Here is a 57,671-nt window from a genome sequence, read left to right as displayed (position 1 = left end):
TAACAGACGACACTGCAGACTTACTTACGCTCCGGCTGGAAACGCACGACGATGCCTTTGATCTTCTGCTGTTTTTCCAGCGTGTCGCGCAGACGATCCGCCTCGGCACGCTCGATCACCGGGCCCACGAAGACCCGGTTAACGCCGTCGGAGGTGCGGATGTAAGCGTTGTAGCCTTGCGTGCGCAGCGTCTTCTGCAGGTTGTCGGCATTGGCGCGATTGGAAAGGCTTGCCAATTGCACCGCCCAGGTGACCGACAGACCGTTTGCGTCTACCCGGCTGGTATCAGCTGCAGGCGCTACGGGGGCTGGTGTTTGAACGGGCGCAGGCGCCGGTTTCGCTGGCGGGGTTTGAGCGGGCTTCGGCGCAACGGCCACAGGCTTGGCCGGTGCAGGCGCAATCGGCATTGAGGGCGGCTGTTGACTGGTGCGCTGCTGAACGACCTGAGGGGGTTGAGCAGGCTGAGCGGGTTGCGTCAGCTCCTCATCGGTCGGCACCGGTTCCTGCGGCAACGGCTGCTGCTCCGGCACGCTGACAGGCTCGACTTTGATCTGCGACGTGGCCGGTGCCTGGGGAGCGGCAGGCGCATCGACCCGCACGTGGCGAGCTTCGTCCTGACGCGAAAACAGCATCGGCAGGAAAATCACCGCGACGGCGATCAGGACCAACGCCCCGACCATGCGCTGTTTGTACGCTTTATCCAGCAAAGCCATGTGTCACTTCCTCCGTGACGCGCCAGCAAGCCAATCCAGGGCCTCGGCTACGCAGTAAAAAGACCCGAACAGAACAATCTCGTCGTCGGCTGTCGCGTGGGCGCACTGAGCTTCAAGGGCCAGCGCGATACTCGGGTGAGACGTCACCGCAGCGCCAAGGTTCTGCAAGGCCTGCTCGATCTCCTGCGCTGGACGACTGCGTGGCGTGGGCAGCGGCGCGACGGCCCAACCGCTGAACGTTTCGCTCAACTGCGCCAGAACGCCGCCGAGGTCCTTGTCGCTGAGCAGGCCGAACACCGCCAGACGTCTGCCCGCCACCGGCCGCTGACTCAGGCGCTGGGCGAGAAAAGCTGCGGCATGGGGGTTATGACCGACATCCAGCAGAAGGCTCAGGGACTTGCCCTGCCATTCCAGGCGGCGGCGATCCAGACGCCCGGTCACACGCGTCCGGGTGAGCGCGTCGCGAAGGGTCGCCTCCTCCCATGGCAAATCCAGCAGCAGGTAGGCCTGCAAGGCCAGCGCAGCGTTCTGCATCGGCAGGTCGAGCAATGGCAGCGCGTGCAATTCCACTTTGAGGCCGTTTGCATCGGTGCCGGACCAGTCCCAGCCCGTCGCATTGATCTGCAAATCGAAGTCGCGACCGCGCAGCGACAGCGGGCAGTTCAGTGCCCGCGCCTTGTCGAGCAGCGGCTGCGGGGGTTCAGGATCGCCACACAGCGCGGGACGCCCCTGGCGAAAAATCCCGGCCTTTTCGAACGCTACGCTTTCGCGGGTATCGCCGAGCCATTCGGCGTGATCGACACCGATGCTGGTGACCAGCGCCATGTCGGCGTCAATCAGGTTGACCGTATCAAGCCGCCCGCCGAGACCCACTTCCAGCACGACCGCGTCCAGCCCGGCCTGTTCGAACAGCCAGAAGGCCGCCAGCGTGCCCATTTCAAAATAAGTCAGGGAGACGTCGCCCCGGCCGCGCTCGACCACCTCAAACGCCGCGCACAGCTCGGCATCGCTGGCTTCGGCGCCCTGCACCTGGACACGCTCGTTATAGCGCAGCAGATGAGGCGAGCTGTAAACGCCCACCTTCAAGCCCTGGGCTTGCAACAAAGAGGCAATGAATGCGCAGGTCGAGCCTTTGCCATTGGTGCCGGTGACTGTGATCACTCTCGGCGCCGGCCGGGCCAGGCCCATCTGCTTTGCCACCTGCTGCGACCGTTCCAGGCCCATGTCGATGGCGGACGGATGCAGTTGCTCCAGATAGCTGAGCCAGTCGCCCAGAGAGCGTGCGGTCATATGTTCGCCGGAGCAGGCGGAACGACGATCGGCTCAAGCTTCGGCGCCACGAATTTCGGCGTTGGCAAGCCCATCATCTGGGCCAGCACGTTACCCAGGCGCTGACGCAGTTCCTGACGGTGGATGATCATGTCGATGGCGCCGTGGTCGAGCAGGAATTCGCTGCGCTGGAAGCCTTCAGGCAGCTTCTCGCGCACGGTCTGCTCGATAACACGAGGGCCGGCAAAACCGATCAGGGCCTTGGGTTCGGCGACAATGATATCGCCGAGCATCGCCAGGCTGGCCGAGACACCGCCGTAAACCGGGTCGGTCAGCACCGAGATGAACGGCAGGCCTTCTTCCCGAAGACGCGCCAGGACCGCCGAGGTCTTCGCCATTTGCATCAGCGAGATCAGGGCTTCCTGCATGCGCGCACCGCCGGATGCCGCGAAGCAGATCATCGGGCAGCGGTTTTCCAGCGCGTAGTTGGCCGCCTGCACGAAGCGCTCGCCGACGACCGCCCCCATGGAGCCACCCATGAAGGAGAATTCGAATGCACTGCACACCACGGGCATGCCCAGCAGGGTGCCGCTCATGGAAATCAGCGCGTCGTTTTCACCGGTCTGCTTCTGCGCAGCGACCAGGCGGTCCTTGTACTTCTTGCCATCACGGAATTTCAGGCGATCAACCGGCTCCAGATCAACGCCGATCTCCTGACGGCCATCGGCGTCGAGGAAGATATTCAGACGGGCGCGGGCGCCGATGCGCATGTGGTGGTTGCACTTCGGGCAGACGTCCAGGGTCTTTTCCAGCTCGGGGCGATACAGCACCGCTTCACAGGACGGGCACTTGTGCCACAGACCTTCGGGCACCGAGCTCTTCTTGACCTCGGAACGCATGATCGAAGGGATCAGTTTGTCTACCAACCAGTTGCTCATGCTTTCTTTCTCCAGTACCGATGGCTTGAGCGCGATGGCAATCGGTGCCACGCGCATGCCCTAAAACCTAATGTCATGTAAGGCGCCGCGAAAAGTGGTGCAACGATCGGCGCAAGGCCTGACCTGCTGACAACACACTCACGCAACACCACTCTCAACTTCCATCACGAGACGCGACGCGTCTTCGCTCAAACAATTCGGCCACCCGCATCAGCGGATGGCAGGCTAGTGGACGGCGACCGTTGGTCCGCCGTCACATCGACGCCGCGTCGCACTCCGTCAAGCCGTACAAGTGGTGCCGGCGCCGGCCACCCGTTCAGGCACCGTGTACGGCACTCATGAACGCACGGATCTTGTCGTGATCTTTCAAACCTTTGGATTTTTCCACGCCACCGCTCACGTCAACCGCGTAGGGACGTACCTGTGCGATGGCCTGGGAAACGTTGGCCGAGGTCAGGCCACCGGCCAGAATGAGCGGCTTGCTCAGGTGTTTGGGAATCAGCGCCCAGTCGAAGGTTTCACCCGTCCCGCCAGGGATGCCTGCGACATAGGTGTCGAGCAGGATGCCGCAGGCGTTTGCGTAGGAATCACAAATGGCTGCGATGTCGTCACCGGCCTGAACGCGCAGCGCCTTGATGTACGGGCGGTTGTAGCCCTCGCACTGCTCCGGGGTTTCATCGCCATGAAACTGGACAAGGTCGAGGGGAATGACGTCGAGCAGCGCTTTCAAGTCAGCGCGCTCGGCGTTCACGAACAGGCCGACGGTGCTGACGAACGGCGGCAACGCAGCGATGATCGCCTGGGCTTGCTCAATGGTCACGAACCGTGGGCTCTTGGCATAAAACACCAGGCCGATGGCGTCAGCGCCCGCGTCAACGGCGGCCAACGCATCTTCTATGCAGGTAATCCCGCAGATCTTGCTGCGAACGGCGGACATAAGTAGAGACCTCAAGCCTTGCGAAAGTCACGGATGGTAGCAAATGCAGGCTGCTGCGTCAGCCGTCGAGTTCCGTGAAGCCGGTGAGAAAATGCGGGCCGATGTAGCGGTCCGGTAACGGAAACTCGTCGCGGTATTCCACCTGAACCAGATACAGGCCGAAAGGATGGGCCGTCACCCCGCCCGTGCGCCGGACCCGACTCTCGAGCACTTCCTTCGCCCATTCGATGGGCCGCTCCCCTGCCCCGATGGTCATCAGAACGCCGGCGATGTTGCGCACCATGTGGTGCAGAAACGCATTGGCCCGCACGTCGATAACGATCATCTTGCCGTGGCGGGTGACACGCAAATGGTGCAGCTGCTTGACGGGTGACTTGGCCTGGCACTGGCCAGCACGGAATGCGCTGAAATCGTGAGTGCCCACCAGGTACTCGGCGGCCAGTGCCATTTTTTCGGCATCCAGCGGGCGGTGGTTCCAGGTGATTTCCTGGCCCAAGTGAGCCGGGCGGATCTGATCGTTATAGATCACATAGCGGTAGCGTCGGGCGATAGCTTTGAAGCGCGCGTGAAAATGCGCAGGCATGACCTTGGCCCACGTCACGCTGATGTCGTGGGGCAAATTGATATTGGCGCCCATGGTCCAGGCTTTCATGCTGCGCTCGGCGCGGGTGTCGAAGTGCACCACCTGACCGCACGCATGCACGCCTGCATCGGTACGCCCGGCGCACATCAGCGAAACCGGCGAATCAGCCACCTTCGACAGTGCGTTTTCCAGTGTTTCCTGAACGGTCAGCACGCCGGTCAACTGGCGTTGCCAACCGCTGTAACGCGAGCCTTTGTATTCCACGCCCAGGGCGATTCTGGAAAAACCTTCGGCGGCCAGTTCGGCTGCCGCTGTCTCTGCCACGGTGTCTGTCGTTGCCAAGTGCTTAAAGCCTGTCGAGGTGCGCAAGGGCGGCCATTATACGGATCGAAAAAAAAGACGCCATCGCCGGCGGCCAACGGTTCGTCCGGGCGCGAGCGGGAAGCGCAACGGTGCAGCCTGCAAACGAAAACGACCGCCGAAGCGGTCGTTATTCGAAGCAGTCGCGGCGGTCAGGCGAGTCGCGACAACATGTCCCGGGCTTCGGTCTTCTGGCCGTCATCGCCTTCGGCCACGACTTCATCAAGGATGTCGCGAGCGCCGTCGGCGTCGCCCATCTCGATGTAGGCGCGAGCCAGGTCCAGTTTGGTGGCCGCTTCGTCGGTGCCGGAGAGGAAGTCGAATTCCGGTTCGTCGTCTGCCAGCAACGCGTCTTCTTCGGTGAAACGAGGCAATGCATCCGCAGGCGTGTCAAACGGCTTGGCGATCGGAGGCTGTTCGAGGCTCTGGGAGAGACGGTCCAGCTCGGCATTGACGTCGTCGATTTCCGAGGCGAACGCTTGGGAAGCCTGCTCGGTTTCGATCTCGTCGGCGAGGGACAGATCGAAATCGGCGGGCAAATCGATATCGTCTTCTACCGCAGGCCGGGACGCACCCAGCGCGGCGGGCTGCTCGAAGGGCGGCAGATCACGCAGCTCGTCCTCCATCCCCAGCAAGTAATCGTCCTCGGCCTTCAGTGCCGGCTGATCTTCAGCCAGGTCGAGGTCGAAATCGTCCAGATCGGACGGCGCAGCGGCCGCCGAAGTCGCTTGCTGTTCGCGCAGAATGGCGTCGAAATCAAGGTCGTCAGACGTCGAACCGGCAAACGGCGCATCAAGGTCCAGATCATCGGTGGCAGCGTTGTTCTGGGCCACGGCGCTGTTTGGCGCAGCGGCCGGTGATTGGCTGTCCAGATCGTCGAGGCTCAGGTCGAAAGCGTTATCGAACTCTTCGTCCAGCGGAACCTCATTGACCGGTTCCACCACCGGGGCAGGCTGCGCGGCAACATCAGGCTCGTCGTGAAGCAGCTCTTCAACGTACCTGGCGTCCATCTCCGACGCCAACGCCGCTGCCGCTGCCACGCCTGCTGCCGCAGCAGCCGCAGCGGCCATGGATGGATAGCGGGATTTCAGTTCTTCGACTTCAGCGTGGTTCTTTCCCGTGGCGATCAACTGCCTCTCTTGTGCGACAAACCCGGATTGATTGTCCTGCTCGGCATAGACTTCCATCAGCTTGAGGCGCAAATCACTGCGCTGCGGCTCACGCTTGATGGCATCCTCCAGAACGGCAACGGCCTGATTGGTGCGGCCGTAAGCAATGTGGATTTCAGCCTGAACGAGCGCGTCAGCCGGGTGTTCGCGGACCGGCTCGGCGACGGTCGGCGCCGGCGGCGTCTTTGCGTGGGGCGCTGGCGTCTCCAACCCTTCAAAGCTGCTGGCCGGCATGTCCATGTCCGAGGCGAAGTCCGACTCTTCGGACAAGGCGCGGGCCATCTGGCGATGGCGCTCAGCCTCGATCAGCGCGTTGCGGCGGCGAGCCAACAGCAACAGAAGCAGCAGCAACACCAACAACGCGCCACCGCCGATCAGGCCCATGAGCATCGGGCTGGAAAGGATTTTGTCGAGCGCGCTGCGGTGGTCTTCGTCGGCCACCGGCTCCGTTGGCACAATCAGCGCCTGGTCGGGCGTTGCGCTGGTGACAGCCGCCCCGTCAACCGGCAGAGCGTCTTCGGGTGCAATTTCGTTGGGTGCCTTGCCTGCTGCGTCAGGCGCCGCTGCGCCCGGCACCACCTGAGCCTGCATGGCCGGGTTGGCGGCGTTGTTCGGGTTGGTCACGCTGTTGGGGCTGACGGCGGGGTTGGCCGCGGGGTTGGCCGGATCGACCGGCGGCGGAACAGTCGCTCCCGACGCCTGCATCTTCGCCAGTTGATCGTTCTTCAACTGAATGAGGCGCTGCAGCTTGTCGACCTGACTTTGCAGGTCTGTCATGCGGCTTTTCAGCTCGGCATTGTCACGGCGCGTGCTGTCCAGGCTTTCCTGGGTCGTCGCCAGTTGGTTGCTCACGTCAGCATTGTCGCTCGCCGCGCCCTTTGCGCCAGGCTTGGCGGCAGAGACGAGGCTGAGATTGTCCTTGGCATCGATCTGCGACGGCGCAGCGCCTGCGCGGTCGCGACGTGTCGCATCGACCTGACGCGCGCCACTGGGCATGCGCCGGCCTTCGCGCCAGGCACGATTCTGCTCGGCCACTTCGGCCACAGCGCGGGGTTGAGCCAGCGCCGTGGATTCCTGCGGCGACGGCAGACGCAACACCTGGCCTTTCTTCAGGCGGTTGATGTTGCCGGCAATAAACGCGTCGGGGTTCAGCGCCTGAATCGCCAGCATGGTCTGCTGCACAGTGCCGCCATTCTTCACGCGCTCGGCGATTTCCCAGAGCGTGTCGTTATTGGCAGTGGTGTATTGAGTGAACTTGGGTTCCGGGGCCGGTGCTGGAGCCGAAGGCGCAGGTGCCGGTGTCTCGGCGGCTGGCGCCGGAGCAGGTGCAGCGTTTGGCGCCGTCGAAGGCAATTGCGCCGCGGCCGCAGCGGTTTGCGGCGAGAACTTCGGCGGATCAAGCAACAGGCTGTACTCGCGCAGCGCCCGGCCATTGGGCCAGAGCACCTGAACGAGGAACTTCACGTACGGATCGCGGATGGGCTTGGTGGAGGTGATGCGCAACACGCTCTTGCCACCGGGATTGACGACCGGGGTAAAGGTGAGGTCATCCAGAATCGCCACCCGGCCAACGCCGGCCTGAGCGAACTCCGCCGAGGTGGCCAGACTTGGCACCACCTGCGAAGCGTTGAGATCCTGCACTTCCGTCAGCTCGATTTCGGCCAACAGCGGCTGATTCAGGGTCGACTTCACGGTCAGACCGCCGAGGCCGAGCGCTTGGGCCATTCCCGATGACAGCGCCGAAGCCGCAGCGATTGCTAAAACGAGTTTACGAACCTGAACCATAGCCCATCCCTTGTATGAAATTTCCCCGGCAATCGCGAAGATAATGCCTGCTCGGGTGTAGGGCGTATCGACACGCCGCAGCTAGAATGATTCTTCGAATTGTGGGCAAGTATCTTTTACACAACGTCTTTTATCAACATCTCAGCCACCTGCACAGCGTTCAACGCCGCGCCCTTGCGCACATTGTCCAGCGTGATCCAGAAATTCAGTTCACACCCGTCGTCGACACCCCCACGCAGACGTCCCACATAGACAGCGTCCTGACCCACCGCGTCGCCAACCGGTGTCGGGTAATCGCCCGCCTCTACCAGCTCGATGCCCCCAGCGTTTTCAAGCGCGGCGTTGACGGCCGCGAGGTCGACCGGCTCTGTGGTCTGCACCGACACGCTCAAACTGTCGCCGAAGAACACCGGCACCTGAATGCAGCTCACGCCGACCTTGATTAAAGGCAGCGAGAGCAACTCACGCAACTCGCTGACCAAACGTTTTTCCAGCGGCACATGACCTTCGGCGTCAGGCTTGCCCACTTGGGCGAGCACATTGAACGCCATCTGCCGGTCGAAGACCTTCGGCTCCAGCGGCCGGACATTGAGCAGCTCGGCGGTCTGCCGGGCCAGTTCCGTGACCCCTTCGCGGCCCACGCTCGACACGGCCAGGCACGCCGTGACGGTGATCCGCTCGATGTTCAGCAGCGAGCGCAACGGGGCGAGCACCAGCGCGAGGCCGGCAGCACTGGAACTCGGGCAGGCCACCTGATGCGGTTGGGCCAAATCACCCAGGCGGGCACCGTTGACCTCGGGGACGACGTTCGGCGCCTGCTCAACGGACAAGCCCGCGGACAGGTCGATGACAACACAACCCGCAGCCGTGGCGCGCTGGGCATAACTGCGCGTCACGGCGGCGCCCGCTGCGAAGAAAGCGATCTTCACTTTGTTGAAATCAAAGGCGTCGACTTCGCGCACCCGGACATTCTTGCCCCGGTACGGCACCGAGCTGCCGGCTGACTCGACGCTGGCGAGCAGGTGCAGGTCGCCGACGGGGAAGTCGCGCTCTTCAAGAATCTGGACGATGGTTTCGCCGACAGTACCGGTGGCGCCGATCACGGCGATATCAAAGGACTGACTCATGGAAAAACCTCAGAAAAATCGGGGGGCGGCACTGTAACCGCCCGGTGAAAGCCAGGCAATTGGCCGCAAACGAAATGGGCTAACGGGAAGGAATGGATCAGGGTTCAAGGCCGATGGGGAAGAACTCGCCACCGCTCCACACCCCCAGCCAGCGTTGGCCGTCGATTTCACGCATCACGGCAAGGTCCACCAACTGATAGAAGACGTTGCGGTGAATCAGCGCTTCGAGGTTATTGCGCACATGAAGATAAGGCGCCGGTTCCTGGGTCTGTGGATCGAGGGTGACGCGTATCAGGTGCTCCGGTCCCGCTTCCACTGCGTCTTCGACGTTGGTGGTGAACCGCAGCAACTGCGACTCGCCGCTGCCCTCCACTTCCAGCAGGACGGCGACAAAAGGGGCGTCGTCGACCTTGATCCCGACTTTTTCGACCGGGGTGACGAGAAAGTAATCATCGCTGTCGCGGCGAATGATGGTGGAGAACAGCCGAACCATCGGCTTGCGTCCAATGGGCGTGCCCAGATAAAACCAGGTGCCGTCACGGGCGATGCGCATGTCGATGTCACCGCAGAAATCCGGGTTCCACAGGTGCACCGGCGGCAAGCCCTTGCCGCTCTTGGCAATCTGGGCCAACAGATCGTTGGCTTTGTCCTGCCCACTCATACGCCACTCCTCAGCGTGCTTCGACGCCCAACAAACTGCGAGCGTAAGCCTGCATCGGGGGTCCTAGCAAATCCTCGGGCTTGGTGTCGTACAACGTCAGCAGGCCACCACGGTTATGAATGCGTGCCGAATCGATGAGGTAGCGGGTGTTGGTTTCAATCAGCATCAGCTGTATGACCCCGTTGTCGATGCCGAGACGGTCCACCGCTTCCTGGTCCGACCACTCGTCGAACGTGCCGATGCGGTCATCCGCCTTGGCAAAGCGGGTGTACAGCAGGTAATGCGCGCCGGCAGCCCGGGCCTCGTTCATGGCGTCATCCAGACCTTCCGGCGCGCGGGCGCGGCGGACCATCGGGAAGTACTCGATAAAGCCGTTGAAGGCTTCTTCGGCCACGACATTAGGCCGCGGGTAGGCACCGCCGGGCGGGACGAACGCCCCTTGGGCGATGTAGATGAACGAGTCGGCTTGCACGCGGAAGTTGTTCAACCGGCGGGTTGAGCTGTGATCCAGCAGCCCGGCGTCACTGAGCTCATCGTGAGCGCCTTGAGCCAGATCGCTGACGTGCATGCAGCCACTCAACGCCAGTAGAGCCAGCAATAAAACCAGGCTACGCATTTTTTTCTCCAAAGTCCGGCGACGGAAAACCGGCGAATGGCCGGTTAATGCAGCTTTTGCGCCATGTCTGACCTGAAGAGGGTTCCACGTGCTGAATCGGCTCTGCGCGGCGGCGCCTTATTCAGCCGCCGGGTCGCGTGGGACGTCCGGTTTGGTCTCGTGGGTATGATCGACGTCACGCTTGCGCTTGTTGCCCATGCGCACGCCGATGTCCATCAGGAATTGGAAGAAACCTTCCTGGTCCTCGAGGACGTTGCTCCAGAACGGCGAGTGGTACAGCGCCACTGCGCCGTGCACCAACGCCCAGGCGGCGCAGTAGTGGAAATACGGAGGGACGTCTTCGAGTTTGCCTTCGCTGATCCGACCCTTGATCAGCAGGGTGAGGCGTTCGAAATTCGAGGCGCGGATCTTGTGCAGTTCCTCGACGAGCTCCGGGACCTGATTGCCCTTGACGACCTTTTCCTCGAGCCGGTCGAACAGCCGATAGCGCTGGGGATCGCGCATGCGAAACTCAAAGTAGGCACGGGACAGCGCTTCCTTGTCCTTGTCGACATCCGCCGAATGCAACAGCTCGTTCAGGTCACGCTCGTAGTCGAGCATCAGGCGCAGGTAGATCTCCGCCTTGGATTTGAAATGCTTGTAGATCGTGCCTTTGCCGATACCCACGGCGTCCGCGATCATCTCGACGGTGACGCTGTCTTCGCCCTCTTCGAGGAACAGCTTGAGCGCGGTGTCGAGAATCTCCTGCTCACGGCGGCGAAACTCACGGACTTTACGAGGTTCTTTCTGCATAGGAGGAGACTGTGGGTTCGAAATCGGAGCCGCACATTATGCCTATCCCGCGGCAGAATGCACGGATCATCCGACCTGCATCCGTTTTCTGACGGATTTCCATGCGAAGAGGCAAAACGGAAACGCCAAGAGCCAGGACAGTCTCGTTTTTTGGCGTAAAAGGCCAGGCGGTCAAATTTCCGAGGTGTCCGTGGCTTTGCGGTATCAGCAAGGCTGCCGGTATTCCAAAACTGTTTAACAATCGTACAGCGGCCGGCTGGACGCCTGCCAATTATCGCCAATACTTATATTCGCCAACGCAGCATCTCCCCCAAGTGCCAGCGTTGGTAAAGACACCATGGACGGCGTGTCTTTGTTTACTCCTAATGGTCTTAACCCGGATTCACCCCCCCAGAACCCGGGTTTTTTTTGCCTGCGATTTGGCGATTACCGGATGGCCGCAGCACGCTGACGCGGCTCGGCCCATGTCAGCTTTTCACGTGCGCCAGCGGGAACAGCCGCTTGAAGTTCTCGCTGGTCTGCTCGGCAAAACGCTCATAGGTCTCGCCGCGCAGCATCGCCAGGAATTCGGCGACTTCACGCACGTACTGCGGCAGGTTGGGCTTGCCCCGGTACGGAATGGGCGCAAGGTACGGCGAGTCAGTCTCGACCAGCAACCGGTCGGCAGGCACCTTGCTGGCTACGTCCCGCAGCGCATCGGCATTGCGGAAGGTGACGATGCCGGACAGCGAGATGTAAAAACCAAGGTCAAGCGCAGCCTTGGCCATGTCCCAGTCTTCGGTGAAGCAATGCAGCACGCCGGCTTGAGGCAACGCAGCCTCGCGCAGCAGCGCCAGCGTGTCGGCGCGTGCCCCGCGGGTGTGGACGATGACCGGCTTGCCCGTCACGTTGGCCGCCTGCAGATGAAGCCGAAACGAGGCCTGTTGCACGTCGGCCGCCTCAGGCTCGTAGTGATAATCCAGACCGGTTTCGCCAATGGCCACCACCCGCGGGTGGTTCAGTTCGCCAAGCAACCACTCCAGTGCGGGCGCCTCGCCGGGCTTGAGGTCCAGCGGGTGAATGCCGACCGAACAATCGACGTCTTCATAGCGCTCGGCCAGTGCCTTCACGGCACCGGCATTTTCAGCGCTGACGCCGATGCACAGAAAATGCCCCACGCCCCGCTCCCTCGCCGCTTGCAGGGCGTTGTCGAGGGAGCCGTCGTGGGCGCTGAGGTCGAGGCGGTCAAGGTGGCAATGGGAATCTACAAGCATGGCGGTGGGGGCAACTTACATCGTATGGGTTGGACGGTCGGACTTCAGAGCTCCGGCCAGGTAATTTTCAATCATGTTGCGCGCAGTGTTGTCGCCATCGTTGAATTGCACGCCGACACCGGCGGCGCGGTTTCCCTGGGCGCCCTTGGGCGTGATCCAGGTGACCTTGCCCGCGACCGGAATCTTTTCGGGCTCGTCCATCAGGTTGAGCAACATGAAGACTTCATCGCCCAGCTTGTAGCTTTTGCTGGTGGGGATGAACAAGCCGCCGTTTTTGATAAACGGCATATATGCGGCGTACAGAACGGACTTGTCCTTGATGGTCAGGGACAGGATGCCGTTACGGGGACCCGGACTCAGTGGCACGCTCATCTCGGTTTCCTCAGGCAATGCGTGATGTCACGCAGATGGCCAGTCTAACCCTGTCCGGTCAGGCCTGCCCACTGCACCAATAATGCTTCGAGCAACAAAACCCGGTTCAGGTTCGCTTTTGACATGACCTTCTGGCGCTGCAGCAGCACCCAGTCCTGCATCGCCAGCACGTTGCGCTGTGACGATTTCTGCGCCAGGTACTGCACGACCTTGCGCATGTCGGTCAGGCCAAGGCCCTCTTCATCCTGGGTCAGTTGATAGCGCAGGATCAGGCTCGACCAGTCGCAAAACCAGTCGAACAGCAACAACAGCGGAATGTCTTTCCAGCCTTCGGCCAGCTGGGTCGGCGATTGCTGGCCTTTGAGCAGTTTTTTAACGCCGTCCACCACCAGCGCGCGTTGCTCATGGACGCCCTGGGCTTGCAGCTTGACCGCGACCAGGGGCGAACCGGCCGCGAGGGTCAGCAGGTCGAGGCGTTCCTGTTCGGTGCAGTCGGGCAGTGCGTCGGCCAGCCAGGCGATACTCATGGCGTCACTTGGCAGCGGACACGCCTGTTGCACGCAACGGCTCTTGACCGTGGGCAGCAGCCGACTCGGCTGGTGGCTGACCAGCAACAGAATGGTATTGCCCGAGGGCTCTTCAAGACTTTTCAGCAGCGCGTTGGCGGCGTTGATGTTCATCGACTCGACCGGCTCGATCAGCACCACTTTGCGCCCGCCCATTTGCGCGGTCTGCACCACGAAACTGACCAGGTCGCGCACCTGATCGACCTTGATGGCTTTGTCAGCCTCTTCAGGCTCCAGCACGTAGTTGTCCGGATGACTGCCTGCCGCCAGCAGCGAGCAGGATTTACATTGGCCGCACGCCTCAAGCCCGGCAGGGCGTTGGCACAGCAGCAGGTACATCAAACGCTCGGCCAGCGCACGCTTGCCGATACCGGCCGGGCCGTGCAGCAGATACGCATGGGCATGCTGCGTGCGGCCTGCCAGTTGCTGCCACAGCCCGTGCTGCCAGGGATAAGCCTCAGCCATGCCGGCGAGCCGCCAGCAGCGAGATCAAGTCGGGCACCAGCACATCGAGGGACGCCTGGACGTCGGTCAAGGGGAGTGACGCGTCCACCAGGCGATAACGCTGGGGGGCAGCCGCGGCGCGCGACAGGTACGTGCTGCGCACGGCATCGAAGAACGATCGGCCCTCCTGCTCGAATCGGTCGAGCTGACCGCGCGCGGAAGCACGAGCCAGGCCGATCTCGATAGGCAGATCGAACACCAGGGTCAGGTCCGGACGCAGCGCGCCCTGGACGAAATCTTCCAGCACGGCGATGCGCTCAACGGGCAACCCTCGCCCCCCGCCCTGGTACGCGTAAGTGGCATCGGTGAACCTGTCACACAGCACCACGGCGCCCCGCGCGAGCGCCGGGCGGATCAGGGCGGCAAGGTGCTGCGCGCGGGCGGCGAACATCAGCAGCAGCTCGGTATCGACGAACATCTGCTCGTCGCCGGGCGTCAGCAGCAGCTCGCGAATGCGCTCGGCCAGCGGCGTACCGCCGGGCTCGCGGGTCAGGACGACATCAATGCCCTCACTGCGCAGGCGCTCGGCCAGGTAGTCGCGGTTAGTGCTTTTGCCCGCGCCTTCGGGGCCTTCCAGGGTAATAAACAAACCGGTCACGGGCAGTCCTTGGTCGGATTCATCACGAGTGTGCTCGCGCTTATCAATGGCTGGGATCATTGGCTGGGGTTGACGGTTCTGCAGCGTCTGTTTGCGGTTTCGGCGCCGGCTCGCTGGCTTCAGACGGTTCAGGCCTGGCCTGCGTCGGTTCCGCAGGTGGCTGCTCGAGCGCAGGCGCGGGCGATGTCACAGGCGACCTAGCGGACGCGGGCGGATCGACGGCATCCGCCGGAAGTGCCGGGGCTAAAACCGGCGCCGGGCTCGACCGATAGTCCGCGCGACGCTTGAGTTGAAACGCCTTCACCGCGGCATTGTGTGCGTCCAGATCGGCAGAGAACACATGGCTGCCGTCTCCCCTCGCCACGAAGTACAGGCTGTTGCCGGCGACCGGGTGCATCGCCGCGTGGATCGCCTCGCGCCCAACCATCGAAATCGGCGTTGGCGGCAAGCCGGAGATGACATAGGTGTTGTACGGTGTGGGTTCTTTGAGCAATGCCCGGGTGATCTTGCCGTTGTACCGATCACCGAGGCCGTAGATGACGGTCGGATCGGTCTGCAGCAACATCCCTTGCTGCAAGCGCCGCACGAACACGCCCGCAATCTGGCCGCGCTCCTGAGGTACGCCGGTTTCCTTTTCCACCAGCGACGCCATGATCAGGGCCTGATACGCATCGGTGTAGGGCACGTCGGCGGCGCGCTTCTCCCATTCTTCCTGAAGCACTTCATCGAGGCGATTGTAGGCTTGCTTCAGCAGCTCGACGTCGGTCATGCCGCGCACATAGCGATAGGTGTCCGGGAAAAACCGCCCCTCGGGGAAGACGTCCGGGTGCCCCAGTTTCGCCATCAGCTCGCTGTCGCTGAGTTCGCTGGCCGTCTGCTCAAGCTTGACCTGCCGGGCCAGTGCCGCGCGCACCTGACGGAAGGTCCAGCCCTCCACCAGGGTGACGCTGTATTGCACCACTTCGCCTTTCTGCCAGAGCTCGAGCAGGGATTCGGCGTTCATGCCGGGCGTCATGCGGTATTCGCCACTGTGCAGCGACTGGCCCTGAAGGTTGAAGCGCCAGTACAGCCGCAACAGGAACGCATCCTTGATCACGCCGTTCGCCTGCAACCGATTCAGCACGCCCGTCGGTGAAGAGCCCGATGGCACGTCCAGCAGCGTTTCCTGGGTCAGGTTAAGGGGTTGCTGCAGCGCGCTGTTCTGCTGCCAATAAGCCACGCCCAGCAACAGCCCCGCCAGAACTACACCTGTTTCCAGCAAGACGAGTAATTTTCGGATCACGAATCAGATATCCAGAAGCCCGCGAACAAGGTGTTGGAGTTTACGGGTCAGCGGCCCAACCGGCCAGTTCAGATGCTCAACGCCGCGCACTGGCCAGATGCCGTAGACGCTGTTGCAGACGAACACTTCATCGGCCTTTTGCAGGTCGGCCAAGTGCAAGTCGAGCTCTCGGGCAGGCATGTTTTCGCGCTCGGCCAGCGCCAGAATCTCGGCCCGCATCACGCCCGCCACACCGCAACGGCGCAGGTCGGGCGTCAGCAACATACCGCCCTTGACCATGAACAGGTTGCTGTAGACGGCTTCGACGATGCGCCCGGACATGTCGCGCATCAGGCCGTCGGCGTACTCGACACTCTGCCATTCGCTGCGGGCAATCACCTGTTCGAGGCGATTGAGGTGCTTGAGACCCGCCAGCAGCGGCTGCTCGGCCAGACGGGTCTGACAGGCGAACAGTCTGACGCCCTGCTCGGCATGGGCGTTGGGGTAGCTCGGCAATGGGCTTGCCTGCAGAATACGTCGCGGCTGCGCGTCCGGCGCAGGTGCATAGCCACGCACGCCATCGCCACGGGTGACGATGAGCTTCATGACGCCCTCACCCAGTTGAGCGGCAAACGCATGGCATTCGCGCTCGACCAGGGTCAGGTCGAGCTTTAACGCAAGCCGCTGCGCTCCCAACGCGAGACGCTGCAGATGACGCTGGAAGAGCAAGGGTTGTCCGGCCTTGACGAGGACCGTCTCAAAGAGACCGTCGCCGTATGCCAACCCGCGATCCTGGACGGCAAGCGAGTCAGCTTCAAGGCCATCGATCCAGCTCACGATCATTCGGCGTACCGGCGGAAGACCAGCGAGCCGTTAGTACCACCAAAACCGAAGGAGTTGGAAATCACCACGTCGATCGGCATTCTGCGCGGCTCGTGGGGAACGAAGTCCAGGTCGCAGCCTTCGTCCGGCTCATCGAGGTTGATTGTGGGCGGCGCGACCTGATCCTTGATAGCCAGCACGCTGAAAATCGCTTCAATCGCGCCGGCGGCACCTAGCAGGTGGCCCGTCATCGACTTGGTCGAACTCACCGCCAGCTTGTAGGCGTGTTCGCCGAACACCTTCTTGATGGCGCTGACTTCGGCCAGATCGCCTGCAGGCGTCGACGTGCCGTGGGCGTTGATGTACTGAACGTCCTCTGGACGGATTTTCGCGTCGCGCAGGGCATTGGTGATACAGCGCGCTGCGCCGGCGCCATCATCGGGCGGCGACGTCATGTGAAACGCATCGCCGCTCATGCCAAAGCCGATCAGCTCGGCGTAGATGGTCGCGCCCCGTGCCTTGGCGTGCTCGAGCTCTTCGAGCACCATGGCGCCGGCCCCGTTGGACAGTACGAAGCCGTCACGGCCCTTGTCCCACGGACGGCTGGCACGCGCAGGCTCATCGTTGCGGGTGGACAGCGCGCGCGAAGCGCCGAAGCCGCCCATGCCCAGGCCACAGGCCGCCATCTCGGCGCCACCGGCAATCATCACGTCGGCTTCGTCGTACGCGATGTTGCGCGCGGCCATGCCGATACAGTGCGTGCTGGTGGTACAGGCCGTGGCGATCGCGTAGTTGGGGCCCTGTGCGCCGATGTGGATCGACAGGAACCCGGAAATCATATTGATGATCGACCCCGGCACGAAGAACGGGGAGATCTTGCCCGGCCCCTGCTCATGCATCAGGCGGCTGGTGTTCTCGATATTGGTGAGGCCCCCGATCCCCGATCCCATCGCCACACCGACGCGCTCGCGGTTGCTGTCGTTGATCTCGATACCGGAGTTGCGCACGGCCTGAAAGCTGGCAGCCAGCCCGTACTGAATGAACAGGTCGAGTCTGCGGGCCTCTTTGGCCGACAGGTATTCTTCGACATTGAATCCCTTCACCGAACCGCCGAAACGGGTGGTGTATCTGGACAGGTCCGTGTGTTCGATAGGCCCAATGCCACTCTGGCCAGCCAGAATGCCTTGCCAGGTGCTCGGCACATCCGTGCCCAAAGGCGTCAGCATACCCATACCGGTGACCACGACGCGTCTACGCGACACAGGACTCTCCTTTCTTCTATTGATGAAACGCTGCCCTATTCAAAGAAAAAACCGCACGCCAGGGGCAGTGCGGTTTCTCCAGGACAGCAAACTACGATTACAAAATCTTACGCCTGGTGGGCAGTAACGTAATCGATAGCCGCTTGAACAGTGGTGATCTTCTCGGCTTCTTCGTCAGGGATTTCGGTCTCGAATTCCTCTTCCAGAGCCATTACCAGCTCAACGGTATCAAGGGAGTCGGCACCCAGGTCTTCAACGAAAGAAGCACTGTTGGTGACTTCCTCTTCCTTGACGCCAAGTTGTTCGGCAACGATTTTCTTGACGCGCTCTTCGATGGTGCTCATACCGTGTTTTAACTCCTAGTGGACAAATTCGGGCAGCTGGCCGATGGGTAAGTGTATAGAAGAGGTTTTGCGCATTTCAAGCTAAACGCAATTCCCGCTACGCCCAACGCCCCGCTGCCCCTTAAAAGATTTCAGCTTTATAACGGATTTTAGACAGCCCGTATGACATTTTTTCAATACGACCCGTCACATGTACATGCCGCCGTTAACGGGGATTGTAGCCCCGGTAACGTAGCCTGCACCTTCTGAGGCAAGAAAAGCGACAACATGCGCGATCTCTTCTGCCTGCCCCAGTCGACCCAGAGGAATCTGTGCCGTCAGGGAATCACGTTGCGCTTCTGGCAGCTCGCGTGTCATGTCGGTGTCGATAAAGCCCGGCGTCACCGAGTTGACCGTCACTGCGCGCGACCCGACTTCACGTGCCAGGGCACGACTGAAGCCTTCCAGACCCGCCTTGGCGGCTGCGTAGTTTACTTGACCTGCGTTGCCCATGGCACCCACCACCGAACCAATGCTGATGATCCGGCCCCAACGCGCCTTGGTCATCCCGCGCAGGACACCCTTGGACAAGCGGAAAAGACTGCTCAGGTTGGTGTTGATGACGTCATGCCACTCGTCATCCTTCATGCGCATCATCAGGTTGTCACGGGTGATACCGGCGTTGTTGACCAGGATCAACGGCGCGCCGACGCGTTCGGTGATCTGGGCCAGCGCGGCGGCAACGGACTCGTCGCTGCCCACGTCCAGCGCCAGGCCGAAGCCCTCGATGCCGTTTTCCTTGAAATAGGCGGTGATCTTGTCGGCACCGGACTCGGACGTCGCCGTGCCCACAACGGTTGCGCCATTGCGGCCCAGTTCCAGGGCGATGGCCCGGCCAATGCCGCGGCTCGCGCCGGTAACAAGTGCAACTTTACCCTGACTCATGCAGGCGTCTCCTAATCAGGCCAGCGCCGCACGAGCGGCGGCGAAGGCGTCTGGGGTATTGAGGTTGTGAGTGGTCACGCCATCGGCGCAACGCTTGTTCAAGCCGGCGAGCACTTTGCCCGGGCCGCACTCGACCAGTTGCAAAGCGCCCTGGGCCGCGAGCGTCTGAATCGATTCGACCCAGCGCACCGGCTTGTAAAGCTGCTGGAGCAAATCCGATTTCAGCGTATCGAGATCGGAGACCACAGCGGCCGTGACGTTTTGCACCAGCGGAATCTGCGGCACCTGCCAGTCGATGGCTGCGATCGAGTCGGCGAAGCGTTTGGCGGCCGGGCGCATCAGCTCGCAATGCGAGGGCACACTCACCGGCAACGGCAAGGCACGCTTGGCGCCTTTAGCCTTGCAGGCTTCGATGGCGCGCTCAACGGCGGCCTTGGCACCGGCGATCACCACCTGCCCGGGGGAGTTGAAGTTCACGGCACTGACCACGTCGCCCTGCGCGGCTGCGGCGCAGGCGGCAATGACCACCGCATCGTCCAGACCGAGAATCGCTGCCATACCGCCCTGCCCCGCAGGTACAGCCTCCTGCATCAACTGGCCACGGCGCTCAACCAGTTTGACGGCATCGGCGAGCGTCAAGCTGCCGGCCGCGACCAATGCACTGTATTCGCCCAGACTGTGGCCGGCGACGTAGGACGGGCGAACGCCCCCTTCCGCCAGCCACAGACGCCACAGCGCAATCGACGCAGTGAGAATGGCAGGCTGGGTTTTATCGGTTTGATTAAGGCTCTCTTCCGGGCCTTGCTGAGTCAGCGCCCAGAGGTCATAGCCCAGAGCAGCGGACGCTTCTTTGAACGTCTCCAGCACCAGCGGATACTGCGCGCCCAGCTCGGCCAGCATGCCGAGGGACTGCGAGCCTTGGCCCGGAAAGACAAATGCGACGGAAGCAGACATAACAAGCCCCTGATTATTGTCGTCAAATTGAACGTTCGGCGGGCCGAACGCGAGGTAATTCAATGTGTTGCGATGGACAGTTGGATGACCAAGCGGTCACAGGCGTCACATTCTAGCCCAAGACTCGCGTTCAGGCCCTAAAGCAGATCCTCCAGCCGACCGCGCAAGCGCTGTGGCAGGTTCTCCTGAATCTCGATCAACGCTCGCTGGATCGCGCTCTGGAAACCCAGCGCGTCGGCCGAACCATGACTCTTCACCACGATGCCTTGCAAACCGAGAAAGCTGGCGCCGTTGTGCCGCGCCGGTGCCAAATCGGCCTTGAGCCGGCTCAGCAGCGGTCTGGCCAGCCCCCCTACCAGACGGGACCAGACGTTGCGACGAAACAGCCGCTCGATCCGTTCGCTAATCATCAATGCCAGGCCTTCGCTGGATTTGAGCAGCACATTGCCGACGAAGCCGTCGCAAACCACCACATCCGCCTCACCGCGATACAGGCCATCGCCTTCGACGAAGCCGATGTAATTCAGCCCCGGTGCGGCCTGCAGAAGACTGGCGGCCAACTTGACCTGCTGATTGCCCTTGATGTCTTCGGTGCCGACGTTAAGCAGTGCGACTCTGGGCCGCACCACACCCAGCGCCTCGGCGGCCACCGAGCCCATCACGGCGAACTGATAAAGATGCTCGGCCGTGCAATCCACGTTCGCGCCCAGATCCAGCAACTGGCAATAACCGCGTTGTGTTGGCATCGCTGCGACCATGGCCGGGCGGTCGATGCCGGGCAAGGTTTTCAACACGAAGCGGGACAGCGCCATCAAGGCACCGGTATTACCAGCGCTGACACAGGCGTGGGCCTTTCCTTCGGCGAGAAGCCCCAGCGCGACGCGCATCGACGAATCAGGCTTGCCACGCAAGCCCTGGGACGGACGCTCATCCATGGTGATGGTTTCACTGGCATGCACAACGTGCAGGCGTGAGCGATCGACACCGGAGTGGCGTGCAATGAGGGCTTCAAGAAGGGGGGCTTGACCGACGAGGGTCAGGTGTAACGAGGGAGTAGCAAGCAGGCAGGCGATGCTGGCCTGAACAATGTTGCGGGGACCGAAGTCCCCGCCCATTGCGTCGATCGCGATGATCGGAGCGGACAAGAAATTACTCGTCAGCGCCCTTGTCGATCACTTTACGGCCACGGTATACGCCTTCTGGCGATACGTGGTGACGCAGGTGAACTTCACCGGTGGTTTTTTCTACAGACAGAGTGCTAGCCTCGAGAGCGTCGTGCGAACGACGCATGTCACGGGCAGAGCGGGATTTTTTGTTCTGCTGAACAGCCATAATTGATTAACTCCTAAACGTTTGGGTCACGCTTTAACTGCGCCAATACACTGAACGGGTTGGACCGCGTTACCTCGTCCTCGCTCGGTTCGGACTCATTAAGGTCCGCCGGCGGCTGGCATTCTTTCGGATCATGAGTTGGAACGATGGGCAAGGCGAGCAGAAGCTCATCCTCAATCAACGCCAGCAGATCCATGGGCTCTTCGCCGAGTTCCAGCACGTCATAGCCTTTCGGCAACGACTGGGTGTTTGCACCCTCCTTCACCACCGCATAACTGCATTCGCTGTGGATTGGAAAGGTGACCAGCTCAAGACAACGCTGGCAAACCATTTTGACTTCGACGTCAAGTTCACTGTGTATAACCACAGCGCGCTGCTCGTCTCGCTCAAAAACGAATTTCGCCTGCACCGTACCGAGATTGTCAGCAAGCGGGTCGCAGAGTCTCTCCAAATCAGCCAGCAGCATCTCTCCCTGAAGAGTAGTGCCACGATCAGCTAATTTGCGCGGGTCAACGTGAGGTGGAATCGGGTCATTCAACATAGGCGCAGCATTCTAGGGACCACCCTTACGACTGTCAAAGGAAATTCAGGCCTGTTCGCAACCTGAGCCGCTGATTACACTCGACTTTCATGTTTCGGAGCCCTCCATGCTGCCTCTACTCCTTGCTTCCAGCTCACCCTACCGCCGCGAGCTACTCAATCGCCTGCGCTTGCCGTTCGTCTGCGCGTCACCCGACATCGATGAAAGCCGGCAGCCGAACGAGTCAGCCATCGACCTTGTGACACGCCTGGCGCGCGAGAAAGCCATGGCTCTGGCAGAACAATTCCCCGACCACCTGATCATCGGGTCAGACCAGATGGCAGTGCTTGGCGAACAGATCCTCGGCAAACCCCACACCTTCGAGCGCGCCTTTGAACAACTCAAGGCAAGCAGCGGCAACAGCGTGAGCTTCCTCACCGGCCTTGCCCTTTTCAACAGCCGTACCGGCCAGTGCCAGGTTGACTGCGTGCCGTTCACCGTGCACCTGCGCGCACTGGACGATGCCCGCATCACCCGCTACCTCCACGCCGAGCAACCTTACGACTGCGCCGGCAGCTTCAAGGCCGAAGGGCTGGGTGTCAGCTTGTTCCGCAGCACCGAAGGCCCGGACGCGACCAGCCTGATCGGCCTTCCTTTAATACGCCTGGTGGACATGTTGATGAGCGAAGGCGTCGAGCTGCCCTGATCTGACACGAAAAACCCGACCAATGGCCGGGCTTTGCGATACAGGCCTGATGCTGAGCGAATCAACGCATGGACGGCCCTTTGAAACCTGCCCACATTGCAATCTGCTCGGCGACACTGGCACCCATCTTCTTCGAGAAGCGATCGAACGCGGAATCTTGCACCGTGTAATCGACCATATCCTTTTCGCCGATGATGTCCCGCGCCACGTAGCTGGCACTGCCAAGCCCATCAACCAGACCCAGCCCCACGGCCTGCTCTCCCGTCCAGACCAGCCCGGAAAACAGCTCCGGATGGTCCTTGTCCTTGAGGCGGTCGCCGCGGCCCGCTTTCACGCTGGCGATGAACTGCTTGTGAGTGGTGTCCAGAACACCCTGCCAAAAGGCCGTCTCGTCCGGCTTTGGCGGCTGGAACGGGTCAAGGAACGCCTTGTGCTCGCCGGACGTATAGGTACGACGGTCAACACCCAGCTTCTCCATGGTGCCGACGAAACCAAAACCCGCCGCCGTCACCCCGATCGAACCCACCAGACTGGCTTTGTCTGCGTAGATCTGGTCGGCGGCGCTGGCGATGTAGTAGGCGCCGGACGCACCCAGATCAGTGATCACGGCATACACCTTGATGTCCGGCTTCTTGGCGCGCAAGCGACGGATTTCGTCGTAGATGTAACCGGACTGCACCGGACTGCCGCCCGGGCTGTTGATGCGCAGAATCACGCCCTTGGTTTTCTCGTCTTCGAACGCTGCCCGCAAGCTGCCAACAATGTTGTCGGCGCTGGCCTGCTCGGTGTCGGCGATCATGCCCTTCACCTCGATCAGCGCCGTGTGGCTGGTGCTGCGTGAAGCGCCCTTGCCGAAATCCATCAGCGGCGAGAACAGCGCCAGCGCGCCAAACAGATAGAGGAAGGTCAGGGATTTGAAAAAGATCCCCCAGCGCCGTGAGCGACGCTGCTCCTGCACGCTGGCCAGCAGCGTCTTTTCCAGCAGTTTCCAGCTCTTTGCGTCCCCTGCGTCGTCGCGCTCTGGCGAAGACGGGGATTTCCATTCGTCCGACATAAATCAGTTACCCCAACAACGAAGTTTCAGCAGTCCGCGCACCCAACCAGGTGCGCAATTCGGAAAAGTGCTCGATCGCCAGTCGCGGCTGGTATTGAAGCAGAGAGCCCAGCGCCTGCGCGCCATAGCCGACCGCCACTGAATCCATGCCGGCGTTACGCGCCATCAGCAAATCGAACGAAGCATCGCCAATCATCAGTGCCTTTTCGGGCCTGACACCACAATGCTGCAGAATTTCATTAAGCATCAGCGGATCGGGCTTGCTCGCGGTTTCATCCGCCGCACGCGTGGCATCAAAGTAGTCCTGCCAGCCATGGGCCTTGAGCACTCGATCCAGACCTCGCCGGGCTTTACCCGTGGCGACCGCCAGACGATAGCCCTCGGCACGGAAAGCCTCCAGCGATTCACGCACGCCTTCGAACAGCTTGGACGGCTCGATGTCCAGCGCCATGTAACGGTCGGCGTAGTGCTGACGAAAATCGATCAGGTCGTTGGCGGTGATGTCCGGATACAGTGTGCGAATCGCCTCCGGCAAACCCAGGCCGATGATGGCCTTGATCGCCTCGTCGTCCCGCACCGGGCGCCCGGCAAGGCGTGCGGCGGCTTGCATGGCGTCGATGATGCGACCGATGGAGTCGGACAGCGTGCCGTCCCAGTCGAAGATCAGCAGTTCGTAATCAGGGCGCAAGCAGTCGCTCCACGGTTTTGGCCCACATTTCGTCGACGGGCGCTTCAAGCTTCAGTTCGCCACCGTCGGGCAGCGGCACGGTCAGGGCGTATGCGTGGAGGAACAAACGCTTGCCACCCAGATCACGTATTTCGCGACTGAAATCCTCTTCGCCGTACTTGGGGTCACCGGCGATGCAGTGACCGGCGTGCAAGGCGTGCACGCGAATCTGATGGGTACGACCGGTGATGGGCCGGGCTTCGACCATGGTGGCGAAGTCTCCGAAGCGGCGCAAAACCTTGAACAGGGTGAGCGCTTCCTTGCCCTCATCGTTCACCTCGACCATGCGCTCGCCGGAACGCAGATTGCTCTTGAGCAACGGCGCGCGGACCTGCTTCTGTGCGGTCGGCCAGTTGCCACGGACCAGCGCCATGTACCGCTTGTCCACACCGTCGCCGCGCAACTGCTCGTGCAGGTGGCGCAACATGCTGCGCTTCTTGGCGATCATCAGCAGCCCGGAGGTGTCTCGGTCAAGGCGATGGACCAGCTCCAGTTCCTTGGCATCGGGGCGCAACTGACGAAAAGCTTCGATCACGCCAAAGCTCAACCCGCTGCCACCGTGAACCGCGATCCCGGCGGGCTTATTGAGAACGATAAGGCCTTTGTCTTCGTGGACAATGGCGGCCTCCAGGCGCTGCAGCAGCCCTTGGGCGACGGGCACGGGCTCGTCGCGCTCAGGCACTCGAACGGGTGGGACGCGCACGATGTCACCGGCCTGAAGCTTGTACTCGGGCTTGATCCGACCCTTGTTCACACGCACTTCGCCCTTGCGCAAAATGCGGTAAATCAAGGTCTTGGGGACGCCCTTGAGGTACGTGATCAGAAAGTTATCGATGCGTTGACCGGCAAGTTCCGGCGCAACCTCTACCAGCCGGACGCCGGGGGTTGGGGGGGTGATATTCGTCATGGCGCAAATCATAACAATTTTTTATGGATTTGAAGCACTTAATGATTGCTGCTATAGTCGCGAACGCCGCCAAAAGCGGCCTGGACAGCGGACAAACGGTATGACAACCGGCCCTGACCAACGCAATTCACGAGGGCGCGAGGCCGTCCTACGGGGCTTTCGGTGACAACGGAAGATCAGCAAGCGTAACGAGCGCAGGTGACATGAGGCCTGAAACAAGCCCGATCGCGGAGTGAGTCACTCGCCGTCGAGGCCCACGTTCAAGGCCAGTTCACAAAGTGCAGTCGCTGGCAGTCGCTCCGGGCGAACGTTTCGGAAACCATGCCTTATTTGAGCCATGACGCGCGACCTTCCCATGGAAGATTGCGATAAATGCAACCCGCTGCGGATTCAGCGCGCGGCAGCACCCGAATTATCAGGGATACGTGTGGGGTGGAGACGCACAACCGTCGGACTGTGTAGCAGAAGGCTTTATTCAAGACGCTTCATATCGTCCGCTACCGATGGTTGATTCCTCCTCCTGACAAAGCTTTTGCTGACAGGGTGTCATTTGTCACCACAGCAAGCAGGAACGTCGTCGCGACTCGGCCCCGCTGGCCGAACCTCGTTAGACACTGGAGTGTTCAAGCACTCCTGACGTGCCCTGACACCGACCGTGAGAAGTCGTGTGTGCCGAACGCCGTTTCCGGCAGCCCGGAAACCGACGGTACTACATGAAAAGAATGCTGATTAACGCAACTCAACCCGAAGAGTTGCGTGTTGCGCTGGTAGACGGCCAGCGCCTATACGACCTGGACATCGAGTCCGGGGCCCGCGAACAGAAGAAGGCCAACATCTATAAAGGCCGGATCACGCGTATCGAACCCAGCCTTGAAGCCGCGTTTGTCGACTTTGGCTCCGAGCGTCACGGCTTTCTGCCGCTGAAAGAAATCTCCCGCGAATACTTCAAGAAGTCCCCTGAAGGGCGCGTCAACATCAAGGACGTCCTGAGCGAAGGCCAGGAAGTCATCGTTCAGGTCGAGAAAGAAGAACGTGGCAACAAGGGCGCAGCCCTGACCACCTTCATCAGCCTCGCCGGCCGTTACCTGGTCCTGATGCCGAACAACCCGCGCGCCGGCGGCATTTCGCGTCGCATCGAAGGCGAAGAGCGCAACGAGCTGCGTGAAGCGCTGAACGGCCTGATCGCTCCTGCCGACATGGGTCTGATCGTTCGTACTGCCGGCCTTGGCCGCAGCAGCGAAGAAATGCAGTGGGACCTCGATTACCTGCTGCAGCTGTGGACCGCGATCAAAGAGGCCTCCCTCGACCGCTCCGCGCCGTTCCTGATCTATCAGGAAAGCAACGTCATCATCCGCGCCATCCGCGACTATCTGCGCCAGGACATCGGCGAAGTGCTGATCGACAGCGTCGAAGCACAGGAAGAAGCGCTGACGTTCATCCGTCAGGTGATGCCGCAGTACGCCAGCAAGATCAAGCTCTACGAAGACAGCGTTCCGCTGTTCAACCGCTTCCAGATCGAAAGCCAGATCGAAACCGCTTTCCAGCGCGTCGTCGAACTGCCTTCCGGTGGTTCCATCGTCATCGATCCAACCGAAGCACTGGTGTCCATCGACATCAACTCGGCGCGTGCCACCAAAGGCAGCGACATTGAAGAAACCGCCCTGCAGACCAACCTTGAAGCGGCTGAGGAAATCGCCCGTCAACTGCGTCTGCGTGACATCGGCGGCCTGATCGTCATCGACTTCATCGACATGACCCCGGCCAAGAACCAGCGCGCCGTGGAAGAGAAGGTCCGTGAAAGCCTCGAAGCCGACCGTGCCCGCGTTCAGGTCGGTCGCATTTCGCGCTTCGGCCTGCTGGAAATGTCCCGTCAGCGTCTGCGTCCTTCCCTGGGCGAGAGCAGCGGCATTGTCTGCCCGCGTTGCAACGGCACCGGCATCATCCGTGACGTTGAATCGCTTTCGCTGGCCATCCTGCGCCTGATCGAAGAAGAGGCGCTGAAAGACCGCACCGCTGAAGTGCGGGCTCAAGTGCCGATTCCGGTCGCAGCTTTCCTGCTCAATGAGAAACGCAACTCGATCACCAAGATCGAACTGCGCACCCGCGCTCGCATCATCATTCTGCCGAACGACCACCTCGAAACGCCGCACTTTGAAGTGCAGCGCCTGCGTGATGACAGTCCGGAAGCGCACAACCTGCAGACCAGCTACGAAATTGCTGCCGCTGCCGCCGAGGTTGAGGAAGTTGCACCGCCTGCAGCCGCGACCCGCACGCTGGTTCGCCAGGAAGCAGCCGTCAAGACCGCTCCGGCCCGCGCCAATGCGCCAGTTCCGGTAGAAGCCGCCGCGCCAGTCGCTGCTGCACCTGCACCGGCCGCCCATGAGCCAAGCCTGTTCAAAGGCCTGGTGAAATCCCTGGTCAGCCTGTTCGCGTCCAAGGAAGAACCTGCTCCGGCGCCTGCCGCCGTGGTCGAAAAACCGGCTGCCGAACGCCCTGCGCGCAACGATGAGCGCCGTAACGGCCGTCAGCAAAGCCGCAGCCGTAACGGTCGCCGTGACGAAGAACGCAAGCCGCGTGAAGAACGTGCGCCGCGTGCCGATCGCGAAGAACGCGCGCCTCGCGAAGAACGTGCCCCACGTGAAGAGCGCGCACCGCGCGAAGCCCGTGAAGACACCACCGCACCGCGTGAAGAACGCCCTGCCCGCGCCCCACGCGAAGAGCGTCAGCCACGTGCTCCTCGTGAAGACCGCAAGCCTCGTGAAGAGCGTGTGCGTGAACTGCGTGAGCCACTGGACGCTGCACCGGCAGTCAACCTGCCTGGCGAAGAGCGCCCTGAGCGCGCACCGCGTGAAGAGCGCCAGCCACGTCCACCGCGTGAAGAGCGTCAACCACGCGCTGAACTGGCTGCCGTTGCTGCCGAAGACGAAACCTTGTCGACCAGTGAAGAGCAGCAGGATGACAACCAGGAGCACGCCGAAGGCGATCGCCCTCGTCGTCGTTCACGCGGTCAGCGTCGTCGCAGCAACCGTCGCGAGCGTCAGCGTGATGCCAACGGCAATGAAATCGAGGGCAGCGAAGGCGCCGAAGGTTCAGAAGGCTCAGAAGGCTCAGAAGCAAATGACGGCGACGGCAGCGAGCTTGGTCAGGCGTCCCACGACGAAGTCCATGCGAACGCCGACCGCGGCGACGTTACCGCTGTTGCAAGCGTCGCGGCTGTTGCCGAGCGCGTGATCAGCGCCACTGCCGAAGCGGATGCCCATCGTCAGGCTGAACGTGCCACCGAAGCAGTACCGGTCGCTCAGGCCCACGAAGCAGCGCCTGAAGCCCCAGCCGTCGAGACCCCTGCGCCTGAAGCCAGACGCTCGGTCATGCCGGAAGTGGAAGTCGCAACATTCGACGCGTCGTTGAGCCCGTTCGAACGTCAGGTCAAAGCAGCCGCTGAAGCCGAGTCCACCGACTTGCCAGCAAGTGCCGAGACCCCGGTCGCTGATGAAGTGCCTGTGGCTGTCGACGTTCCAAATCCAGCGCCGGTCCGTGAAGTCGTTGAAGTGGCCGTTGCTGAGCCGGTTCACGTCGTTGAGCCTGTTCAGGCTGCCGAGCCTGCCAACGCTGCTGAGCCTGCCCAGGTTGCCGAACCTGCCCAGGTTACAGAGCCGGTGCAAGCCAAAGCGCCTGAGTTCGAAGCGCCGGTGGTGGTTGAGCCGACCGTTCAGCAGCCTGTAGCGACTGAAGCGGCCATCGAGCCGGTGATCGAATCGCCGGCTCAGACCGCAGCGCCGGAAATCGTCGCGGCGCCCGTTGCCGTCGAGCCGCCTCAGGCGCCGGTTGCAGAACCCGCCGTAGAAGAGAAGCCTGCGCAGCCGATGGCCAGCAATGGCCGTGCACCGAACGATCCTCGTGAAGTGCGCCGTCGTCGCCTGGAAGCCGAGCGTCAGCAGAAAGAGGCGCAAGCCTCGACTGCTGCGCCGCAGGCTGCAGAACGTGCCGAGCACGACGAGCCTAAACCGCTCGTTTAACGGCCGACACTAAAAAGCCCCACCTGTGAGAGCAGGTGGGGCTTTTTTATGCCTGGCCGTCAGGGCCAAGGTTGGCTGGAGGTGAAATCAGCGCGGCGGATAGACCAGCGCAGCGGGCACGTCCACATCCCACAACACACCCGGGTCATCGACCTCGATCTCGTTGATGCGCGCACCGTGGAACAGCCGCTTCGCGCCTTTCTCGCCGACAAGGGCCATGAGGGCCGGCCCGAAGGCACGGCCGAAGGCGACCGGGTGGCCATACCGTCCGCAGTGGACAGGTACGCTGATAGCGTCGTCCTCCACCGAGCGAACCACCCGTTGGAGTGTGTTGGCATCGATAAAGGGCATGTCGCCCAATGCGATCAACCAGCCGCGGTGGTCAGGCTCAGCTGAAACCGCAGCGGCGATGCTGTCGCCCATGCCGGGTGAATCCAGCACCACCACTTCGCAGCCTTGGCGCAGGCCCAGCTCGGCGACGCTGCAGTAGTCGGACCTTGTCAGCAAAACGGTTTTATCGACGACGGGGCTGACGTTGGCCAGCACCTGCTCGAGTACGGATCGTTCCGTGCCATCACGCCCGAGGCATTGCGCCAGAAGCTTGTTGCGGTGTTGACCCGCCACGGCTCGGTAACGGCTGCCCAGACCCGCCGCCAGCACGACGGCACACAGGGTTTCGCTCATGTTCACCCCTCATGGGTTACACGCTGACTGACGCCTGAGCCGGGGGAAGCCGCCCCGGTCAATAGAGGTTAGGTTCCATTTCCAGGGCAACACCGAAGCGCTCCAGGATGTCCGCCTGGATTCGCTGGGCGAGACCGAACAACTGCGTGCCCGACGCGTGACCGTAATTGACCAGCACGAGCGACTGCAGCGCGTGAACGCCGGCGTCGCCATCACGAAAGCCCTTCCAGCCCGCCTGCTCAATCAACCAGCCGGCGGCCAGCTTCACCTGGCCATCGGCCTGAGCGTAGCCGACCATGCCTGGATGATTGAGCTTGATGACGGCAGCGCGCTCGGCGGAGACCAAGGGATTTTTAAAAAAACTGCCTGCATTGCCGAGTGTCGCAGGGTCCGGCAGCTTCTCGCTGCGAATGGCGCAGATCGCTCGGCTTACGTGCATCGGAGAAGGGTCTTTGATTCCCTGCTCTTCCAGCCGCTGACGCACAGGCCCGTAATCGAGATGAAGGCTCGCTGAATAGCTGAGCTTGAAGCGAACGCGCAGGATCAGCCAGCGATTCGGCTGATGCTTGAACACGCTGTCCCGGTAGCCGAACTCGCAGTCGGCCAAGGCAAATTCCCTGAGCTCACCGCTGGCCCGATCCATCGCGGTGAGGCTGTGGAACACGTCCTTAAGCTCAACGCCGTAAGCGCCGATGTTTTGCATCGGCGCAGCGCCGACGGTGCCGGGGATCAGGCTGAGGTTTTCCAGCCCGGCCAGTCCCTGTGCCAGCGTGTCCTGGACGAAAAGGTGCCAGGGCTCGCCCGCCTCCGCTTCAACAATGGCGCCGCCGCAGTCTTCATGGGTCAAGCGCACACCCCGGCTGGCCATGCGCAACACCAGCGCATCGACATCACGGGTCAGCAGCAGATTACTGCCACCGCCGATGACCATCAGCGGCACGTCGTGACGGGTCGAATACACCAGCGCTTCGCGCACGTCGTCGTCGCTGAACGCCTCGGCAAAACGCCTGGCTCGTACCTCGACGCCGAACGTGTTGTACGGCTTGAGCGACACGTCATTCTGAACCTTCAGCGTCATGGTCTTATCCGCAAAAACAGGGGGAGGACTGCCAGACCCATGCTCATCAAGCCTCAAGCAGACGACGAACGCGTTCGAGGTCCTCGGCGGTGTCGACGCCGGCCGGTGGTGCTTCCAGTGCGTCGGCCACGTGAATGCGCACGCCATGCCAGAGGGCACGCAGCTGCTCGAGATTTTCGGTGTTTTCCAGCCAGCAAGGGCCCCAGCTGACGAAGTCGTGCAGGAACCCGGCGCGGTAGGCATAAATACCGATGTGGCGACGATACGGCACGCCTTCCGGCAGCTCGTCGCGGCTCTTCGCCAGGGCATCACGCGCCCAGGGCAATGGCGCGCGGCTGAACGTCAGCGCCAGACCATTGAGGTCGGAACAGACCTTCACCACGTTGGGATTGAACAGCGATGCCACGTCTTCTATCGGCTCGGCGAGGGTCGACATGCGCGCCTCGGGGTGAGCGGCAAGGTTATCGGCGACCTGATCGATCACGGCCGGCGGAATCATTGGCTCGTCGCCTTGCACATTGACCACAATGGCGTCGCTGGCCAGTCCCAGTTTGGCGGCGACCTCAGCCAGACGGTCGGTGCCGGAGTTGTGGTCATCGCGGGTCATCAGCACTTCGGCGCCGAACGCCTGACAGGCTTCCACAATGCGTGGATCATCCGTAGCAACCACCACACGCTCTGCGCTGCTCTTGCGGGCCTGTTCCCAGACGTGCTGGATCATCGGCTTGCCGGCAATGGTTTTCAGCGGCTTGCCCGGGAAGCGACTCGACCCGTAGCGCGCCGGAATGACAACGGTAAACGCTGCGGTCATTTGTCCAGACGCTCGTCGGTGGTGAGGGTGCGCGCTTCGCTTTCCAGCATCACCGGGATGCCGTCGCGGATCGGGTAGGCAAGGCCGGCGCCTTTGCTGATCAGCTCGGTTTTGTCGGCGCTGAGCTTGAGAGGACCCTTGCAGATCGGGCAGGCAAGAATGTCGAGCAATTTGGTGTCCATAAGAGATCCTGAGCGATTCATGGCAAAAGACGGGTTAACTGCGAATCGAACCAACTGACGAATGCCGACGAAGGCACTGCTTCCACGGCCAGGTACCACCAGTCGGGTGCGGCGAAGGACGCGCATTTGACGGCGTCCTTCTCGGTCATGACCACCGGCAGCGCCGGGGTGAACGACAGGGCCTGGGGACTGAATACGGCGTGGTCGGCGAACGCATGTGGAACAGGCCGCCAGTGTAGCCCTTCGAGGGTGTTGAAGAAACGTTGCGGATTACCGATGCCCGCCACCGCGTGGACCTGCTGGCCGGGCGGAAAATGATCGACCGGCCGGCGTTCACCGGTCAGCAGGTTGACCAGCGCCGAGGGCTTGAGCTGAAAGCCATAGCCGTCTTCGCGGTCCGTGGCGGCGCCGTTGTAGAGCAGCGCATCGACGCTGTGCAGTCGCTCGACCGGCTCGCGCAACGGGCCCGCCGGCAGACAGCGGCGATTGCCAAGCCCGCGAACGGCATCGATCAGCACCAGTTCAAGGTCGCGGCCGAGGCGATAGTGCTGCAGGCCGTCGTCCGAGAGAATCAGATCCAGGGGCTCCTCGGCCAGCAGGGCGCGCACGGCTTGCGAGCGATCCGGGTCGATCATCATGGGCACGCCGGTGCGATTGACGATCAGCAGCGGCTCATCGCCTGCATGCTCGGCAGACTGTTGCGGCAGTACGCGCCAGGGCAGGCTCGGCGGCGTGGCGCCGTAGCCCCGGCTGACCACACCGACGCGCAGCCCGCGCGCCCGGCAATGATCGATCATCCAGAGAATCAACGGCGTTTTGCCCGTCCCGCCGATGGTGATGTTGCCGACGACCACGACCGGAACGGGCGCTTTATAGATGCCGCCCTGCCCTGCGAGAAAATGCGCGCGCTTGCGGTTCACCACGCGTCGGTACAGGCATTCGAGCGGACGCAACAGCGCCAGCGCCGGATGGCCCGTGTACCAGGCGTCGAGCAGTCGGTCAGTGAATGCCATCAGTTAGCCGATGCGGCCTCGACGGTGGTCATGCTCAAGTGGGCAAAACCGAGTTTGCCGGCGGCGTCCATGGCGGTAATCACCGCCTGGTGCGGGGTCTTGCCGTCGGCGCTGATCGACAGCGGCAGACTGGTGTCGCCCTCGGACTCCTTCTGCAAGGCGTCCATCAGGGTTTCCAGCTTGCTGTCGCCCAGCAGGGTGCTGTTCACCGAGTAAACGCCATCGGCATTGATGGTGATGTCCAGGTGCTTTTTGTCGACATCATCGGCCGAGGCACCGGTCACCGCCTGCGGCAGGTCCACGCGCAGCTGGGTTTCCCGGGTGAACGTGGTGGTCACAACGAAGAACAGCAAAAGAATGAACACCACGTCGATCAGCGACACCAGATTGATGTCGATGGTCTCCCTGGGCTTGCGACGGCGGAATTTCACTTCTTCTTGCCCTCACCGCGCGCGGCGGCCTTGAGGTCAGGTTTGGCGTCGGTGAGGTCAACGTCACGGTCACCCTGCACGACTTCCACCAGCTTGATGGCTTCCTGTTCCATGCCCACGACCAGCTCATCGACCCGGCTTTGCAGGTAACGGTGGAAGAAGATCGCGGGGATCGCGACGGTCAGGCCCGAGGCCGTGCAGATCAGGGCCTTGCCGATACCGCCGGCGAGCATGCCGGCATTGCCGGTCATGCCACTGCTGGTGAACGAGCTGAAGATGTCGATCATGCCGAGGACGGTGCCCAGCAGCCCCAACAGCGGCGCCATGGCAGCGATAGTACCGAGGGTCGCCAGATAGCGCTCCAGATCGTGAATCACGCGAGCGGCCGCTTCTTCGATGCACTCTTTCATGATCTCCCGACCATGACGCGAATTGGCGAGACCGGCGGCGAGGATTTCACCCAGGGGCGAATCGGCGCGCAGTTCCTTGAGCTTCTCGGCGCTCAGCTGTTTGTCCTGAATCCAGCGCCACACCTGACCGAGCAGGTGCGGCGGCGTGATGCGACTGGCGCGCAGGGTCCAGAGGCGTTCAATGATGATTCCGACGGCGGCGATGGAACTCAAAATGATCGGCAGCATCATCCAGCCACCTGATTTGACCAGCTCCCACACAGCGACCACCCCCCTCAAAAAAGTGGCGCCACTCTAACATAGCGTCGGCGCCTCGCCGAACGTGTCGATGAATAACTAGCATTCCCGTCAGCCGTCAGTCGCGCCAGAAGCGTCGCGTCTCACGTTCGGCACGGGCAGCATCCCGGGCCCCCAATTGCACGGTGATGGCGCCCAGTTCTGCACTGTCGTGGATCTGCATGCCGGACCACGCATACCGCGACACGACCAGCGGGTGGGGATGACCGAACGCATTGTTGCGGCCTCGGGAGATCAGCACGCCACGCGCACCGACCGCGCGCAGAAACGCCCGGGACGACGAGCTGCGACTGCCATGGTGGGGGGATTGCAGCCAGTCGGCGCTCACGTCGAACCCGTCGTCGAGCATCGCACGTTCCGCTGCCACGTCGATGTCCCCGGTGAGCAACAGCCGCTCGCCGTTGGCCTCGACGCTGAGCACGCACGAAGCCTGATTGCCTTCGGCGGCGTGCTCCCATATCCAGGTGGCGAAAGTGACTTCATCCCACGTCCATGTTTCCCCATTACGGCAGGACTCGGCTGACAGTTCTGCAGGCATGCGCCCTACGTCGCCTGTCAGCACGCGCGCAACGGGCATGCCCTTGCGAATGGCAGCGGCGCCACCGGCATGGTCGGCATCCGCGTGGCTGAGCAGCAGCGTGTCCAGCCGACTGATGCCGGCACGCCGGATCGCCGGCAAGACCACGCGCTCGCCAATGTCGAAATCACCAAAGCGCGGTCCGGCGTCGTACAGCAAGGCGTGGTCATGCGTGCGCAACAGCACGGCCAGGCCCTGTCCCACGTCCAGTTGCAGCACTTCAACTTGGCCAACAGGCACGGTTTTCTGCGGCGGGAAGATGCACAGCAACAGCAAAGGCCAACCCAACGGGCGCATCGGCAGGCCGTTAGGCAGCAATAGGAGCAATGCGCCGATCAGGCTCAACGGCCAGACCCACATCGGCACGTGCGGGCCGGTCCATGCAGGGGCGAGATCGGCCATGAACGTCAGCCACCGGAACAAGCCGTCCATCAAGCCGCCGGCCAGCCATAGCAAGCTTTCGCCGACAGGCGCTATTCCCAGAAACAGCGTGCCGAGCAATGCCAGCGGCAAGATCAACAGGCTCACCCAGGGCACGGCCAGCAGGTTGACGGCCGGGCCGCTGACACTGACCGGCAGGTTCAGCGCCAGCAGCACCGGCAACAGCCCCACCGCGATCAGCCATTGCGCGCGGCTCCAGCTTTGCAGCCAGCGCCATCGCCCCAGGCGACCACTGAAAATCAGCATCAAGATCGCAACCGCCAGAAACGACAGCCAGAACCCAGGGCGCAACGTGATCAGCGGCTCGGCAATCAGCACCAGATTCAGCGCCAGCAGCAATGGCCACGTGGCGCCCAGATGCCGGAAACGCAGACGCCAGAGCAGCACCAGCCCCAACATGATGCAGGCCCGTTGCACTGGCACTTCAAAACCCGCCAACAGGCCATACGCCAGCGCACCCATGAAAGCCGTGATACAGGCCGATGGCAGCCACGGCAGAAACGGCGGCCACGCGCCCCATCGCGCCAATCCGGCGATCAGTCCATAGAGCAAACCCGCGAGTAAGCCGATGTGCGTCCCGGAGATCACCAGCAAGTGAACGGTGCCGGTGTCCTGCAGGACTTGCCAATCGGCAGTGCTCAACCCGGAATCGTCACCGAGGACCAGCGCCGCCAGCCCGCCCTGCCGGCCCTGCGCATCCACGCTCAGCAGGCGCTGGCGGATGCTGTCGCGCCAGTTGCCGCGGGCCGGCTCCAGCAGCTGGCCGTCCACCACGGTGCCGGTGGCGCCAATGCGCTGGGCCAGCAGCCAAGCCTGGTAATCGAACGCGCCGGGATTGACCAGCCCGCCCGGGCGCTTGAGCTTGACCGCCAGACGCCAGCGCTCACCACTGCTGATTTGCGGGCCACCGTACCAACCGACGCGGATCTGTTCGGGCAGCCGGGCACGCCGTGAAACGGGCGCGTCCAGCTGGAAGCGAACCACCCCGTCGATTGTCTGCGGCAGCCCGACGACGCGGCCTTCCAGCCAGAGCGTCTGACCGTCAAGGCGCTCGCTCAGCCGGTCGTCCAGCGCCGATGATGACGAAACGCAGGCCCACGTCAGGCCGAACAGGTAAAACGCCAGGGGGTAGGAGCGAAACGGCAGCAGCATCAGCGCCACCACGGGCATGGCGAGCCACAACCAGACCGGCGGCAAGACCGGCAAAAAACGCAACGTCAGCAATCCGAGTGCGAGCGCGAGCATTCCTGTGCGCATGGGGCTTTCCTTGTCTGCGGGCGAAATCGACTTCCATGGCTTAGCTGATGCGCCGGCCCGCGCGCTTATTAATTGTCACAAAGTCTGAATTTGCGTTTGCGACTATCCGTGCATACTTCCCCGAATTTCCCGCCCACCTGCCGGATTCCCGTATGCCACGTCACCTGATCAAGCGGTACATGCCCGATCCGAACAGCATCCGGGAACACAAATCCTTACGCTTTCTTGGCCGGCTTCTGCACGATCCCAACCTCTGGCACCTCAATCGACACTCTGTGGCACGCGCTATGGGTATCGGGCTGTTCGCCGCATTGATGCCGATGCCGTTGCAGATGCTGCTAGCCGCCGTGCTGGCGATCTGGGTGAGGGCCAACTTGCCGATTGCCGCGAGCCTGTGCTGGCTGACCAACCCGCTGACGATGCCGCCGGTGTTCTATTGCACCTACAAAATCGGCGCGTTGCTCATGGGCCTGCCGCCACGGCATTTCCCGGACGAGCTGAGCTGGGACTGGATCAGCGGGCAGCTGTCCACCTTGTGGCAGCCGTTTTTGCTGGGGTCGGTGGTGGCGGGAGTGGTGCTGGGCGTAGCGGGGTATTTCGGCACGATGGCGTATTGGCGGTGGTGGGTCGGACGGCAGTGGAAGGCGCGTCAGGTGCGGCGTAAGGAAGGTTAGGACGAGGTTGTCAGCGGATGCATGATCGTTCCCACGCTCCGCGTGGTAATGCCTCTTTTGACGCTCCGCGTCACTGGCAACGCAGAGCGTTTGGGGCGCCGTTACCACGCAGAGCGTGGCAACGATCAATCTGGCGGATGTACCACCTTCGCGAGCAAGCTCACTCCCACAAGTTACGGCGTACTACTGACGCATCCCGCGTCCACTCACCAGCAACCGCGCGCAACCCAGATACAGCACGATGGTTGCGACGACCATGAACGCCAGGGCGATGCTGATCTTGATGTCAGACACGCCGAGAATGCCAAAGCGGAAGGCGTTGACCATGTGCAGCACCGGGTTGGCCAGCGAAACGGTTTGCCAGAACGGCGGCAGCAGATTGATCGAGTAGAACACCCCGCCCAGGTAGGTCAACGGGGTCAGCACGAACGTCGGGATGATGGAAATGTCATCGAAGTTGCGCGCGAACACGGCGTTAATGAAGCCCAGCAGCGAGAAGATCGTCGCGGTCAGCAGCACCACGATCACGGTCACGCCCAAGTGATGCACTTGCAGGTCAGTGAAGAACATCGACAGGATCGTGACAATCACCCCTACCGCCAACCCGCGCAGCACGCCGCCGATGGTGTAACCGATCAGGATGGTGTGAGGCGAGACGGGCGAAACCATCAATTCTTCGACCGAGCGCTGGAATTTGGCGCCGAAGAAGCTCGACACCACGTTCCCGTAGGAGTTGGTGATCACCGACATCATGATCAGCCCGGGCACGATGTACTGCATGTAGGTGAAGCCACCCATGTCACCGATCTGCCGGCCGATCAGGTTGCCGAAGATCACGAAGTACAGAACCATGGTGATCGCTGGCGGCAGCAAGGTCTGCGGCCAGATCCGCATGAAGCGCCGGACTTCGCGATAAACGATGGTGTTCAGGGCCACCAGGTTGGGGCGCAGCTCCGAGCTCATATCGCCACCTTCGCCAGATTCTTCTCGACCAGACCCACGAACAACTCCTCAAGGCGATTGGTTTTATTACGCAGGCTCAAGACCTGGATGTTCTGCAACGACAACTGACTGAACAGCGACGTGATGCCAATGGTCTTGTCGACCTGCACTTCGAGCGTGTGGTTATCCACGAGCTGCACCGGGTAGCCGTTGAGCTGAGGCGCCACCTGCAGCGGATCGCGCAGATCCAGCAGGAAGGTCTCGACGTGCAGCTTGTTGAGCAGCGTCTTCATGCCGGTGTTTTCGATGATCGTGCCGTGGTCGATGATGCCGATGTTGCGGCACAGCTGCTCAGCCTCCTCCAGGTAATGCGTGGTCAGGATGATGGTGATGCCCTTCTCGTTCAGCTCGGTGAGGAAGGTCCACATCGAGCGACGCAGTTCGATATCAACACCGGCGGTAGGCTCGTCGAGGATCAACAGGCGCGGCTCGTGAATCAACGCGCGGGCGATCATCAGGCGGCGTTTCATGCCGCCGGAAAGCGAGCGCGAAGGCACATCGCGCTTGTCCCACAACCCGAGCTGGGTCAGGTATTGCTCTGCCCGCTCTTTGGCGATCTTCGGCGGAATGCCGTAGTAGCCCGCCTGAGTCACGACGATGTCGAAGGTCTTCTCGAACTGGTTGAAATTGAATTCCTGCGGCACCACGCCGATCGAGCGCTTGAGCTGCGCCGGGTTGCGATCGAGGTCGTGACCGAAAATGTTCACCGTGCCGCTGGTCTTGTTGACCAGGGTCGAGATGATCCCGATGGTGGTGGATTTGCCGGCGCCGTTAGGGCCGAGCAATGCGAAGAAATCACCCTCGGCGACGTCCAGATCAATGCCCTTGAGGGCCTGGAAACCGTTGCCGTAGGTCTTGGTTAGCTGCCGGATGGACAGGGCTGAACTCATGACTGAACACACACCAATAAAATGAAAAGGGCTGGATAAACGAACGAAAGTGCAATCGCCGGCTGATACGGGCGCTGAGGTCTTGACGCCTCCCCGCTTGAACATCAGGGGCCAGACCATATTGCAGGCGCAGTGGCCGCAATGTTGCGTGCCGATGCCGCCCAAGTACAGCGACATCGGTTGATAGTCAGTATTAACTGGACGCGGGCTGAACTCAGGTCAGCGGGGTCATCACAGCTTTCTGGTACGCCGGCCGCGCTTGTAGACGTTCATACCAGGCTTTGAGGTGAGGCAGCTCTGTGCGTTCAATCGGCATTTCAAACCAGGCATAAGCGAAGCAGCCGAGGGGAATATCGCCGACACCGAATTCATCGCCCGAGAGGTACGGCTGCCGGGCGAGTGCTGCATCGACGATGCTCAGCAGGCGCTCGACTTGCGCTACGGCGTTGTTGATTTGTGTCCAGTCGCGCTGCTCGGCAGGCGTGCGCACGACGCCCCAGAAAACCGGGCGAAAAGGCCCGGCCAGCGTGGAGGTGGCCCAGTCCATCCACTTTTCGGCCAGGGCACGCGCCTTGGCGCTGGCTGGACACAGCGCCGAGTCCGGTGCGTATTGAGCGGCCAGGTAGCGGACGATGGTGTTGGATTCCCACAGCACGAACTCGCCGTCTTCAATCATCGGCACCACACCGTTGGGGTTCTTCGCCAGGTACTCGGGCTGATCGATGACACCGAAGGCGCCGCCTGCATTCAACGACTCGTAGTCCAGTCCCAGCTCCTCGGCGATCCACAGTGCCTTGCGCACATTGGACGAATTCTTGCGGCCCCATATCTTCAACATGTTGCATTCTCCGTGTGGTCATCGAGCGTTGAGTGGCGTTTGCGGCGGGCTACAGTCTACTGCGGGAAGCGGGTGTTCAAGCCACAATTTCCTGCGCATCGGCCAGTCCACGAACTCCCCTGATAGCACGGGGTCACTATCGATGCGCGGGCCAGAGCGGTCGACTGCGCGGTCGGTTGCGCTTATCGCGCCGTCATCATGGAGGGGCTGTTTATGCTGTTGCTGTGGATCGTAGTGCTGGTGATTGGCGTGGCCTGGCTGGCCCACCGGAGGGTGGCACCCTTCCCTGCCCTTGGCATTGTCGCGGTTTACCTGCTGGCGATGGGCGCGTTCAGTCATGCCCACGGCTGGATGATCATCCCGTGGCTGTTATGGCTGGGCGTCGCGATGCTGCTGGCGCTACCGGACCTGCGCCGCAGGCACTTCAGTGCGCCGATGTTCTCCTGGTTTCAAAAGGTGCTGCCGCCCATGTCCGCCACCGAGCGCGACGCCATCGACGCCGGCACGGTGTGGTGGGATGGCGAGCTGTTCAGCGGCCGCCCGGACTGGAACACCCTGCTGAGCTATCCCAAGAGCCAACTGACTGACGAAGAGCAGGCCTTCCTCGATGGCCCGACTGAGGCGCTGTGCGCCATGGTCAGTGACTGGGCAATCGGGCAGGCCATGGACCTGCCGCCTGAAGCCTGGGCGCATATAAAAGAGCATGGCTTTTTTGCCCTGATCATTCCCAAGGAATATGGCGGCAAGGGTTTCTCGGCGTACGCCCATTCGCAGGTGGCGATGAAGCTGGCGACCCGCAGCGGCGACCTGGCCTCCACGGTGATGGTGCCCAATTCTTTGGGCCCGGCAGAATTGCTGCTGCATTACGGCACCGACGAGCAGCGCAATCATTACCTGCCGCGTCTGGCGCGCGGTGATGAGATCCCGTGTTTCGCCCTGACCGGGCCACTGGCCGGGTCCGATGCAGGCGCGATGCCCGACACCGGCATCATTTGCAGGGGTCAGTGGGAAGGTGAAGAAGTCATCGGTCTGCGCCTGAACTGGGAAAAGCGCTACATCACCCTAGGCCCCGTCGCCACCCTCCTCGGCCTGGCCTTCAAGGCCTACGACCCCGAGCACCTGCTGGGCGAAGAGGAAGACCTGGGTATCAGCCTGGCGCTGATTCCCACCGATACGGCCGGTGTGGAAATCGGTCGGCGTCATTTGCCATTGGGCGCCGCTTTCATGAACGGCCCGAATGCCGGCAAGGACGTGTTCATTCCGCTGGCGTATCTGATCGGCGGCCAGGAGATGCTCGGCAAAGGCTGGATGATGCTGATGAATTGCCTGTCCGTCGGCCGTTCGATTTCCCTGCCGGCGGTGGGCACCGGTGCCGCGAAATTCACCAGCCTCGTCACCGGCCAGTACACCCAGGTACGCGAGCAATTCAACGTACCGCTGGCGGCGTTCGAAGGCATTCAGGAATCTCTGGCGCGCATCGGCGGCAACGCCTGGCTCATGGACAGCGCGCGCATCCTGACCGCCAATGCGGTGGACCTGGGCGAAAAGCCTTCAGTGCTGTCGGCGATTCTGAAATACCACCTCACCGAGCGCGGCCGCGAGTGCATCACTCACGCCATGGATGTGCACGGCGGCAAGGGCATCATCATGGGCCCGAACAATTACCTGGGTCGCTCGTGGCAGGGCGCGCCGATTTTCATCACCGTGGAGGGCGCAAACATTCTGTCGCGCAACCTGATGATCTTCGGTCAGGGTGCGATTCGCTGCCATCCGTTCGTGCTCAAGGAAATGGCCCTCGCCGGCCGACAAGATCGCGACCGCGCAGTGGTGGAGTTCGATGGCTTGTTGATGCAGCACATTGGTTTCGCCGTGCGTAACGCGGCCAGCACGCTGGTGCTGAACCTGGGGCTGGGGCATTTCGAAAGCGTGCCGGGCGATCGCTTGAGCCAGGGGTATTTCCGGGCGCTGAACCGCCAGGCCGCCGCATTCGCCATGCTGGCTGACCTGAGCATGATGCTGCTGGGCGGTGAACTGAAACGCCGCGAGCGTCTGTCGGCGCGACTGGGTGATGTGCTGAGTCATATGTACCTGGCGTCTGCCGCGCTCAAGCGCTACCACGACCTGGATTATCCCGAGGCACTGGCGCCGCTGTTTTGCTGGTCCATGGAAGAAGCGCTCGGTGAGTCGGAGCGTGCGCTGGACGAACTGCTCAGCAACTTCCCCAACCGCCTGCTGGGCGGGCTGCTGCGGGGCATCGTGTTTCCGTTCGGCCGTCGTCACAAAGGGCCGTCGGATGTGCTCGACGCGCAAGTGGCAGACATTCTCGGGCGCGCCAAAGGCGACCCGGCGCTGGAATCGGTGCTCGCCGGCTGCTATCGCCCCACCGATGCCGAAGATCCGGTCGGCGCGCTGCAGCACGCGAGCGATTTGCTCAGCGGCGCCAAAGCCATTCGCAGCAAGCTGCATCACGCGGTGAAAAGCGGCCAGGTCAAGCCGGCCGGCGGACAACACTTGATCGATGCCGCGCTCACCGCCGGTGTGCTGCAAGCGACGGAAGCGCAGACGTTGCGCGCAGCAGAAGCGGCGCGGCGCAAGGTGATCGATGTGGATGATTTTGCCAAGGAAGAACTGCTCGGCACTGACGGCAAGGTCCGCTAAGCAGAGCAAGCGCTGTGGCATGAGGTTGCGCGCGATGGCTTGAGTACAGACGCTGACACGGGTCAACAGTGCTCGAGCCTTCGTGGGCGAACTTGCCATCGCCCCCATCACCACGACTTACGTCTACATACACTGCCCCTAGGAATTGTCCTACACTCGTCGGTAACAACAAGAAAAGACAAGGGGACGCATCATGATCAATCAACGCATGACACATCGCTGCCTGCTCGCTGACATTGCCTCGGGGGAGGACCTGTACAGCGGCAAGCCGACACAAACCTTGCAAACCCTTCTGATGATTGGCTTTGTGACCCGTCTGCCCAGCCCCGACGGCACGTTCGCCCATTTCGCCCTGACAGAGGCAGGTCACCGCTATCTGGCCGGGTTGTGGCATTGAGATAGCCGCAGGCGGCGGGGGCCTCTATACTCCCGCGCCTGTTTTTGTCTCTGAGGGCTTCATCATGGCCGACGCCAATCTCGACCACACTATGAACCTGCTGTTGCACTTGCGCGGCATCCTGGTCGCGCTGGGAGACGCCGAGCAGGTCCCCGAAGAAAGTCATGCGCTGTTTCTGGAGCGCTACGATGAGCTGTTGACGTTGTTGCCGGCCGATCCTATCGAAAGTCAGTACCTGGGGCAGGATCTGTTGTGTCAGGTCATTCAGCGCTACCCGCAAATCGCTCATTTGGTGCCGCGTGATCTGCTGTGGTATTTCGCTGGCGACTGTCTGCATTTCATGCCGGACGAGGAGATTGATTTGTATACGGCGCTGGAGGAGCGTCGGCATGAGGCGATGGAGAATGATGAGCCGTTTGACTGGAATCAGGAGAAGCAGTTGTTGGCGATGTCGCAGTCTGAGTCCAAGCACTGATCGTGACTGTTTAGGCTCTGCCTAACGGCAGAGCGGTTTCGCCTTCTTAGGCTCTGCCTAACGGCAGAGCGGTTTCGCCTTCGGCGAGTTACTTGGAAAAGCACCCCAAGTAACCAAGGGTGCTTGCTCCTGGTTGGGTCCCTCCTCCGTCGGGATACCCTCACTCCGACGACGCTCCGTGGGCCCGCGCCGAACGGACATCCATGTCCTGACGGCGCTCTCGCCGCATCCATGCGGCTCGACCCACTGCGCGTCGTCTGCGTTCAGCCTGCACCCAAGTCGCGTTTGGCGGTGTCTGGACTTTCTGCGTGTGAAGATCAAGATCAAATCATGAGCAGATCGGGAGTTTCCCGGCTGAAGCCGGTCCTCCTGACCGCGCGATTTTTTTGTGGGACCGGCTTTAGCCGGGAAGCTTTTGATGCAGATCCAGCAGATTGTTCCCACGCGCCGCGTGGGAATGCAGCTCGAGATGCTCCGCGTCATCTTGGGCTCGAGGGCGACAAGCAAAACATTCCTGATGTTGTAATCCGGGTAAATGCATATTTTTTATAATTAGCTTAGCGCGAAATCGAATTTCACAGACCCTTCGCTTGCCCCTATGTTGCTGACTTGCCCCGCGTGCCCCCTGACGCCGGTTGGCCCATCAGCACAAGGAGTTGTCATGAGCATCGAGTTCATCGGTTATATCGCTACCCAGCCCGGTTCTGAAATTCATCCGCGCAGCGGGCCCGCCGTGCAGCCTGAGTACGTTGAAAAGGTCGCCCGCGCTCATGAAGAGGCAGGGTTTGATCGGGCGCTGGTCGCTTATCACTCCAATAGCCCGGACAGCGCGTTCGTTGCGTCTCATGCGGCGAATGTCACCCGCACGCTGAAGTTTCTCGTCGCTCATCGTCCGGGGTTTATCTCGCCCACTGTTGCCGCGCGGCAGTTCGCGACGCTGGACGTGTTCACCGGCGGGCGTATCGCTGTGCATATCATCACCGGCGGCGATGATCAGGAGCTGCGCGCCGACGGCAGTTTCATTGGCAAGGATGAACGTTACGCCCGCACGGACGAGTACCTCGACGTGGTGCGGCAGGAATGGACGGCCGAGAAGCCCTTCGATCACCAGGGTGACTATTACCGGTTCGAGGGTGCGCATTCGCTGGTCAAGTCGCCGCAGCAGCCTCACATTCCGCTGTATTTCGGCGGTGCGTCGCAGGCAGCCCTGGAGGTCGCTGGCAAGCATGCCGATGTGTATGCGCTGTGGGGCGAGACGTATGAGCAAGTAAGGGACATCGTCAAACAGGTCCGGGAGCAAGCCGCGAAGCACGGGCGGACGGTGCGTTTCAGTTTGTCGTTGCGGCCGATTCTGGCGGAAACAGAGGACAAGGCCTGGGCGCGCGCGGACAGCATTCTTGAGCGGGCAAAGGCGCTGGCGCAGGCGTCTGCGTTCGAGCGCCGAGAGCCGGCAAACGAGGGTTCGCGCCGCTTGCTGGAAGCCGCAGCCCAAGGCGCCCGTCTGGATAAACGCTTGTGGACGGGCATCGCCGGGCTGCTCGGCGCGAAAGGCAATTCCACTGCGCTGGTTGGCACGCCAGAACAAGTGGCCGAGGCGCTGCTCGATTACTACGACTTGGGGATCACGACGTTCCTGATTCGAGGATTCGATCCTCTGGAAGACGCGATTGATTACGGTAAAAAGCTCATCCCGCTGACCCGCGAGTTGGTGGCACGGCGTGAGCAGGAGAAGCGCGAAAAGGTGGCGTGAATGGTGGCCGTGGCTAACGGTTTCTGCTAACGCCGCGTTCATTCCGTAGGAGCCGGCTTGCTGGCGAACGCGCCGGATCAGAAGCTGCTGTATTGAATGACCCACCCCATTCGCCAGCAAGCCGGCTCCTACGGATTGTGGATCGATCCTAGAGCTGTCGGGCCAGAATTAAGATCAGTCCTGATAATCCGTCCCCTGCCGATCCAGCTCACGGATCAGCGCGTTCCAGTGCCGTGTCACCCCCGGGCCAGTGCCGCTTTTGAGGACTTTGGCCTGCTCTTCCACCTTCTTCACCACGTCCTCGGGCGGGAAGATCAGCTCGGCATTGCCCGCCGCCTGCGCCGCAATCTGGATGTTGCAGGCGTATTCCAGGTTGTGCAGCTGTTGAAAGGCATGTTCAACGCTCAGCCCTGCCGTCAGCAACCCGTGGTTGCGCAAGATCATCACGCTTTTGTCGCCCAGGTCCGCCACCAGCCGTTCGCGTTCGCCGAGGTCTTGCGCGATGCCTTCGTATCCGTGATAGGCCACCCTTCCGGAGAAACTGAGGGAGTGCTGGGAGATGGGCAACAGGCCGCGCTTCTGCGCAGAAACCGCAATCCCGTCGCGGGTGTGGGTATGCAACACGGCCTGCAAATCGGGACGTGCCGCATGAATAGCGCTGTGGATAACATAGCCGGCGTTGTTGATGCCTAACCCGGTAGGGTCATCGACGAGGGTGCCGTCGATATCGACCTTCACCAGATTGGAGGCCGTGATCTCGTCGAACAGCAGGCCAAACGCGTTGATCAGAAAGTGCTCATCAGGGCCCGGCACCCGTGCGGAGAAATGCGTGTAGATGTGATCTGTCCAGCGTTTGAGCGCGGCGATCCGGTAGGCCGCCGCCAGTTTCACCCGCACCTCCCACTCTTCGGGGCTGACCCGATCGCGCACGCTTGCGGCGTTGTTACCGGACTGAACGGGCAAAGAACTGACGTTACTCATGCATGACTCCCTGGTGGTCTGGCTCAGACGTATTCAGGGCAGCGTAGGCGTTGTGGAAAATGATTAAAAATCACATTTTCTTCTAAGCTAATTATCAATAATTTTTATTTATTTGGGGTGCAGTCTCAAGCTGCATCGCGCTCCTGTCTCAGCGATTGCGCCACCAGGCTGCCGAACGACGCCACCGGCGCCTGCAAGTTGCCCAGGAAGCGCGGATACATCAGCCACAGGTCCATCACCGGTTTGAAGTCCTTGAGGGGCATGGCGGCCAGCATGTCGCGATGAACGCTGCGCTCCAGCAACGGACGCGGCACCAGTCCCAGGCCCATGCCGTCGGCGACCAGCCCGAGTTGCAGCTCGGTGCCGAAGGTTTCCAGATTGACCCTCAGGCTCAAGCCCTGATCCGTCAGGGTGCGTTGCAGCCCGGCACGGAAACCGCAACCGTCGGGGTTCAGCACCCAACCCAGGTCATAGCAGTCGGCAAGTTTGATCGGTTTTTTTGGCAGCGCACTCTTCGCGCACACCACCACCAGTTCCATCTTGCCAATGGACTCGCCGACGATGCCGTCGGGGAAAATCTTCCCGGCAGGAAACAGCGCCGCCGCCGCGTCCAGTTCACCGTTCTCGATTTTGCCGATCAGGTGGCTGCCCCAGCCGGTGATCACTTGCGCACGCAGGTCAGGAAACTGCCCGCGCAGGTGTTTCAACGCGTCCAGCAGCACGACATCACCGATGGTCTGCGGCACCCCCAGCCTCAGCAGACCGCTGGGTGGCGTGTCGCTGGCGACCAGCTCGCGCAATGAGTCCATTTCCCGCAGGATCGACAGGCACTTCTGATAGACCTGCGTGCCCATGGGCGTCGGTTTGAGGGGCTTGGTATTACGGTCGAACAACTCAACGCCCAGCGCCTGCTCGAAATTCTGCACCCGGCGCGTGATCGCCGGCTGGGTCAGGTCCAGGGATTCAGCGGCATGGCTGATCGACTGGCAGCGAATGACCGCTACAAACGCATCGATGTCATCAATTTTCATTCGGATCGCACATGGAATAAGGGAAGCAAGATAGGCAAAAATCATAATGGCTAACGGGAATTCTGGATAGCCTCGCGTCAGCGCAGGCCGTTCGAGTCGGTGGCCTGCTGCGTTTTGGTTATAACCTAATCATCAATAAATAGCATATTAGGCAGCCGCATTATGCTTATATTCAGCATCCCTATCTGCCCGGAGCCGACATGACCCACATCCGACACCCTGAACGACTCAGGGCTTTTATCGGCGCGCTGGCCGAGCTGATCGACAGCAACCCGAGGGAGGCCGACCTGCTCTCCCGGGGCGGCAAGTTGCTGGGCCAGCTGGTCCGTTATGACGACTGGTTGCCGGATGAGTTTGCCATTCCCGATCCGACGCGCTATCAACAGTTTTTACTGCATGCCGATTCGCGGCAGCGCTTTTCCGTGGTCAGCTTCGTGTGGGGACCGGGTCAGAGCACGCCGATTCACGATCACCGCGTCTGGGGCTTGATCGGCATGCTGCGCGGCGCCGAGTATTCACAGGGGTTCGCCCGCAGCGCCGAGGGTCGATTGGAGCAGGAAGGCCCGGCGATCCGCCTGCAACCCGGCCACGTCGAGGCACTATCGCCCCAGAACAACGACATTCATCAGGTCAGCAACGCATTCGACGACCAGGTGTCGATCAGCATTCATGTGTACGGCGCCAACATCGGCGCCGTGAAGCGCGCCGTTTATCAGCCGGATGGCAGCGAAAAGCTGTTTATCTCCGGTTATTCCAGCGCCTTTCTGCCCAACATCTGGGATCTGTCCAAAGAGAACCAAGCCCAATGACCCATCACACCCGTACTTACGCCGACGTCCGTCGCGCCCTGCTCGCCCATGAAGAAGTGGCGCTGGTCGATGTGCGCGAAGAGGCGCCTTTTGCCGAAGCTCACCCGCTGTTTGCGGCCAACATCCCGTTATCGAAGCTGGAGCTGGAAGTGTTCTCGCGTATCCCGCGCCGCGACACCGCCGTCACGCTGTACGACGATGGCGAAGGTCTGGCCGAGCGCGCCGCCCAGCGTCTGCAAGACCTGGGTTACGTCGACGTGAAGTTGCTGGAAGGCGGATTGCAGGGCTGGCGCGACGCCGGCGGCGAGGTGTTCATCGATGTGAATGTACCGAGCAAGGCGTTCGGCGAGTTGGTGGAACATCATCGTCACACGCCGTCACTGGCCGCCGAAGAGGTCAAGCAGTTGCTCGACGCCAAGGCCAACGTGGTCGTGCTGGATGCGCGGCGGTTCGACGAATACCACACCATGAGCATTCCCACCGGCGTCAGTGTGCCCGGGGCCGAACTGGTGCTGCGCGCGCGCGAGCTGGCGCCTGATCCCGAGACCCGGATCATCGTCAACTGCGCGGGGCGTACGCGCAGCATCATCGGCACCCAGTCGCTGGTCAACGCCGGCCTGCCTAACCCGATTGCGGCCCTGCGAAATGGCACCATCGGCTGGCTGCTCGCCGGGCAGACGCTGGATCACGGCCAATCGCGGCGCTTCCCTCAGGTCAGTGAATCGACGCGAGAAGTCGCTCGGGCCGATGCGCGCAGCGTGGCGGATAAAGCCGGGGTGAAACGCGGCAGCCGTGCTGACGTGCTCGCATGGCAAACCGAAACGACACGCACCACGTACCTGTTCGATGTGCGCACCCCTGAGGAGTTCGAGGCCGGCCATGTGCCTGGCGCACGCTCGACTCCGGGCGGGCAACTGGTGCAGGAGACTGACCACTACGCCAGCGTGCGCGGCGCACGACTGGTGTTGCTGGACGATGACGGCGTGCGCGCGAACATGTCGGCGTCGTGGCTGGCGCAGCTGGGGTGGGAGGTGTTCGTGGTGGACGACCTGCGGCCCGAGGATTTCAGCGAAAAAGGCGGATGGAACGCCCCGAGCCCGCCCCCGCCGCAGGTCGAGGAGATCACCGCGCAGACGCTGCATGAGTGGGGCGAACACGGTGGCGTGGCAGTGCTGGATTTCACTGCCAGCGCCAACTACGTCAAGCAGCACATTCCGGGGGCCTGGTGGACGCTGCGTGCCGATCTTGCCCATGCGCTGCGCAACATTCCGGCCGCCGAGCGTTATGTGTTGACCTGCGGCAGCAGCAAACTCGCGCGCCTGGCGGTGTCGGAGGTCGAGGCGCTGACCGGCAAGCCGGTGTTCGTGTTGAAAGACGGCACCGCCAGTTGGGTGACAGCGGGATTCGAGCTTGAGCACGGCGAGAGCCATCTGGCCTCACCGCGTATCGATCGCTATCGCCGGCCTTACGAAGGGACCGAGGCGCCCCGAGAGGCGATGCAGGCGTATCTGGATTGGGAATACGGGCTGGTCGAGCAATTGGGCCGCGACGGCACCCATGGGTTTCATGTGATCTAGACCGCGATGCATGGATGCACAAGCCGGCTTGCTGGCGAACGCAGTGAGTCAGACCTACAGACGTCGATGACCCACCCGGTTCGCCAGCATGCCAGCTGCTTCGCAGACGAGCGCATCAGGCTACAGCGCAGGCGTGCACAGAGCGCATCACTGGCGCCCATTACATGCATAAAGTTGATATCTAAGGATGGGATAATTACACAAGTACATAATTAGCTTATAACCAAAAGATACTTCCATCGCGTTTCTTATAGGCATAAGGTCAAACCCCTTGCCGACCCCTTCTCCAGGCGGAGGCCAGAATCCATTTTATGCCTGGAGACACGCACCATGTCCGCCCCCTTCACTCCCCTGCTCCGTGCCCGAAACGTGCTACTCGGTGCACTGCTCGCGCTGTCATTCGGCCAGACCCTGCAAGCCGCCGAACCTCTCCAGCCGCTGCTTGTCGCCAACCAGAAATCCGCGCTGAAGGTGCTGCTGGAGGTCTCCGGCGAGCTGAAAAGCGTGCCCTACGAGATCAAATTCTCCGAATTCCCCTCCGCATCCCCCTTGGGCGAAGCCCTTAACGCCGGGGCCGTCGACGTCGGCGCGCTGGGCGATGCGCCTTATGTGTTTGCGCTGGGCGCCGGCGCGGCGTTGAAGGTCATCAGCATCACCCACGTCAAGGGCCGTTACACCACCGCGCTGATCGTGCGCAACGACTCGCCGGTCAAGTCCGTTGCCGACCTCAAGGGCAAGCGCATCGTCACCGGACGGGGTTCCATCGGCCATTACCTGGCGATTCGCGCGCTGAATGAAGCCGGGTTAAAGACCAGCGACGTGCAGTTCGTCTTTCTGTTGCCCAGCGAATCGCGGCTGATTCTCGACAACGGCGACGCTGACGCCTGGGCCACCTGGGCGCCCTACACCACCGTCGCCACGCAGAACGGCGCGCGCATCCTGCCCAACGGGCCGGACCTGCTGACCAATCATTCCTACCTCGCCGCGACCCGCTCGGCCATCGCCGAGAAGCGTGTGCAACTGGATGACTTCGTGGTGCGCCTGGACCGCGCCTACCGCTGGGCCGACGCCCATCCTGCCGAGTACGCCGCCGCCCAGACCAAGGTCACCGGCCTGCCGCTGGCCGTCCACCTGGCGGTCAATCAGGAAACCAAAACCGAACGCGTGAACATCGACGACAGCGTGATCAAGGGCCTGCAGAACACGGCGGACATCTATCAGCGCGAAGGCATCCTCAACAAGCACGTCGACGTGTCCCAAGGCTTCGACCCTGACTTCAATGCCATCCGCCTGGCTGCCGAACAAGCCGCCGAACACGCTGCCAACCAAGCCAATCCCCAAGCTGCGCGCTAGCGATCGATTCAGGAGCACACCCCATGAGCAAGCCTCGTCAACTCAAATTCGGTGCAATGGTTCACGGTGTGGGCCACGGTTGGGGCGAATGGCGCCACCCGGACGCACAGGCCGACGCGAGCACCAATTTCGACTGGTACAAGGGCCAGGCCCAACTGGCCGAAGACGCGAAATTCGATTTCGTGTTTATCGCCGACAGCCTGCACATTCATAAGGACTCGAGCCCCCACTACCTCAATCGGTTCGAGCCGCTGACCATTCTCTCGGCGCTGGCCGCCACCACCCGCAGGATTGGCCTGGTGGCCACTGTCACCGTTAGCTACACCGAACCCTTTCAGGTGGCGCGGCAAATCTCGTCGCTGGACCACATCAGCGGCGGCCGCGCCGGCTGGAACATCGTCACCTCGTGGCTCAGCGGCACCGCTGAAAACTTCAGCAAGAGCGAGCATCCGCCCCACGCCGTGCGTTATCGCATTGCCAGGGAACACGTTTCAGCGGTCAAAGGGCTGTGGGACTCCTGGGAGGACGACGCCTTCACCCGCAACAAACAGACCGGCGAGTTTTTTGACCGCAGCAAGCTGCATGCCTTGAATCACTCCGGGGACTTCTTCCAGGTGAAGGGTCCGCTGAACATCGCCCGCTCGCGTCAGGGCCAACCGGTGCTGTTTCAGGCCGGCACCTCCGATGACGGGCGCAACTTCGCCGCCGAATATTCCGATGCGATTTTCGTTCATGCCGAATCCTTCGAAGAAACCCAGGCGTATTACGGCGACCTCAAGCGGCGCGCTGCCGGTTTCGGCCGTAACCCGGACGATCTGTCGATCCTGCCGGGCATTCGTCCCATCGTCGGCCGGGACGCTGCCGAAGTAGAGCAACGTTATCAGCAGGCGGTGGAACTGGTGAGCATCGAGGACGCCATCGTCGCCCTGGGCCGGCCGTTCAACGACCACGACTTCAGGCAATACCCGCTGGATGAGCCGTTTCCGGACCTGGGTGATCTGGGCGCCAACAGTCAGAAAGGCGGCTCCGACCGGATCAAGCAGCAGGCCAGGGAACAGAACCTGACGCTGCGCCAGGTCGCGCTGGACTTCTCCCGTCCTCGGCGCGAGTTCGTTGGCACGCCCGAACAGGTCGCTGACAAGATTCAGCACTGGTTCGAGAACGGCGCCAGCGATGGCTTCATCATCAATTCCGTGCTGCCTGACGGCCTGAAATACTTCACCGAGCTGGTCATACCCGTTCTGCAGCAGCGCGGCCTGCAACGCACCGATTACACCGGCTCGACCCTGCGCGAGCACTTCGGCCTTGAGTTTCCGGTCAATGGTTACACCGCCGCGCGATCGGCGACGTCGACCGTTACTGACCCTGACGCGGCCGCTGAAACATCGCAGGTCCCGGCATGAGCGCAGGCGTGAACCGGGCACCCGACGCCTCAGGGATTACCGAGACAGACGCGGCTTTTGTGGCGCGCTTGCAGGCGATAACCGAACGGCTGGCCGAGACCGCTGAGCACTACGATGAAACGGCTGAATTCCCGCACGCCAACTTCCGCTTGCTGCACGAGCACGACCTGCTGGGCCTGACGGTGGAACGCTCGCTGGGCGGCGGCGGGGGCGATCTCAAGAAGGCACAGCAAGTGATCAGCGCCGTGGCGCGGGGGGAGCCGTCGACCGCGCTGATCCTGGTGATGCAGTACATCCAGCATGCGCGGATTCGCGAGATCCGAAACTGGCCGGAGCCTCTGTATCGTCGGGTCGCGCTAGATGCAACACGTAACGGGGCGCTGATCAACGCGCTGCGCGTCGAGCCGGACCTGGGCTCGCCGTCACGAGGGGGATTGCCGGCAACGGTTGCCCGTCGGACGACGGAAGGGTGGCGGATCAGCGGGCGGAAAATCTACTCGACGGGCAGCCATGGCCTGACGTGGCTGAACGTCTGGGGGCGCAGCGACGACGCCGATCCATTGGTCGGGGTGTGGCTGGTACCCAAAGACAGTCCGGGCGTTAGCGTCGTTGGAGGGTGGGACCATCTGGGCATGCGCGCGACGTCCAGCCACGACGTGATTTTCGACAACGTACTGGTGCCGCTGGACCATGCCGTCAATACCAGCCCGGCGAGCGCGCCGCAGCCCGAGCTGGACGCGACGGGATTGCTGTGGATGTCGGTGCTGTTGTCGTCGGTGTACGACGGCATTGCCCAATCGGCGCGAGACTGGCTGGTGGACTTCCTTGAACAGCGCACGCCGTCCAATCTCGGCGCGTCGCTGTCGACCTTGCCGCGCTTTCAGGAAGCACTCGGCCACATCGACACGTTGCTGTTTGCCAACCGGACACTACTGGAATCAGCGACCCATGGCCTGACGCCGGCCGGACACGCGGCGCAAATCAAGTACCTGGTGACCAGCAACGCCATTCGCGCGGTCGAGCTGGCCATCGAAGCCACCGGCAACCCGGGCCTGTCCCGCAGCAACCCGCTGCAACGGCACTACCGCAACGTCCTGTGCGGCCGCGTTCATACACCGCAAAATGATGTGGTATTGCAGGGAGTGGGCAAGGCAGTGTTTGCCGGGCGATCGGGTAAACAGTGATGCACTGCAATGCCCTTCCCGGCTAAAGCCGGTCCCACACAGGTCGCGTTCAGCCGGTCCCTTTGGTGTACGCGATGCTGTTTAGTGGGACCGGCTTCAGCCGGGAAGACGCCAGCATGCACACCCTCAATCTTGCAGCGTGACGCCAACGCTTTCCCGGCTAAAGCCGGTCCCACAAATGCCGCGTCCAGCCAGCCCCCCAGGGTACGCGATGTCGCGTTCAGCCAGTACCCCAGGGTACGAGATGTCGCGTCCAGCCAGTCCCTCAGGTGACGCGGTGCTTTTCAGTGGGACCGGCTTCAGCCGGGAAGACGCCAGCATGCACACCCTCAATCTGGCAGCGCGACGCCCGACGCTTTCCCGGCTAAAGCCGGTCCCACAAGGGTCGCGTTCCGCCAGTCTCACAAGGTGGCGTCGTGCTTCCGTTCACCGGTCAAGCCAGCATCTCGGGTGGCTCGAACGCGGTGATCGGCGGCAGCTTGCCCTGCCACTTCTCCACCTCCACCGAGACCGTCTGCGCTGAGCAGCCTTGGGACAAGCTCGACGCGCCGATATCTTCGGTCAGCACATTCGGGTTGCCATGTTTCTCCAGGCTGTTCGCCTGCCCCTTCACCAAGGGATCAAACCAGGCGCCGGTGGCGATCTGCACCACGCCCGGACGAATGTCGTCGGACACAATGACCCCGGCCAAAAAGGCACCTCGCCCGTTAAACACCCTGACCACATCCCCCGCGACAATCCCTCGGGCCAAGGCGTCCTGCCGATTAATCGTCAGCGGCTCGCGCCCCTGGATTTTCGAGGCCTGGCTGTACGCGCCGTGGTCGTACTGACTGTGCAGCCGTGTCTTGGGCTGATTGGACAGCAAATGCAGCGGTGACGACTGCGCGGGCTTGCTCAGCCATACCGGATGACCGGGGCAATCGGCGTAGCCAAATCCGGCGATGGTCTCGCTGAAAATCTCGATCCTGCCCGACGGCGTCTGCAGCGGATTGGCCTGCGGATCTTCACGAAATGCCTTGAGGAGCACCGTCTCCTGCGCCGGGTAGTCGACCTCAAACAGGCCCTCGCGCCAGAACTGCTCAAACGCGGGCAGCTCGATGGCGAAGCTTCTGGCACGCGGCCGCGATTCTTCATACAGCAAGCGCAGCCATTGCCCGGCGTCACGGCCCTCGGTAAAAGCGGGCTCGCAGTCCAGCCGACGGGAAAGCGCGGCGAAGATCGCATAATCGTCCCGCGCCTCCCCCACCGGCTCGAGCACCTTATGCATGGCAATCATGTAACGATCGGAGGCCGCGCTGCCGATGTCATCGCGCTCCAGCGCAGTGGTGGCGGGCAGGACAATGTCCGCATGCTTGGCCTGGGCGGTCCAGAATTGCTCATGAACGATGATGGTTTCCGGACGCTGCCAGGCCTGCACCAGGCGATTGATGTCCTGGTGATGATGGAAAATATTGCCGCCCGCCCAGTAGACCAAACGAATGTCCGGATAGCGCTGCCGCTGACCGTTGTAATCGAAAGGCTCGCCCGGGTGAATCAGCATGTCGGTAAACCGCGCCACCGGTATGAAATCCTTGACCGGGTTCACGCCCTGCGAAAAGCGCGGACCGGAAAACGCCTTGCGTCCGCTGCCGGTGTTGTTCATGCAGCCGTAACCCAGACCGAATCCACTGCCGGGCAGGCCAATCTGCCCGAGCATCGCCGCCAGGGTCACGGTCATCCAGAACGGTTGCTCGCCAAACTGTGCGCGTTGCAGCGAATAGGCAACGTTGATCATCGTGCGCTTGCCGGCCATCTGCCGCGCGAGGCTGGTGATCCGCTGCGCCGGAATATCCGTCAGCCCCGCTGCCCACGCAGGGGTCTTCGCCACGCCATCGACGGCGCCCTGCAAATACTCGATAAACCGCTCATGCCCCACCGTGTAACGGCGCAAGAATGTTTCGTTGTGCAGCCCTTCGTCCACCAGCACCCAGCACAGCGCGATCATCAAGGCGGTGTCGCTGCCAGGCCGTACGGGCAGCCACTCATTGCGCTCAGGGCCTTGCAAATCGTCGCGCAGCGGGCTGACGTTGACGAACTGCACGCCAGCTTCTGACATCTTGCGAATGCCCTCGCTGACCAGATGATCGCTGGCGCCACCCGGGCTGCACTGCGCGTTCTTGACCGGCAAACCGCCAAATGCCACGAACAGTTCGCAATGTTCTGCCAGGTTGTGCCACGACGTATGCGCCGCCAGCAGCCAGTCCATGTTGCCGACGATGTGCGGCATCAACACCCGGCCGGCACCGAGGCTGTAACTGTCGACGCTGTAGACGTAGCCACCGTAGCTGTTCAGGAAGCGGTGCAACTGGCTCTGGGCGTGATGAAACCGCCCCGCGCTGCCCCAGCCATAGCTGCCGCCGAATATCGCGCGATTGCCGTGCTCGCCCTTGACCCGCTTCAGCTCCGTCGCAACCAGGTCGAGCGCGACATCCCACGGCACTTCGACGAACGCTTCGTTGCCGCGCAGATGAGGATTGCGCAGCGCCGGGTGATTGTCGAAACGCTCCAGAAAACTGCGACGCACGGCCGGCCGACGGATGCGTGTGGCCGAGTCAATGGCGCCGGGAATCGAAGCCCCGATCGGCGAAGGGTCCGCGTCCCATTCCACCGGATCCATGGCCTCGAGCCGACCGTCGACAACCCGTGGACGGTAGGCGCCCCAATGCAATGAGGTGAAACTCATGGGTCAATGCTCCAGCAAGCGGGCCTGCGCGGTGAGTACCGTGATCGATCAGCGTGCCGCTTGGGCCGATGTGTTATACGCAGCCTCAAGGGCAGAGGCAAAGGAGTCGTCGAACACAGTGCCAGCCGGATAGGATTTCGTCAGCCCGGCAGCGTTAAAAAAGTCGATGGTCTGCTGCGCCTTGGCAATGACCTGCGGCGAAATGGGCAGCACCACCGTCGCCGAGCGTTCGAACCAGCCGCGCGCGACCTCCGGATCCGCCTTGGACAGCACGGCCCATGCGTTGGCGTACGTGTCGGTGTTCTGCTTGCTGGCCACCGACCAGGCCCGGGCCTTTTGCAGGCGCTGCAGGAAATCGCTGATCTGGGCACGTTTGTCCTTGATCGAACGATCATTGGCGACGACGAAGCTCTGCGCCGGGATCAGGTCCTGGGCAGTGGTGATCACCCGCCCTCCTTGGCGTTCCTGCTGAATCACGTAGGGATCCCACGTGGCGATGGCATCAACCGAACCGCCGTCCAGGGCGTGGGAAGCGTCCAGCGCGCTCAGATATCGATACTCCACCGCCTCCCGCGGCACACCGGCCTTGTCCAGCGCGGTCAGCATCAACTGCTGGCTCCACGAGCCCTTCCAGATCGCTACCCGCTTGCCTTTAAGGTCGGCCACGGAGTGGATCGGTGAATCCTTGCCGACCACGATCGCCACGCCGGCCAGGTTCTGCCGGGAAACGCCGATCACCTTGATCGGCGCGCCCAGTGCGCCGAGAAACAGCACGGGGGCATCACCCAACAGCCCGACGTCGAGACTGCCGGCATTGAGCGCTTCCGCCACCGGCGAGCCTGCGGTGAACTGTTTCCACTCCAGCGTGTAGGGCAAATCGTTGAGTACGCCAGCGGCTTCCATGACGGTGCGAGCGCCGTAGCTTTGATCGCCCACGACCAGTTCTGCGGCCTGTATCGCGCTGAGAGAGCCGGTGAATAAAAGGAGGGACAACGCAGGGCGCAGCAGAAGGGATTTGATCGACACAGGCTATCTCCGGGAGGCTCCATCGGAACCGGATCATGAAATGAGTGCCGGTCCGCCTGTGCGGTAGCCGATTCTTGGGCCTGGCGCTGGGTTGAGCAGCACGCGGATTAGAACCATAGCATCGAAATTTATATTAAATAAATTCAATATAGTTATAAGCAAATATGCGGATTGAGCAGATTAAAACGACGATGGGCTTAATGGAAAAAAATCCCGCACAAACAAAAACGCCGCTCTGTTGAGCGGCGTTTTTGAGAATTTGGAGCGGGAAACGAGACTCGAACTCGCGACCCCGACCTTGGCAAGGTCGTGCTCTACCAACTGAGCTATTCCCGCAAATGGCGTCCCCTAGGGGACTCGAACCCCTGTTACCGCCGTGAAAGGGCGGTGTCCTAGGCCACTAGACGAAGGGGACACAGCCTGGAAACACCATGGTGTTGTGTTCCAGTTCCAGAAACACATCCGAAGACGCTTCCTGGTTTCACTCAACTTCGCCCTGGAGCAAAGCTGCTTAAAAATGGAGCGGGAAACGAGACTCGAACTCGCGACCCCGACCTTGGCAAGGTCGTGCTCTACCAACTGAGCTATTCCCGCAATGGCGTCCCCTAGGGGACTCGAACCCCTGTTACCGCCGTGAAAGGGCGGTGT

52 protein-coding genes, 3 tRNA genes and 1 pseudogene are annotated in these 57,671 nt (G+C 61.9%); 12 read left to right on the top strand and 44 right to left on the bottom strand.

Going from position 1 to position 57,671, the window contains the following annotated elements; genetic code table 11:
* Positions 1–20: 20 nt before the first annotated feature.
* The 23 genes and pseudogenes from VF672_RS12310 to VF672_RS12200 all read right to left on the bottom strand — a co-directional run bounded on the left by VF672_RS12310 (position 21) and on the right by VF672_RS12200 (position 21,683).
* Positions 21–713: an SPOR domain-containing protein gene (locus tag VF672_RS12310; protein ID WP_331104860.1), complete on the bottom strand. Its 693-nt coding sequence runs from the start codon at positions 711–713 to the stop codon at positions 21–23.
* Positions 697–2,003 (bottom strand): annotated as a pseudogene (folC, locus tag VF672_RS12305) (bifunctional tetrahydrofolate synthase/dihydrofolate synthase). Before folC ends, VF672_RS12310 begins: the two are co-directional and overlap by 17 nt.
* Positions 2,000–2,920, bottom strand: a complete 921-nt coding sequence (gene accD, locus VF672_RS12300; RefSeq protein ID WP_331104864.1) for an acetyl-CoA carboxylase, carboxyltransferase subunit beta — start codon at positions 2,918–2,920, stop codon at positions 2,000–2,002. The pseudogene folC and the gene accD overlap by 4 nt, the downstream one beginning before the upstream one ends.
* 316 nt (positions 2,921–3,236) lie before the next feature.
* Positions 3,237–3,857, bottom strand: a complete 621-nt coding sequence (locus tag VF672_RS12295) for a phosphoribosylanthranilate isomerase (RefSeq protein WP_331104859.1) — start codon at positions 3,855–3,857, stop codon at positions 3,237–3,239.
* 58 nt (positions 3,858–3,915) lie between these two features.
* Positions 3,916–4,740, bottom strand: a complete 825-nt coding sequence (truA, locus tag VF672_RS12290) for a tRNA pseudouridine(38-40) synthase TruA (protein ID WP_331104863.1) — start codon at positions 4,738–4,740, stop codon at positions 3,916–3,918.
* Between the two features lie 212 nt (positions 4,741–4,952).
* Positions 4,953–7,754 (bottom strand): FimV/HubP family polar landmark protein, encoded by a 2,802-nt coding sequence (locus tag VF672_RS12285; protein ID WP_331104858.1) that lies wholly within the window; start codon positions 7,752–7,754, stop codon positions 4,953–4,955.
* A gap of 116 nt (positions 7,755–7,870) precedes the next feature.
* Positions 7,871–8,881 (bottom strand): aspartate-semialdehyde dehydrogenase, encoded by a 1,011-nt coding sequence (locus tag VF672_RS12280; protein WP_331104857.1) that lies wholly within the window; start codon positions 8,879–8,881, stop codon positions 7,871–7,873.
* A gap of 97 nt (positions 8,882–8,978) precedes the next feature.
* Positions 8,979–9,542 carry a DUF1285 domain-containing protein gene (locus VF672_RS12275; protein WP_331104856.1) on the bottom strand — a complete coding sequence of 188 codons (564 nt, stop codon included), beginning with the start codon at positions 9,540–9,542 and terminating at the stop codon, positions 8,979–8,981.
* Between the two features lie 10 nt (positions 9,543–9,552).
* Positions 9,553–10,158 carry a DUF4823 domain-containing protein gene (locus VF672_RS12270; protein ID WP_331104855.1) on the bottom strand — a complete coding sequence of 202 codons (606 nt, stop codon included), beginning with the start codon at positions 10,156–10,158 and terminating at the stop codon, positions 9,553–9,555.
* Positions 10,159–10,275: 117 nt separating this feature from the next.
* Positions 10,276–10,950 (bottom strand): TetR/AcrR family transcriptional regulator, encoded by a 675-nt coding sequence (locus VF672_RS12265; protein WP_331104854.1) that lies wholly within the window; start codon positions 10,948–10,950, stop codon positions 10,276–10,278.
* A 467-nt stretch (positions 10,951–11,417) separates the two neighbouring features.
* Entirely contained in the window at positions 11,418–12,203 is a 786-nt protein-coding gene (locus VF672_RS12260) for a TatD family hydrolase (RefSeq protein WP_331104853.1), read from the bottom strand.
* Between the two features lie 15 nt (positions 12,204–12,218).
* On the bottom strand, positions 12,219–12,575 hold the full coding sequence (locus tag VF672_RS12255) for a PilZ domain-containing protein (protein ID WP_037011754.1): 357 nt from the start codon (positions 12,573–12,575) through the stop codon (positions 12,219–12,221).
* Between the two features lie 44 nt (positions 12,576–12,619).
* A complete protein-coding gene (locus tag VF672_RS12250; protein WP_331104852.1) occupies positions 12,620–13,606 on the bottom strand; it encodes a DNA polymerase III subunit delta' in 987 nt (328 codons plus the stop codon).
* A complete protein-coding gene (gene tmk / locus VF672_RS12245) occupies positions 13,599–14,243 on the bottom strand; it encodes a dTMP kinase (protein ID WP_331104851.1) in 645 nt (214 codons plus the stop codon). Before tmk ends, VF672_RS12250 begins: the two co-directional genes overlap by 8 nt.
* Before the next feature lie 43 nt (positions 14,244–14,286).
* On the bottom strand, positions 14,287–15,525 hold the full coding sequence (gene mltG, locus VF672_RS12240) for an endolytic transglycosylase MltG (RefSeq protein WP_331104850.1): 1,239 nt from the start codon (positions 15,523–15,525) through the stop codon (positions 14,287–14,289).
* A gap of 3 nt (positions 15,526–15,528) precedes the next feature.
* The gene (gene pabC / locus VF672_RS12235) at positions 15,529–16,344 is read right to left on the bottom strand and encodes an aminodeoxychorismate lyase (protein WP_331104862.1); all 816 of its coding nucleotides are present in this window, start codon (positions 16,342–16,344) and stop codon (positions 15,529–15,531) included.
* Positions 16,344–17,588 carry a beta-ketoacyl-ACP synthase II gene (fabF, locus tag VF672_RS12230; protein WP_331104849.1) on the bottom strand — a complete coding sequence of 415 codons (1,245 nt, stop codon included), beginning with the start codon at positions 17,586–17,588 and terminating at the stop codon, positions 16,344–16,346. The genes pabC and fabF overlap by 1 nt, the downstream gene beginning before the upstream one ends.
* Positions 17,589–17,695: 107 nt before the next feature.
* Complete coding sequence (gene acpP / locus VF672_RS12225; RefSeq protein WP_016973676.1) at positions 17,696–17,932, bottom strand: acyl carrier protein; 237 nt, start codon at positions 17,930–17,932, stop codon at positions 17,696–17,698.
* A gap of 186 nt (positions 17,933–18,118) precedes the next feature.
* Positions 18,119–18,856: a 3-oxoacyl-ACP reductase FabG gene (gene fabG, locus VF672_RS12220; RefSeq protein WP_331104848.1), complete on the bottom strand. Its 738-nt coding sequence runs from the start codon at positions 18,854–18,856 to the stop codon at positions 18,119–18,121.
* 15 nt (positions 18,857–18,871) lie between these two features.
* Entirely contained in the window at positions 18,872–19,810 is a 939-nt protein-coding gene (gene fabD / locus VF672_RS12215) for an ACP S-malonyltransferase (RefSeq protein WP_331104847.1), read from the bottom strand.
* Positions 19,811–19,947: 137 nt separating this feature from the next.
* Positions 19,948–20,955: a phosphate acyltransferase PlsX gene (gene plsX, locus VF672_RS12210; RefSeq protein ID WP_331104846.1), complete on the bottom strand. Its 1,008-nt coding sequence runs from the start codon at positions 20,953–20,955 to the stop codon at positions 19,948–19,950.
* Between the two features lie 4 nt (positions 20,956–20,959).
* A complete protein-coding gene (gene rpmF / locus VF672_RS12205; RefSeq protein WP_003179396.1) occupies positions 20,960–21,142 on the bottom strand; it encodes a 50S ribosomal protein L32 in 183 nt (60 codons plus the stop codon).
* 13 nt (positions 21,143–21,155) lie between these two features.
* Positions 21,156–21,683, bottom strand: coding sequence for a YceD family protein (locus VF672_RS12200; RefSeq protein WP_331104845.1), 528 nt, complete (start codon positions 21,681–21,683; stop codon positions 21,156–21,158).
* 106 nt (positions 21,684–21,789) lie between these two features.
* On the opposite strand from VF672_RS12200, the gene VF672_RS12195 reads away from it, so the two are divergent.
* A complete protein-coding gene (locus tag VF672_RS12195; RefSeq protein ID WP_331104844.1) occupies positions 21,790–22,368 on the top strand; it encodes a nucleoside triphosphate pyrophosphatase in 579 nt (192 codons plus the stop codon).
* Positions 22,369–22,429: 61 nt separating this feature from the next.
* Here VF672_RS12195 and sppA read toward each other — a convergent pair whose 3' ends face one another.
* Genes sppA through rluC form a run of 3 tightly spaced genes read right to left on the bottom strand, consistent with a single transcriptional unit; the run spans position 22,430 to position 25,056 of the window.
* A complete protein-coding gene (gene sppA / locus VF672_RS12190) occupies positions 22,430–23,422 on the bottom strand; it encodes a signal peptide peptidase SppA (protein WP_331104843.1) in 993 nt (330 codons plus the stop codon).
* A 7-nt stretch (positions 23,423–23,429) separates the two neighbouring features.
* Positions 23,430–24,110 carry an HAD-IA family hydrolase gene (locus tag VF672_RS12185; protein ID WP_331104842.1) on the bottom strand — a complete coding sequence of 227 codons (681 nt, stop codon included), beginning with the start codon at positions 24,108–24,110 and terminating at the stop codon, positions 23,430–23,432.
* The gene (rluC, locus tag VF672_RS12180; protein ID WP_331104841.1) at positions 24,100–25,056 is read right to left on the bottom strand and encodes a 23S rRNA pseudouridine(955/2504/2580) synthase RluC; all 957 of its coding nucleotides are present in this window, start codon (positions 25,054–25,056) and stop codon (positions 24,100–24,102) included. The genes VF672_RS12185 and rluC overlap by 11 nt, the downstream gene beginning before the upstream one ends.
* A 713-nt stretch (positions 25,057–25,769) precedes the next feature.
* Between rluC and rne the strand changes: the two genes are divergently transcribed.
* Positions 25,770–29,072, top strand: a complete 3,303-nt coding sequence (gene rne / locus VF672_RS12175; RefSeq protein WP_331104840.1) for a ribonuclease E — start codon at positions 25,770–25,772, stop codon at positions 29,070–29,072.
* Positions 29,073–29,159: 87 nt separating this feature from the next.
* Here the strand turns inward: rne and VF672_RS12170 are convergent, their stop codons facing one another.
* The 8 genes from VF672_RS12170 to VF672_RS12135 all read right to left on the bottom strand — a co-directional run bounded on the left by VF672_RS12170 (position 29,160) and on the right by VF672_RS12135 (position 36,253).
* Positions 29,160–29,756 carry a nucleotidyltransferase family protein gene (locus tag VF672_RS12170; RefSeq protein ID WP_331104839.1) on the bottom strand — a complete coding sequence of 199 codons (597 nt, stop codon included), beginning with the start codon at positions 29,754–29,756 and terminating at the stop codon, positions 29,160–29,162.
* Between the two features lie 58 nt (positions 29,757–29,814).
* Positions 29,815–30,834 carry a UDP-N-acetylmuramate dehydrogenase gene (gene murB / locus VF672_RS12165; protein ID WP_331104838.1) on the bottom strand — a complete coding sequence of 340 codons (1,020 nt, stop codon included), beginning with the start codon at positions 30,832–30,834 and terminating at the stop codon, positions 29,815–29,817.
* 46 nt (positions 30,835–30,880) lie between these two features.
* On the bottom strand, positions 30,881–31,645 hold the full coding sequence (gene kdsB, locus VF672_RS12160) for a 3-deoxy-manno-octulosonate cytidylyltransferase (RefSeq protein WP_331104837.1): 765 nt from the start codon (positions 31,643–31,645) through the stop codon (positions 30,881–30,883).
* On the bottom strand, positions 31,642–31,827 hold the full coding sequence (locus VF672_RS12155) for a Trm112 family protein (protein ID WP_003174668.1): 186 nt from the start codon (positions 31,825–31,827) through the stop codon (positions 31,642–31,644). Before VF672_RS12155 ends, kdsB begins: the two co-directional genes overlap by 4 nt.
* A 17-nt stretch (positions 31,828–31,844) precedes the next feature.
* Complete coding sequence (lpxK, locus tag VF672_RS12150) at positions 31,845–32,840, bottom strand: tetraacyldisaccharide 4'-kinase (protein ID WP_331104836.1); 996 nt, start codon at positions 32,838–32,840, stop codon at positions 31,845–31,847.
* Complete coding sequence (locus VF672_RS12145) at positions 32,840–33,271, bottom strand: biopolymer transporter ExbD (RefSeq protein ID WP_331104835.1); 432 nt, start codon at positions 33,269–33,271, stop codon at positions 32,840–32,842. Before VF672_RS12145 ends, lpxK begins: the two co-directional genes overlap by 1 nt.
* Positions 33,268–33,942 carry a MotA/TolQ/ExbB proton channel family protein gene (locus VF672_RS12140; RefSeq protein ID WP_037013163.1) on the bottom strand — a complete coding sequence of 225 codons (675 nt, stop codon included), beginning with the start codon at positions 33,940–33,942 and terminating at the stop codon, positions 33,268–33,270. The genes VF672_RS12145 and VF672_RS12140 overlap by 4 nt, the downstream gene beginning before the upstream one ends.
* Positions 33,943–34,036: 94 nt before the next feature.
* A complete protein-coding gene (locus tag VF672_RS12135; RefSeq protein WP_331104834.1) occupies positions 34,037–36,253 on the bottom strand; it encodes a DNA internalization-related competence protein ComEC/Rec2 in 2,217 nt (738 codons plus the stop codon).
* 152 nt (positions 36,254–36,405) lie between these two features.
* On the opposite strand from VF672_RS12135, the gene VF672_RS12130 reads away from it, so the two are divergent.
* On the top strand, positions 36,406–36,927 hold the full coding sequence (locus VF672_RS12130) for a DUF2062 domain-containing protein (RefSeq protein WP_331104833.1): 522 nt from the start codon (positions 36,406–36,408) through the stop codon (positions 36,925–36,927).
* 183 nt (positions 36,928–37,110) lie between these two features.
* Here the strand turns inward: VF672_RS12130 and VF672_RS12125 are convergent, their stop codons facing one another.
* The 3 genes from VF672_RS12125 to VF672_RS12115 form a co-directional block, all read right to left on the bottom strand.
* Entirely contained in the window at positions 37,111–37,890 is a 780-nt protein-coding gene (locus VF672_RS12125) for an ABC transporter permease (RefSeq protein ID WP_331104832.1), read from the bottom strand.
* Positions 37,887–38,819: an ABC transporter ATP-binding protein gene (locus tag VF672_RS12120; RefSeq protein ID WP_331104831.1), complete on the bottom strand. Its 933-nt coding sequence runs from the start codon at positions 38,817–38,819 to the stop codon at positions 37,887–37,889. Before VF672_RS12120 ends, VF672_RS12125 begins: the two co-directional genes overlap by 4 nt.
* Positions 38,820–39,033: 214 nt before the next feature.
* Positions 39,034–39,657, bottom strand: coding sequence for a glutathione S-transferase (locus VF672_RS12115; protein ID WP_331104830.1), 624 nt, complete (start codon positions 39,655–39,657; stop codon positions 39,034–39,036).
* Positions 39,658–39,870: 213 nt separating this feature from the next.
* On the opposite strand from VF672_RS12115, the gene VF672_RS12110 reads away from it, so the two are divergent.
* From VF672_RS12110 to VF672_RS12095, 4 genes are all read left to right on the top strand, one after another.
* Positions 39,871–42,315, top strand: coding sequence for an acyl-CoA dehydrogenase (locus tag VF672_RS12110; protein ID WP_331104829.1), 2,445 nt, complete (start codon positions 39,871–39,873; stop codon positions 42,313–42,315).
* A gap of 193 nt (positions 42,316–42,508) precedes the next feature.
* Positions 42,509–42,712: a hypothetical protein gene (locus VF672_RS12105; protein WP_331104828.1), complete on the top strand. Its 204-nt coding sequence runs from the start codon at positions 42,509–42,511 to the stop codon at positions 42,710–42,712.
* Between the two features lie 64 nt (positions 42,713–42,776).
* On the top strand, positions 42,777–43,187 hold the full coding sequence (locus tag VF672_RS12100) for a PA2817 family protein (protein ID WP_331104827.1): 411 nt from the start codon (positions 42,777–42,779) through the stop codon (positions 43,185–43,187).
* A gap of 661 nt (positions 43,188–43,848) precedes the next feature.
* Positions 43,849–44,937: an LLM class flavin-dependent oxidoreductase gene (locus tag VF672_RS12095; protein ID WP_331104826.1), complete on the top strand. Its 1,089-nt coding sequence runs from the start codon at positions 43,849–43,851 to the stop codon at positions 44,935–44,937.
* A 174-nt stretch (positions 44,938–45,111) separates the two neighbouring features.
* Here VF672_RS12095 and VF672_RS12090 read toward each other — a convergent pair whose 3' ends face one another.
* Entirely contained in the window at positions 45,112–45,918 is an 807-nt protein-coding gene (locus tag VF672_RS12090; protein ID WP_331104825.1) for a class II aldolase/adducin family protein, read from the bottom strand.
* Between the two features lie 125 nt (positions 45,919–46,043).
* Positions 46,044–46,949 carry a LysR family transcriptional regulator gene (locus tag VF672_RS12085; protein ID WP_331104824.1) on the bottom strand — a complete coding sequence of 302 codons (906 nt, stop codon included), beginning with the start codon at positions 46,947–46,949 and terminating at the stop codon, positions 46,044–46,046.
* Between the two features lie 200 nt (positions 46,950–47,149).
* Here VF672_RS12085 and VF672_RS12080 point away from each other — a divergent pair, with 200 nt between their 5' ends.
* The 5 genes from VF672_RS12080 (at position 47,150) to VF672_RS12060 (ending at position 53,275) form a co-directional block, all read left to right on the top strand.
* Complete coding sequence (locus tag VF672_RS12080; RefSeq protein ID WP_331104823.1) at positions 47,150–47,758, top strand: cysteine dioxygenase; 609 nt, start codon at positions 47,150–47,152, stop codon at positions 47,756–47,758.
* The gene (locus VF672_RS12075) at positions 47,755–49,335 is read left to right on the top strand and encodes a rhodanese-related sulfurtransferase (protein WP_331104822.1); all 1,581 of its coding nucleotides are present in this window, start codon (positions 47,755–47,757) and stop codon (positions 49,333–49,335) included. The genes VF672_RS12080 and VF672_RS12075 overlap by 4 nt, the downstream gene beginning before the upstream one ends.
* Before the next feature lie 330 nt (positions 49,336–49,665).
* On the top strand, positions 49,666–50,688 hold the full coding sequence (locus tag VF672_RS12070) for an ABC transporter substrate-binding protein (RefSeq protein ID WP_331104821.1): 1,023 nt from the start codon (positions 49,666–49,668) through the stop codon (positions 50,686–50,688).
* Positions 50,689–50,711: 23 nt separating this feature from the next.
* A complete protein-coding gene (locus VF672_RS12065) occupies positions 50,712–52,091 on the top strand; it encodes an LLM class flavin-dependent oxidoreductase (protein ID WP_331104820.1) in 1,380 nt (459 codons plus the stop codon).
* Complete coding sequence (locus tag VF672_RS12060; RefSeq protein ID WP_331104819.1) at positions 52,088–53,275, top strand: acyl-CoA dehydrogenase family protein; 1,188 nt, start codon at positions 52,088–52,090, stop codon at positions 53,273–53,275. Before VF672_RS12065 ends, VF672_RS12060 begins: the two co-directional genes overlap by 4 nt.
* 433 nt (positions 53,276–53,708) lie before the next feature.
* Here the strand turns inward: VF672_RS12060 and VF672_RS12055 are convergent, their stop codons facing one another.
* From VF672_RS12055 to VF672_RS12035, 5 genes are all read right to left on the bottom strand, one after another.
* On the bottom strand, positions 53,709–55,997 hold the full coding sequence (locus tag VF672_RS12055) for a molybdopterin guanine dinucleotide-containing S/N-oxide reductase (RefSeq protein ID WP_331104818.1): 2,289 nt from the start codon (positions 55,995–55,997) through the stop codon (positions 53,709–53,711).
* A gap of 48 nt (positions 55,998–56,045) precedes the next feature.
* Positions 56,046–57,005: an ABC transporter substrate-binding protein gene (locus VF672_RS12050; protein ID WP_414705599.1), complete on the bottom strand. Its 960-nt coding sequence runs from the start codon at positions 57,003–57,005 to the stop codon at positions 56,046–56,048.
* 278 nt (positions 57,006–57,283) lie between these two features.
* Positions 57,284–57,359, bottom strand: a tRNA-Gly gene (locus VF672_RS12045).
* A 3-nt stretch (positions 57,360–57,362) separates the two neighbouring features.
* A tRNA-Glu gene (locus VF672_RS12040) sits at positions 57,363–57,438 on the bottom strand.
* A 103-nt stretch (positions 57,439–57,541) separates the two neighbouring features.
* A tRNA-Gly gene (locus VF672_RS12035) sits at positions 57,542–57,617 on the bottom strand.
* Positions 57,618–57,671 lie beyond the last annotated feature (54 nt).

Source organism: Pseudomonas sp., from assembly GCF_036387035.1.
Lineage (GTDB): Bacteria > Pseudomonadota > Gammaproteobacteria > Pseudomonadales > Pseudomonadaceae > Aquipseudomonas.
The sequence above is the reverse complement of the archived record's forward strand: the minus strand, read 5'-3'. Positions and strand labels throughout refer to the sequence as shown.

Coding starts and splice junctions, on each gene's coding strand:
- VF672_RS12270 (WP_331104855.1), bottom strand. CDS start 10,158: ATGCGTAGCCTGGTTTTATTGCTGGCTCTACTGGCGTTGAGTGGCTGC.
- VF672_RS12060 (WP_331104819.1), top strand. CDS start 52,088: ATGAGCGCAGGCGTGAACCGGGCACCCGACGCCTCAGGGATTACCGAG.
- VF672_RS12130 (WP_331104833.1), top strand. CDS start 36,406: ATGCCACGTCACCTGATCAAGCGGTACATGCCCGATCCGAACAGCATC.
- VF672_RS12055 (WP_331104818.1), bottom strand. CDS start 55,997: ATGAGTTTCACCTCATTGCATTGGGGCGCCTACCGTCCACGGGTTGTC.
- VF672_RS12095 (WP_331104826.1), top strand. CDS start 43,849: ATGAGCATCGAGTTCATCGGTTATATCGCTACCCAGCCCGGTTCTGAA.
- VF672_RS12265 (WP_331104854.1), bottom strand. CDS start 10,950: ATGCAGAAAGAACCTCGTAAAGTCCGTGAGTTTCGCCGCCGTGAGCAG.
- VF672_RS12075 (WP_331104822.1), top strand. CDS start 47,755: ATGACCCATCACACCCGTACTTACGCCGACGTCCGTCGCGCCCTGCTC.
- VF672_RS12155 (WP_003174668.1), bottom strand. CDS start 31,827: ATGGACACCAAATTGCTCGACATTCTTGCCTGCCCGATCTGCAAGGGT.
- VF672_RS12070 (WP_331104821.1), top strand. CDS start 49,666: ATGTCCGCCCCCTTCACTCCCCTGCTCCGTGCCCGAAACGTGCTACTC.
- VF672_RS12090 (WP_331104825.1), bottom strand. CDS start 45,918: ATGAGTAACGTCAGTTCTTTGCCCGTTCAGTCCGGTAACAACGCCGCA.
- VF672_RS12135 (WP_331104834.1), bottom strand. CDS start 36,253: ATGCGCACAGGAATGCTCGCGCTCGCACTCGGATTGCTGACGTTGCGT.
- VF672_RS12260 (WP_331104853.1), bottom strand. CDS start 12,203: ATGCTTGTAGATTCCCATTGCCACCTTGACCGCCTCGACCTCAGCGCC.
- VF672_RS12310 (WP_331104860.1), bottom strand. CDS start 713: ATGGCTTTGCTGGATAAAGCGTACAAACAGCGCATGGTCGGGGCGTTG.
- kdsB (WP_331104837.1), bottom strand. CDS start 31,645: ATGACCGCAGCGTTTACCGTTGTCATTCCGGCGCGCTACGGGTCGAGT.
- VF672_RS12100 (WP_331104827.1), top strand. CDS start 42,777: ATGGCCGACGCCAATCTCGACCACACTATGAACCTGCTGTTGCACTTG.
- VF672_RS12120 (WP_331104831.1), bottom strand. CDS start 38,819: ATGAGTTCAGCCCTGTCCATCCGGCAGCTAACCAAGACCTACGGCAAC.
- VF672_RS12080 (WP_331104823.1), top strand. CDS start 47,150: ATGACCCACATCCGACACCCTGAACGACTCAGGGCTTTTATCGGCGCG.
- sppA (WP_331104843.1), bottom strand. CDS start 23,422: ATGTCGGACGAATGGAAATCCCCGTCTTCGCCAGAGCGCGACGACGCA.
- VF672_RS12200 (WP_331104845.1), bottom strand. CDS start 21,683: ATGTTGAATGACCCGATTCCACCTCACGTTGACCCGCGCAAATTAGCT.
- rne (WP_331104840.1), top strand. CDS start 25,770: ATGAAAAGAATGCTGATTAACGCAACTCAACCCGAAGAGTTGCGTGTT.
- VF672_RS12115 (WP_331104830.1), bottom strand. CDS start 39,657: ATGTTGAAGATATGGGGCCGCAAGAATTCGTCCAATGTGCGCAAGGCA.
- lpxK (WP_331104836.1), bottom strand. CDS start 32,840: ATGGCATTCACTGACCGACTGCTCGACGCCTGGTACACGGGCCATCCG.
- accD (WP_331104864.1), bottom strand. CDS start 2,920: ATGAGCAACTGGTTGGTAGACAAACTGATCCCTTCGATCATGCGTTCC.
- VF672_RS12280 (WP_331104857.1), bottom strand. CDS start 8,881: ATGAGTCAGTCCTTTGATATCGCCGTGATCGGCGCCACCGGTACTGTC.
- VF672_RS12255 (WP_037011754.1), bottom strand. CDS start 12,575: ATGAGCGTGCCACTGAGTCCGGGTCCCCGTAACGGCATCCTGTCCCTG.
- rluC (WP_331104841.1), bottom strand. CDS start 25,056: ATGACGAATATCACCCCCCCAACCCCCGGCGTCCGGCTGGTAGAGGTT.
- VF672_RS12285 (WP_331104858.1), bottom strand. CDS start 7,754: ATGGTTCAGGTTCGTAAACTCGTTTTAGCAATCGCTGCGGCTTCGGCG.
- fabD (WP_331104847.1), bottom strand. CDS start 19,810: ATGTCTGCTTCCGTCGCATTTGTCTTTCCGGGCCAAGGCTCGCAGTCC.
- VF672_RS12105 (WP_331104828.1), top strand. CDS start 42,509: ATGATCAATCAACGCATGACACATCGCTGCCTGCTCGCTGACATTGCC.
- VF672_RS12170 (WP_331104839.1), bottom strand. CDS start 29,756: ATGAGCGAAACCCTGTGTGCCGTCGTGCTGGCGGCGGGTCTGGGCAGC.
- VF672_RS12125 (WP_331104832.1), bottom strand. CDS start 37,890: ATGAGCTCGGAGCTGCGCCCCAACCTGGTGGCCCTGAACACCATCGTT.
- VF672_RS12295 (WP_331104859.1), bottom strand. CDS start 3,857: ATGTCCGCCGTTCGCAGCAAGATCTGCGGGATTACCTGCATAGAAGAT.
- VF672_RS12195 (WP_331104844.1), top strand. CDS start 21,790: ATGCTGCCTCTACTCCTTGCTTCCAGCTCACCCTACCGCCGCGAGCTA.
- rpmF (WP_003179396.1), bottom strand. CDS start 21,142: ATGGCTGTTCAGCAGAACAAAAAATCCCGCTCTGCCCGTGACATGCGT.
- VF672_RS12275 (WP_331104856.1), bottom strand. CDS start 9,542: ATGAGTGGGCAGGACAAAGCCAACGATCTGTTGGCCCAGATTGCCAAG.
- murB (WP_331104838.1), bottom strand. CDS start 30,834: ATGACGCTGAAGGTTCAGAATGACGTGTCGCTCAAGCCGTACAACACG.
- fabG (WP_331104848.1), bottom strand. CDS start 18,856: ATGAGTCAGGGTAAAGTTGCACTTGTTACCGGCGCGAGCCGCGGCATT.
- VF672_RS12110 (WP_331104829.1), top strand. CDS start 39,871: ATGCTGTTGCTGTGGATCGTAGTGCTGGTGATTGGCGTGGCCTGGCTG.
- VF672_RS12065 (WP_331104820.1), top strand. CDS start 50,712: ATGAGCAAGCCTCGTCAACTCAAATTCGGTGCAATGGTTCACGGTGTG.
- VF672_RS12250 (WP_331104852.1), bottom strand. CDS start 13,606: ATGGCTGAGGCTTATCCCTGGCAGCACGGGCTGTGGCAGCAACTGGCA.
- VF672_RS12085 (WP_331104824.1), bottom strand. CDS start 46,949: ATGAAAATTGATGACATCGATGCGTTTGTAGCGGTCATTCGCTGCCAG.
- acpP (WP_016973676.1), bottom strand. CDS start 17,932: ATGAGCACCATCGAAGAGCGCGTCAAGAAAATCGTTGCCGAACAACTT.